57 protein-coding genes, 5 tRNA genes and 2 pseudogenes (1 of these 64 cut by a window edge) are annotated in these 54,457 nt (G+C 58.2%); 37 read left to right on the top strand and 27 right to left on the bottom strand.

Features of this window, described 5'->3' with window-relative positions; all coding sequences use genetic code 11:
• A protein-coding gene (umuD, locus tag J3361_RS15625; RefSeq protein ID WP_057452066.1) for a translesion error-prone DNA polymerase V autoproteolytic subunit crosses the window boundary here: on the bottom strand, positions 1–125 show its 5' end (the start). Its footprint begins 307 nt before the window's first position; only the first 125 of its 432 coding nucleotides appear in the window; the start codon lies at positions 123–125; the stop codon falls past the left edge of the window.
• A gap of 97 nt (positions 126–222) precedes the next feature.
• On the opposite strand from umuD, the gene J3361_RS15620 reads away from it, so the two are divergent.
• Positions 223–921, top strand: coding sequence for an SOS response-associated peptidase family protein (locus tag J3361_RS15620; RefSeq protein WP_207965337.1), 699 nt, complete (start codon positions 223–225; stop codon positions 919–921).
• Between the two features lie 346 nt (positions 922–1,267).
• A complete protein-coding gene (locus J3361_RS15615) occupies positions 1,268–3,229 on the top strand; it encodes an AAA family ATPase (RefSeq protein ID WP_243458888.1) in 1,962 nt (653 codons plus the stop codon).
• Positions 3,230–3,698: 469 nt separating this feature from the next.
• Here J3361_RS15615 and J3361_RS15610 read toward each other — a convergent pair whose 3' ends face one another.
• Positions 3,699–4,046, bottom strand: a complete 348-nt coding sequence (locus J3361_RS15610; protein ID WP_207965335.1) for a helix-turn-helix transcriptional regulator — start codon at positions 4,044–4,046, stop codon at positions 3,699–3,701.
• A 102-nt stretch (positions 4,047–4,148) separates the two neighbouring features.
• On the opposite strand from J3361_RS15610, the pseudogene J3361_RS29520 reads away from it, so the two are divergent.
• The 6 genes and pseudogenes from J3361_RS29520 to J3361_RS15580 form a co-directional block, all read left to right on the top strand.
• Positions 4,149–4,328: pseudogene (locus tag J3361_RS29520) on the top strand (DNA-binding protein); the annotation flags it as partial.
• A gap of 55 nt (positions 4,329–4,383) precedes the next feature.
• Positions 4,384–4,674, top strand: a complete 291-nt coding sequence (locus J3361_RS15600) for an ogr/Delta-like zinc finger family protein (RefSeq protein WP_072344114.1) — start codon at positions 4,384–4,386, stop codon at positions 4,672–4,674.
• The gene (locus tag J3361_RS15595) at positions 4,671–4,910 is read left to right on the top strand and encodes a hypothetical protein (protein WP_207965334.1); all 240 of its coding nucleotides are present in this window, start codon (positions 4,671–4,673) and stop codon (positions 4,908–4,910) included. Before J3361_RS15600 ends, J3361_RS15595 begins: the two co-directional genes overlap by 4 nt.
• Positions 4,911–4,977: 67 nt before the next feature.
• The gene (locus J3361_RS15590; protein ID WP_207965333.1) at positions 4,978–7,722 is read left to right on the top strand and encodes a toprim domain-containing protein; all 2,745 of its coding nucleotides are present in this window, start codon (positions 4,978–4,980) and stop codon (positions 7,720–7,722) included.
• A complete protein-coding gene (xisR, locus tag J3361_RS15585) occupies positions 7,719–7,979 on the top strand; it encodes an excisionase family protein (RefSeq protein WP_207965332.1) in 261 nt (86 codons plus the stop codon). The genes J3361_RS15590 and xisR overlap by 4 nt, the downstream gene beginning before the upstream one ends.
• Positions 7,976–9,190 (top strand): DUF3596 domain-containing protein, encoded by a 1,215-nt coding sequence (locus J3361_RS15580; RefSeq protein WP_207965331.1) that lies wholly within the window; start codon positions 7,976–7,978, stop codon positions 9,188–9,190. The genes xisR and J3361_RS15580 overlap by 4 nt, the downstream gene beginning before the upstream one ends.
• A gap of 44 nt (positions 9,191–9,234) precedes the next feature.
• Here the strand turns inward: J3361_RS15580 and J3361_RS15575 are convergent, their stop codons facing one another.
• From J3361_RS15575 to dapA, 7 genes are all read right to left on the bottom strand, one after another.
• A complete protein-coding gene (locus tag J3361_RS15575; RefSeq protein ID WP_207965330.1) occupies positions 9,235–9,795 on the bottom strand; it encodes a hypothetical protein in 561 nt (186 codons plus the stop codon).
• An 8-nt stretch (positions 9,796–9,803) separates the two neighbouring features.
• Complete coding sequence (locus J3361_RS15570) at positions 9,804–10,382, bottom strand: ComF family protein (protein ID WP_207965329.1); 579 nt, start codon at positions 10,380–10,382, stop codon at positions 9,804–9,806.
• Between the two features lie 227 nt (positions 10,383–10,609).
• Positions 10,610–10,699, bottom strand: a tRNA-Ser gene (locus J3361_RS15565).
• Between the two features lie 83 nt (positions 10,700–10,782).
• Positions 10,783–11,496 (bottom strand): phosphoribosylaminoimidazolesuccinocarboxamide synthase, encoded by a 714-nt coding sequence (purC, locus tag J3361_RS15560; RefSeq protein WP_030141208.1) that lies wholly within the window; start codon positions 11,494–11,496, stop codon positions 10,783–10,785.
• Positions 11,497–11,523: 27 nt separating this feature from the next.
• Entirely contained in the window at positions 11,524–12,282 is a 759-nt protein-coding gene (locus J3361_RS15555; RefSeq protein WP_207965328.1) for an MBL fold metallo-hydrolase, read from the bottom strand.
• Positions 12,283–12,286: 4 nt separating this feature from the next.
• Entirely contained in the window at positions 12,287–13,402 is a 1,116-nt protein-coding gene (gene bamC / locus J3361_RS15550) for an outer membrane protein assembly factor BamC (protein ID WP_186704553.1), read from the bottom strand.
• 17 nt (positions 13,403–13,419) lie between these two features.
• Positions 13,420–14,298 (bottom strand): 4-hydroxy-tetrahydrodipicolinate synthase, encoded by an 879-nt coding sequence (dapA, locus tag J3361_RS15545; RefSeq protein WP_186704552.1) that lies wholly within the window; start codon positions 14,296–14,298, stop codon positions 13,420–13,422.
• 313 nt (positions 14,299–14,611) lie between these two features.
• Here dapA and J3361_RS15540 point away from each other — a divergent pair, with 313 nt between their 5' ends.
• Both J3361_RS15540 and J3361_RS15535 read left to right on the top strand, forming a co-directional pair.
• A complete protein-coding gene (locus J3361_RS15540; RefSeq protein ID WP_003184325.1) occupies positions 14,612–15,172 on the top strand; it encodes a glycine cleavage system protein R in 561 nt (186 codons plus the stop codon).
• A gap of 10 nt (positions 15,173–15,182) precedes the next feature.
• Entirely contained in the window at positions 15,183–15,656 is a 474-nt protein-coding gene (locus J3361_RS15535) for a peroxiredoxin (RefSeq protein WP_207965327.1), read from the top strand.
• A gap of 137 nt (positions 15,657–15,793) precedes the next feature.
• On the opposite strand, the gene J3361_RS15530 is transcribed toward J3361_RS15535, so the two are convergent.
• On the bottom strand, positions 15,794–16,864 hold the full coding sequence (locus tag J3361_RS15530) for an AI-2E family transporter (RefSeq protein WP_207965326.1): 1,071 nt from the start codon (positions 16,862–16,864) through the stop codon (positions 15,794–15,796).
• A 30-nt stretch (positions 16,865–16,894) separates the two neighbouring features.
• Positions 16,895–17,134 carry a sulfurtransferase TusA family protein gene (locus tag J3361_RS15525; RefSeq protein ID WP_207965325.1) on the bottom strand — a complete coding sequence of 80 codons (240 nt, stop codon included), beginning with the start codon at positions 17,132–17,134 and terminating at the stop codon, positions 16,895–16,897.
• A gap of 98 nt (positions 17,135–17,232) precedes the next feature.
• Here J3361_RS15525 and J3361_RS15520 point away from each other — a divergent pair, with 98 nt between their 5' ends.
• On the top strand, positions 17,233–18,666 hold the full coding sequence (locus J3361_RS15520; RefSeq protein ID WP_207965324.1) for a M48 family metalloprotease: 1,434 nt from the start codon (positions 17,233–17,235) through the stop codon (positions 18,664–18,666).
• A 62-nt stretch (positions 18,667–18,728) separates the two neighbouring features.
• Here J3361_RS15520 and J3361_RS15515 read toward each other — a convergent pair whose 3' ends face one another.
• The 4 genes from J3361_RS15515 to rpoE form a co-directional block, all read right to left on the bottom strand.
• Positions 18,729–20,159, bottom strand: coding sequence for a DegQ family serine endoprotease (locus J3361_RS15515; RefSeq protein ID WP_207965323.1), 1,431 nt, complete (start codon positions 20,157–20,159; stop codon positions 18,729–18,731).
• Positions 20,160–20,393: 234 nt separating this feature from the next.
• On the bottom strand, positions 20,394–21,341 hold the full coding sequence (locus J3361_RS15510; protein WP_207965322.1) for a MucB/RseB C-terminal domain-containing protein: 948 nt from the start codon (positions 21,339–21,341) through the stop codon (positions 20,394–20,396).
• A 12-nt stretch (positions 21,342–21,353) separates the two neighbouring features.
• Positions 21,354–21,941, bottom strand: coding sequence for an RseA family anti-sigma factor (locus J3361_RS15505; protein WP_014337028.1), 588 nt, complete (start codon positions 21,939–21,941; stop codon positions 21,354–21,356).
• Positions 21,942–21,972: 31 nt separating this feature from the next.
• Positions 21,973–22,554 (bottom strand): RNA polymerase sigma factor RpoE, encoded by a 582-nt coding sequence (rpoE, locus tag J3361_RS15500; RefSeq protein ID WP_003172477.1) that lies wholly within the window; start codon positions 22,552–22,554, stop codon positions 21,973–21,975.
• Between the two features lie 559 nt (positions 22,555–23,113).
• Here rpoE and nadB point away from each other — a divergent pair.
• The gene (nadB, locus tag J3361_RS15495; protein WP_186704546.1) at positions 23,114–24,730 is read left to right on the top strand and encodes an L-aspartate oxidase; all 1,617 of its coding nucleotides are present in this window, start codon (positions 23,114–23,116) and stop codon (positions 24,728–24,730) included.
• Here the strand turns inward: nadB and J3361_RS15490 are convergent.
• Positions 24,699–25,151, bottom strand: a complete 453-nt coding sequence (locus J3361_RS15490; protein WP_207965321.1) for a protein YgfX — start codon at positions 25,149–25,151, stop codon at positions 24,699–24,701. The genes nadB and J3361_RS15490 overlap by 32 nt on opposite strands.
• The gene (locus tag J3361_RS15485) at positions 25,135–25,389 is read right to left on the bottom strand and encodes a succinate dehydrogenase assembly factor 2 (RefSeq protein ID WP_003184348.1); all 255 of its coding nucleotides are present in this window, start codon (positions 25,387–25,389) and stop codon (positions 25,135–25,137) included. The genes J3361_RS15490 and J3361_RS15485 overlap by 17 nt, the downstream gene beginning before the upstream one ends.
• A gap of 149 nt (positions 25,390–25,538) precedes the next feature.
• Between J3361_RS15485 and J3361_RS15480 the strand changes: the two genes are divergently transcribed.
• Both J3361_RS15480 and J3361_RS15475 read left to right on the top strand, forming a co-directional pair.
• Positions 25,539–26,480 (top strand): folate-binding protein YgfZ, encoded by a 942-nt coding sequence (locus J3361_RS15480; RefSeq protein WP_207965320.1) that lies wholly within the window; start codon positions 25,539–25,541, stop codon positions 26,478–26,480.
• A 35-nt stretch (positions 26,481–26,515) separates the two neighbouring features.
• Positions 26,516–27,337: an HDOD domain-containing protein gene (locus tag J3361_RS15475; RefSeq protein ID WP_186704543.1), complete on the top strand. Its 822-nt coding sequence runs from the start codon at positions 26,516–26,518 to the stop codon at positions 27,335–27,337.
• A 174-nt stretch (positions 27,338–27,511) separates the two neighbouring features.
• On the opposite strand, the gene J3361_RS15470 is transcribed toward J3361_RS15475, so the two are convergent.
• Positions 27,512–28,897 carry a sensor histidine kinase gene (locus J3361_RS15470; RefSeq protein WP_207965319.1) on the bottom strand — a complete coding sequence of 462 codons (1,386 nt, stop codon included), beginning with the start codon at positions 28,895–28,897 and terminating at the stop codon, positions 27,512–27,514.
• A complete protein-coding gene (locus J3361_RS15465) occupies positions 28,890–29,561 on the bottom strand; it encodes a response regulator (RefSeq protein WP_003198779.1) in 672 nt (223 codons plus the stop codon). The genes J3361_RS15470 and J3361_RS15465 overlap by 8 nt, the downstream gene beginning before the upstream one ends.
• A 456-nt stretch (positions 29,562–30,017) precedes the next feature.
• Here J3361_RS15465 and J3361_RS15460 point away from each other — a divergent pair, with 456 nt between their 5' ends.
• The 4 genes from J3361_RS15460 to J3361_RS15445 are packed head-to-tail and all read left to right on the top strand — an operon-like array spanning position 30,018 to position 34,079.
• Positions 30,018–31,010 (top strand): tripartite tricarboxylate transporter substrate binding protein, encoded by a 993-nt coding sequence (locus J3361_RS15460; RefSeq protein WP_207965318.1) that lies wholly within the window; start codon positions 30,018–30,020, stop codon positions 31,008–31,010.
• Between the two features lie 55 nt (positions 31,011–31,065).
• A complete protein-coding gene (locus J3361_RS15455) occupies positions 31,066–31,527 on the top strand; it encodes a tripartite tricarboxylate transporter TctB family protein (protein WP_207965317.1) in 462 nt (153 codons plus the stop codon).
• Between the two features lies 1 nt (position 31,528).
• Positions 31,529–33,043, top strand: coding sequence for a tripartite tricarboxylate transporter permease (locus J3361_RS15450; RefSeq protein WP_207965316.1), 1,515 nt, complete (start codon positions 31,529–31,531; stop codon positions 33,041–33,043).
• The gene (locus J3361_RS15445) at positions 33,036–34,079 is read left to right on the top strand and encodes an AbrB family transcriptional regulator (RefSeq protein ID WP_207965315.1); all 1,044 of its coding nucleotides are present in this window, start codon (positions 33,036–33,038) and stop codon (positions 34,077–34,079) included. The genes J3361_RS15450 and J3361_RS15445 overlap by 8 nt, the downstream gene beginning before the upstream one ends.
• A 127-nt stretch (positions 34,080–34,206) precedes the next feature.
• Here the strand turns inward: J3361_RS15445 and ung are convergent, their stop codons facing one another.
• Positions 34,207–34,899, bottom strand: a complete 693-nt coding sequence (ung, locus tag J3361_RS15440) for a uracil-DNA glycosylase (protein ID WP_207965314.1) — start codon at positions 34,897–34,899, stop codon at positions 34,207–34,209.
• A 131-nt stretch (positions 34,900–35,030) separates the two neighbouring features.
• On the opposite strand from ung, the gene J3361_RS15435 reads away from it, so the two are divergent.
• The gene (locus J3361_RS15435; protein ID WP_207965313.1) at positions 35,031–36,143 is read left to right on the top strand and encodes an enoyl-CoA hydratase/isomerase family protein; all 1,113 of its coding nucleotides are present in this window, start codon (positions 35,031–35,033) and stop codon (positions 36,141–36,143) included.
• A 210-nt stretch (positions 36,144–36,353) separates the two neighbouring features.
• On the opposite strand, the gene J3361_RS15430 is transcribed toward J3361_RS15435, so the two are convergent.
• Positions 36,354–36,755 (bottom strand): hypothetical protein, encoded by a 402-nt coding sequence (locus J3361_RS15430; RefSeq protein WP_207965312.1) that lies wholly within the window; start codon positions 36,753–36,755, stop codon positions 36,354–36,356.
• 378 nt (positions 36,756–37,133) lie between these two features.
• On the opposite strand from J3361_RS15430, the pseudogene J3361_RS15425 reads away from it, so the two are divergent.
• From J3361_RS15425 to J3361_RS15390, 8 genes and pseudogenes are all read left to right on the top strand, one after another.
• Positions 37,134–37,751 (top strand): annotated as a pseudogene (locus J3361_RS15425) (GGDEF domain-containing protein); the annotation flags it as partial.
• The gene (locus J3361_RS15420) at positions 37,744–37,962 is read left to right on the top strand and encodes a cysteine-rich CWC family protein (protein ID WP_207965310.1); all 219 of its coding nucleotides are present in this window, start codon (positions 37,744–37,746) and stop codon (positions 37,960–37,962) included. The pseudogene J3361_RS15425 and the gene J3361_RS15420, both read left to right, overlap by 8 nt.
• Before the next feature lie 35 nt (positions 37,963–37,997).
• Entirely contained in the window at positions 37,998–38,690 is a 693-nt protein-coding gene (locus J3361_RS15415) for a pseudouridine synthase (protein WP_207965309.1), read from the top strand.
• 310 nt (positions 38,691–39,000) lie between these two features.
• A complete protein-coding gene (locus tag J3361_RS15410; protein WP_207965308.1) occupies positions 39,001–39,885 on the top strand; it encodes an alpha/beta hydrolase in 885 nt (294 codons plus the stop codon).
• A gap of 160 nt (positions 39,886–40,045) precedes the next feature.
• Positions 40,046–40,119: transfer RNA gene (locus tag J3361_RS15405), tRNA-Gly, on the top strand.
• A 270-nt stretch (positions 40,120–40,389) separates the two neighbouring features.
• On the top strand, positions 40,390–40,557 hold the full coding sequence (locus J3361_RS15400) for a hypothetical protein (protein ID WP_003198738.1): 168 nt from the start codon (positions 40,390–40,392) through the stop codon (positions 40,555–40,557).
• A 723-nt stretch (positions 40,558–41,280) separates the two neighbouring features.
• On the top strand, positions 41,281–41,580 hold the full coding sequence (locus J3361_RS15395; protein ID WP_014337003.1) for a DUF3077 domain-containing protein: 300 nt from the start codon (positions 41,281–41,283) through the stop codon (positions 41,578–41,580).
• 115 nt (positions 41,581–41,695) lie between these two features.
• A complete protein-coding gene (locus J3361_RS15390; RefSeq protein ID WP_186704524.1) occupies positions 41,696–41,863 on the top strand; it encodes a type II toxin-antitoxin system ParD family antitoxin in 168 nt (55 codons plus the stop codon).
• Positions 41,864–41,879: 16 nt separating this feature from the next.
• Here the strand turns inward: J3361_RS15390 and J3361_RS15385 are convergent, their stop codons facing one another.
• On the bottom strand, positions 41,880–42,359 hold the full coding sequence (locus J3361_RS15385) for an Lrp/AsnC family transcriptional regulator (RefSeq protein WP_207965307.1): 480 nt from the start codon (positions 42,357–42,359) through the stop codon (positions 41,880–41,882).
• A gap of 145 nt (positions 42,360–42,504) precedes the next feature.
• On the opposite strand from J3361_RS15385, the gene J3361_RS15380 reads away from it, so the two are divergent.
• Positions 42,505–43,134 (top strand): LysE family translocator, encoded by a 630-nt coding sequence (locus J3361_RS15380; RefSeq protein WP_207965306.1) that lies wholly within the window; start codon positions 42,505–42,507, stop codon positions 43,132–43,134.
• A gap of 309 nt (positions 43,135–43,443) precedes the next feature.
• Here the strand turns inward: J3361_RS15380 and J3361_RS15375 are convergent, their stop codons facing one another.
• A complete protein-coding gene (locus tag J3361_RS15375; RefSeq protein ID WP_207965305.1) occupies positions 43,444–43,590 on the bottom strand; it encodes a hypothetical protein in 147 nt (48 codons plus the stop codon).
• A 689-nt stretch (positions 43,591–44,279) separates the two neighbouring features.
• Between J3361_RS15375 and J3361_RS15370 the strand changes: the two genes are divergently transcribed.
• The 7 genes from J3361_RS15370 to J3361_RS15340 all read left to right on the top strand — a co-directional run bounded on the left by J3361_RS15370 (position 44,280) and on the right by J3361_RS15340 (position 49,793).
• Entirely contained in the window at positions 44,280–45,353 is a 1,074-nt protein-coding gene (locus J3361_RS15370; RefSeq protein WP_207965304.1) for a D-isomer specific 2-hydroxyacid dehydrogenase family protein, read from the top strand.
• A gap of 140 nt (positions 45,354–45,493) precedes the next feature.
• Positions 45,494–45,571, top strand: a tRNA-Lys gene (locus tag J3361_RS15365).
• A 49-nt stretch (positions 45,572–45,620) separates the two neighbouring features.
• Positions 45,621–45,698 (top strand) — tRNA-Asn (locus J3361_RS15360).
• A gap of 49 nt (positions 45,699–45,747) precedes the next feature.
• Positions 45,748–45,825, top strand: a tRNA-Lys gene (locus J3361_RS15355).
• Between the two features lie 105 nt (positions 45,826–45,930).
• Positions 45,931–47,313: an MATE family efflux transporter gene (locus tag J3361_RS15350; protein WP_207965303.1), complete on the top strand. Its 1,383-nt coding sequence runs from the start codon at positions 45,931–45,933 to the stop codon at positions 47,311–47,313.
• 91 nt (positions 47,314–47,404) lie between these two features.
• Positions 47,405–49,234 (top strand): hypothetical protein, encoded by a 1,830-nt coding sequence (locus J3361_RS15345; RefSeq protein WP_207965302.1) that lies wholly within the window; start codon positions 47,405–47,407, stop codon positions 49,232–49,234.
• 154 nt (positions 49,235–49,388) lie between these two features.
• Entirely contained in the window at positions 49,389–49,793 is a 405-nt protein-coding gene (locus tag J3361_RS15340; RefSeq protein WP_207965301.1) for a low affinity iron permease family protein, read from the top strand.
• Between the two features lie 45 nt (positions 49,794–49,838).
• Here J3361_RS15340 and J3361_RS15335 read toward each other — a convergent pair whose 3' ends face one another.
• From J3361_RS15335 to J3361_RS15325, 3 genes are all read right to left on the bottom strand, one after another.
• Positions 49,839–50,747, bottom strand: coding sequence for an SDR family oxidoreductase (locus J3361_RS15335; protein ID WP_207965300.1), 909 nt, complete (start codon positions 50,745–50,747; stop codon positions 49,839–49,841).
• Positions 50,748–50,826: 79 nt separating this feature from the next.
• Complete coding sequence (locus J3361_RS15330; RefSeq protein WP_207965299.1) at positions 50,827–51,330, bottom strand: DUF4142 domain-containing protein; 504 nt, start codon at positions 51,328–51,330, stop codon at positions 50,827–50,829.
• 344 nt (positions 51,331–51,674) lie between these two features.
• A complete protein-coding gene (locus J3361_RS15325) occupies positions 51,675–53,024 on the bottom strand; it encodes a GGDEF domain-containing protein (protein ID WP_207965298.1) in 1,350 nt (449 codons plus the stop codon).
• Between the two features lie 244 nt (positions 53,025–53,268).
• Here J3361_RS15325 and J3361_RS15320 point away from each other — a divergent pair, with 244 nt between their 5' ends.
• Positions 53,269–53,508 (top strand): ribbon-helix-helix protein, CopG family, encoded by a 240-nt coding sequence (locus J3361_RS15320; protein ID WP_207965297.1) that lies wholly within the window; start codon positions 53,269–53,271, stop codon positions 53,506–53,508.
• On the top strand, positions 53,498–53,782 hold the full coding sequence (locus tag J3361_RS15315; protein ID WP_207965296.1) for a type II toxin-antitoxin system RelE/ParE family toxin: 285 nt from the start codon (positions 53,498–53,500) through the stop codon (positions 53,780–53,782). Before J3361_RS15320 ends, J3361_RS15315 begins: the two co-directional genes overlap by 11 nt.
• 28 nt (positions 53,783–53,810) lie before the next feature.
• On the opposite strand, the gene fos is transcribed toward J3361_RS15315, so the two are convergent.
• A complete protein-coding gene (gene fos, locus J3361_RS15310; RefSeq protein WP_207965396.1) occupies positions 53,811–54,227 on the bottom strand; it encodes a fosfomycin resistance glutathione transferase in 417 nt (138 codons plus the stop codon).
• Positions 54,228–54,457: the final 230 nt, after the last annotated feature.

Here is a 54,457-nt window from a genome sequence, read left to right as displayed (position 1 = left end):
TCCAAGGAGATATGCTTTTCAATGTGATCGGCTGCCGGCGAAGGAAAACCCGCAGGAATCTGGAACGAATACAGCGGGAGCTTTTCGCCCCCTTCCAACAGCGGGCCAAGGATGGTGACACTCATGATGCGAACTCAACGCAGTTTACTGTATGTGCATACAGTAAACTCGGCGTTATACACGCGGTCAATTGGTGTATAGGAAATTTCGACGGGTGACACCATGTGTGGACGCTATTCGATTTACGAGCCGATAGACCACTACCTGAGAGAGCTGGGCTCACAGCAGTTGGTGATCAACGGCTATGACCTTTGGGCCATCGATCGGTACAACGTGGCACCCACGACTCGCGTCGAGATCATCAGGCCGGCCGACGGTGGGTTGAGCATCGATAAGGTGCGGTGGGGATGGTCCCCATTTTGGGCGAAGGGCAAGCGGCCCGACCCCATTAACGCCCGGGTAGAAACGGTCACTACCGGGAAATTCTTCAAGCAGCTTTGGCCGAACGGTCGAGCCGTGGCGCCTGCCAATGGCTGGTTTGAATGGGTCAAGGATCCCGATGATCCCAAGAAGAAGCAGCCCTATTTCATCCGTTTGAAAAGCCAGGCGCCGATGTTCTTCGGTGCGCTGGCGCAAGTGACACCTGGGTTGGAGCCGAACGACCAGGACGGGTACGTCATCGTCACCGCTGCCAGTGGCCAGGGCATGGTCGATATCCATGATCGGCGGCCCCTGGTGCTCGCTCCTTCAATAGCTCGGGAATGGCTCGATCCTGAGCTGGACGCGGCCAGGGCTGAAGAGATCGCCAAGACCGCGTGTCGACCGACTGAGGACTTCGAGTGGTTTCGGGTTGGCCGGGATGTGGGGAATGTCAGGAATCAAGGCTCCCAACTGATCCTCCCAATGGATGAACCAATTTGACCCGCACGGCCCAAGAAACCAGCGCACCAACCAAAATCTCCCGATGAGACGCGAAGCCGTGCGCGTGCGACGAAGACAGCAGAAACCCAGCCCTACATCGCTAAAAGGTAAAAAATGCCGGATTAGCGGGAAGTTACTGATTGCCAAGCCTGCATCTGAGTCCCCAGTGACAGCAGAAAAATTATGCAGGATTTCACTATTTAGCAGCGCGCCTACCAAGACGCTGGGAGCCGACTACGCTCCTCACATCATCCGATGAGGTGAGATCCTTGATTTCTAAAAGCTGAGAGGATTTGTTTAGCGCGAGATGCCGCTCTGGCAGCCAATTATGTTCCACGGAGGAATAATGGCAGAAAAAAATCGGTCCAAACTACTACGGTTAACCGTACGCAACATCGGCTGTATTGGAGATGAAGGGATCGAAATTGAGCTGGATAACATCGTTTGCCTTGTGGGTAAGAATAACGCAGGTAAATCGACAATCCTCAGAGCGTATGAACTGGCAAAGGGCACAGTTACTTTCGATGTTCATCGTGATCGGCATCAACATGCGCAGGAGGACCAACCATCGGAGGTTTTGCTTGAAGTCCACATTCCGGAAGGGATTGGCAACGTAGACGCAAAGTGGAAGTACGCGAAAGATGACTTTCTCGTTGTCAAAAGCAGATGGTGTTGGGACGCGCCAAGCTTTCAGAGAATCCGGACAACGTGGGATCCTACTGCCGGACCTGAGGGGAAAGGCGATTGGGCCGAAGACTCCAAAGCAGGAGGAGCGGACTCAGTGTTCAGCTCGCGCCTACCGCGTCCGCTTCGGATCGGATCTCTCGACGACGCTGCGAAAACTGAAGATATGCTCCTGACCCTTGCTCTGACTCCTTTGTTCACAGCATTAGAGCAGGCGCGTAGTAACTCTGAGTCTGATCTGGCCCGAGCCATTGCAAGCGTATCTCAAAATATGCAGGTTCTAAGTGGGCAGCACGAAGAGCACTTCAACATTATCTCGAACCGGGTATCAGCAGGGTTTAAAGGTGTTTTCCCTGCGCTTGATGTCAGCCTACAGATCGGTAGCGCCCCACTCGTGCCAAAGCTTAGTGAACTTCTCAAAAGCGGTTCGAGCTTACGCGTAAAAGACGGCGCAGCGGAAACTGAGTTATCCCAACAAGGTACTGGCGCACGCAGAGCACTTTTCTGGTCGATGCTTCAGGTACACAATGAGCTTACCCGAGACAAGGAGGTCCGAGCGGATTTTCGAAAAGGGCTGGAGAAGGATATTGCCGATCTTAACAAACGAATTGTTAAGCCTGCGAAGGGAGTAGATGTAGCTGCGTTAGAGGAAGAACTTACTAACGCCAAAGCTCAACTGCAAGCACATGATAGCGGTGGTCCCATCCCCGACAGTCCAGATGACCCTGCTTTCCCCGGATATCTGCTCCTCATTGATGAACCGGAAAACGCGCTACATCCCATGGCTGCTCGTGCAGCTCAACGTCATTTGTACAAGCTAGCAGAGAGCCCGGACTGGCAAGTCGTCATGACGACCCACTCACCATATTTCATAAACCCCTTCGAAGATCACACAACCATCGTCAGACTCGAACGCTCAATTGAAGGGGCCAATGCCCCTATAACACCCAACACGTATCGTTCAGACCTAATCGAATTCGAAGGGGATGACAAGAAACGACTTCAGGCACTCCAGCACATTGATCCGAGTTTCTCTGAAGTTTTTTTTGGATCCTACCCCGTGCTAGTGGAGGGGGATACAGAACATGCAGCGTTCATGGCGTCCATTCTCGAGAAGCAGCATCAACTTATAGATCGGGTTACTATCATTCGAGCAAGAGGAAAAGCGATCCTCGTCCCATTAATCAAAGTTATGACTCACTTCAAAATCGACTTCGGATTGGTACACGATGCTGACTCCCCCTTCAAAAAAAATGGGCACAGGAATGGGATGTGGACCGAAAATGATAAAATCAGGACCAGCATGCAAGCTGCTCGACAAGCCGGATTAACAGTGCGCCATCGCATCAGCATTCCCGACTTTGAACGTCGTTTGGGAGGAGAGGAGGCTTCGAAGGACAAGCCGCTAAATGCATATCTACAAGTGACTCAGGATGAGGTCTTGGCAAAAGCTGTTCAGGAACTTCTCACTGAACTGCTAAGCTCGGATCAACACGAGCCATATACTTCTGAAGCCATCCAAGCGACCGGCTATATGCCACTGCTCATTGGGGACGTGACCAAATGGGCAGAGCAGAATGGGCTTGGTGAAGATGTTCGATTCAAGAACCAAGGTAACGCGTAGCAGAAATTAAGCGGCGGTGGGCCACACCGCCTCTTGGGCAATCTGAGCCATCCATTTTCAATCCTTTAAGTGGCACTAGAATGCAGCATAGCCGTAGGTAGAGGGTCTCTGCCCAGCTGAGATCCTCTACCTTGCCAGGCCGACTACAACAAATTCGCCAGCTTGGTAACAAAGTCCGTACTCAGGCCTGGGATATTGAGATCATGGAGCGCACGCAAGCGTCTTTGCAACGTGCCTTATATAACCCCGATCTGTATCAGACAGCTCCCTGTACCATGTAAGAAGATTCCACTCATCTCGTGTTAGCTCAGAATTTTCGCGGTCGCTCTTCTCCACGCCAATGTTCTTTTTCTCATCCTGATCCAACATGCCCACTACTCCATTAAGTGCATTGCGTGCGCAACGTTACTTAGGCGTGTGGGAAATCAAAACCGAAATTCATCGTAACGAATCGTTTAAATACGACTAGTTATTTCTCGGCGCGGGAAAGGCCGGGGGCTTCGGCCATAGCGCTGATGATCCGATGCACAGCTTTTTGGTCATAGTCGGACAAGGTCCTGAACTGGTGCAGCAGCGCTTCTTCGGCCTCGCTCAAGCCTTCGAGCGCACGTTGCGTCCGCCTTCCAGTCAAGACATACGGCACATCGACACCAGCCTTGAGCACCGCTGTAAGGTAGACAGAATCAGGGTTTCGCTCTCCTTTCTCATAGCTGCCCTGAGTATTGCGGGTGATACCACCCAGTTGCGCAAAGGTCTCCTGGTTGAGCCCAAGCCGCGTCCGTTCCTCACGCAAGCGCTCACCCACGCCAACGTCCATGTCATTTTCTGATGCACAACTTTTCAAACTTTCACCCTTTACAGGCACAAATCCTTGGGCATAATTGCACCAATTCAACACGGATGCCCACGAATGGACACTATGCCCGCCCCCCTCACACCCGAGCAAGCCCGAGCGGTGCTTGATCGAAAAGGTATCAGCATTGCGCAGTTCTCTCGTCAAAACGCGCTGAACAGCAACCTGGTAAGCGACCTGCTCAATGGCCGGAAGAAAGGACGCCGCGGCGAAGCCCATCGAGCGGCAGTGTTACTGGGCATCAAGCTCGGCACTGTGCCGGCAACCATCACTCCATCAGCCCTCGCGCAAGGATGCCGCCGTGAGCACTTACAAATTGGTCTGCCCTCATTGCCAGTCACGGATGCGCATCCGCACCAGTGAAGGCACACATATTTTTCTTCGCATTGCTTACTTGCAATGCACTAACGAGGCGTGCGGTTGGTCTGTTCGCGCCGAGTTTGAAATGACGCACGAGATGAGCCCCAGCGGGATGGCCAACCCTTCGGTCAAGTTACCGTTGGCAGATGTCGCGCTACGTCGTGAGGCGATGACAACAAATGTCGCGCAACTCGAACTTTTACCCCACTCAAGGATGGAGCGGACTGAATGAACGATACCCAGCCTATTTCGCTTGATTACCGCAGCAGTATGCAACAGGCCGCCCTTGCCTATCTGGCTCGACACCAAGCAGAGCATCTGGCCGATGGCGATCAGTTGTTCAAAAACTGTATCCGCCATCTGATCGTTGCACTTGAGGTGCCGTCCGGCATTGCGACGAAACTGGCGCACTTAGCCTGGACCGAGCATCACGCAGCGTCCGGCCTCGACCACCCCTCGTCGCTTTAACTTAATCATTGACTCAACCCTACTCGACCTTAGGGCTGGGTTTGTATTGCCCATCGGTTGGTGCGACATGGAACAGTCAGAAACGCTACGAGCTGAAGTGCTTCAACGGCTCAAGGACGATTACGGATTCAAGGCGCGGCACAGTGCCGTCTATTGGCGCGGCGGCAAATGCCCAGCCTGTGGACAAAAAGAGCTTTATACCCGGGTTTCGAAACCGTGGCTGATCATTTGCGGTCGCGAGGGCAAATGTGCGAAGCGCTGGCACGTTAAGGAGCTGTATGAGGATCTGTTCAATGACTGGAGCCGTCGAGCGCCCTCTTGCGATCAATATCCCACCGCAACAGCTCGAGCCTATCTTGAGTTTGCCCGTGGGTTTCGCCTTGAGCTGATTCAGGGCTGGTTTAGCCAAGAGTCATACTATTCCCGAGAGCTGAACGAAGGCAGCGCTACGGTCCGTTTCGCCCTGGACAAAGGTGGGTATTGGGAACGGCTGATCGATCGTCCGCATCGCTTCGGCAAGATGAAAGCTCGGTTCAAGCCTGGCGAGAGTCCTCGCGGCGTTTGGTGGTGTCCGCCTTGCGTCGAATTGTTGGACGTCGCCGAACTGTGGATTGTCGAGGGGATCTTCGACGCTATCGCCCTGGTGCATAACGACATTGCAGCGGTGTCGTCTATGTCGTCCAACGCCTTTCCCGAAGAATCGTTGAGAGAGCTGGCACGACTGCGCGGCGGCAAGTTGCCCAAATTGGTCTGGGCCCTGGACAACGAGCCCGGCGCGCACAAATACACCAGAAAATGGGTACGACAGGCCCGCGCCTTAGGTTATGAATGCGAAGCAGCGCAGATCCCTCAGCCTGACAGCCGCAAAGTCGACTGGAATGACCTGCATCAACGCTGGGCCTTCATGGATGACGAGCCCCAACATACCGAGCAAATCAAAAAAGACTTGGCGACCGCCCGCTACCACGGCTCGCTTCTGATCGCCGAAAGCGCGACCGAGAAAGGCGTGCTGATGTATGAATGGCGGGAGCGTTTTGAGTTTCACTTCGAGTTCGAGAGCCGGTTGTACTGGTTCAAGATGGACCTGGAGAAGTTCAATAAGGCCATGCAGGCGTTGGAGTCTTCGGAGCGCCACGAAGACCAACTGCTTAACGATAAACAACGTCGGGACAAGGCGCTGCGCCAATGCGGTGGTGTTGTCGAAATCGCCAACTGCTATCCCCAGGCTCTGTACTTCCAACGCAACGAGGTAACCGACGAGTCCTGGTACTACTTCCGTGTGGATTTTCCGCACGAAGGCGGCAGCGTGAAGAACACCTTCACAGGCGGCCAGGTCGCTGCCGCCAGCGAGTTCAAGAAGCGCTTGCTCAGCATGGCGGCCGGCGCGGTGTTCACTGGCAGCGGGCAGCAGCTCGACAAGATCATGAAGGACCAGCTCTATGGGCTGAAAACTGTAGAGACCATCGATTATGTGGGCTACAGCAAGGAGCACGGTGCCTATGTGTTCGGTGATATTGCCGTGCGCAATGGCATCGTCAGCCAGGTCAACAAAGAAGACTTTTTTGAGTTCGACAAGCTGCGGCTCAAGACGCTGCAGAAGTCGATTGCGATGCACATCCAGCGTGATGCCAAGCACTACCGCAACGACTGGCTACCCATGCTTTGGACATGTTTTGGCGCCAAGGGAATCGTTGCGCTGGCGTTCTGGTTTGGTTCGCTGTTCGCCGAACAGATTCGCGCGCAGTACAAGTCGTTTCCCTTCTTGGAGGTCACGGGCGAGGCCGGTGCCGGTAAAACAACGCTGCTGACTTTTCTCTGGAAGCTCCTGGGCCGAGAACATGAAGGTTTCGATCCGTCGAAATCGACGCGTGCCGGCCGCCAGCGGGCAATGGGACAAGTTTCCAATATGCCGGTGGTGTTGATCGAGGGCGACCGCAACGAGCCGGATAAAGCACATGCCAAGGGCTTTGACTGGGACGAGCTCAAAGACTTCTTTGGCGGCGGTACCCTCGGCACCCGGGGGATGAAAACCAGTGGCAACGAAACCTACGAGCCACCGTTTAGGGGTGTCGTCGCCATCAGCCAGAACGCCGATGTCAGCGCGTCGGAGGCGATCCTGACCCGGATTATCAAAACTCACTTTGCTCGTCCCGCGGTGACCACTGAGAGCCGCGCCGCGGCGGACAACCTGAACCTGATCCCGGTGGAACAGCTCAGTCACTTCCTGCTGATGGCTGTGCGAGCTGAAGCTCAGGTCATGGCGAAGTTTGCCGAGCGGGTGGCGGCGCATGAGCAGAGTCTGCGCCAGCTCAGGGACATCCGTGTGGAGCGGATCATCAAGAACCACAGCCAGATTATGGCTTTGGTGGACTGCCTTGGTTTGGTCTGTCCACTGGATGAGAACCAGCGTGTGTCAACCCATCAGGCCCTGACAAGTTTGGCGCTGGAACGTCAGGCGGCGATCAGTGCCGACCATCCTTTGGTTGCTGAATTTTGGGAAGTGTACGACTACCTGGAAAGCCTCGGCGAGGGGCCGCAGGTCAATCACAGCAACGACCCACAACTAATTGCAATCAATCTGAATGAATTCGCCAAGCTCGCCAGCGAACATCGGCAGAACCTGGCCGAGCTGAAAACCTTAAGGCCGCTGTTGACAGACAGCCGTAGCCGGAAATGGCTGGATAGCAATAAGGCCACCTACAGCGCTGTACGCGCTTGGCAAGTAACCCAAACCCCAATGACGAGCCGCTCGATGACGGTGAAGTGCTGGATATTCAAGCGTAACGATAGGATGCAAGGAGCAATCCGATGAAAAGTTCTTCGAGATGTACAAGGACCGCCGCTGAAATTACCGATTTCTCCACTGAAAAACATCGAATCTACGTGAGTTCTGGCGCCTGGTTTCGCCAAGACTTGTTGTATCCGATCTTTGGCCTCAGCACCGAAGCGGTCCGCAAATACCGCTCGAAAGGCATTTGGCTTGAGGGTAAACACTGGCGCTGGGATCCGGCCAACGTGATTGTCTACAACCGATCGGCCATTGAACGGTGGATGGAGGGCCAGCCATGAATGGCAAGCTACCCACTGGGGTCGAGATGAATGGCAAGCAACTACGAATCTGGTTCATCTTGAATGGACAGAGATACCGCGAGCCCTTGGAAGGTGTCGCCAAGGTCAATAAGGCTTCGATTGCTTACGCCGATAATAAACGTCGAACGATCATGACTGAGATCAAAGAGGGTCGCTTCGACTACGCCGCTCACTTCCCCAACTCCCCTCGCGCAGCGATGCTCTCGGGGACCGGGGGACCAGCGAACAAACGCACAGTCGAAGAAGGAATTGATCGATGGCTTGAGGTTCAACGTGCTCAAAAGGCACCGAGCACCGTTGTGAACTATGTGAGCAAGTCCGTTCACGTCAGCAATAAATTCGGGAAGCGTCGCATCGTCGATATCAATCGAAGCGACATCGCACTATTCCAAGCTCAGTTGTTGAAACAAGGTCTTGCCCCTAAAACGGTGAACGACATCTTCACGATTGTCAGGGGAGTTTGGGCCGATGCCTTTGGCGACGGCATTCTGAAAAACAATCCATTAGACCGGATCAATAACGTGGGATCGGATACCGACTCAGAATTTGCGGACCCGTTTAGCCGAGATGAAATTGACTTGATCGCGAAAGCGGATGTCTCCCGGGCGCCGGACACTCGGATGATCGCTTTCAACTGTTGGGCTGGTTTGTCACTTTCGGAGCTCATTGCGTTGGCAGTGGAGGATGTGGACCTGATAGCCGGTACGGTGCAGGTGAGGCGGGCATTGGTTGTAGGCGAATTTAAGGTGCCCAAGGAACGCGCCAGGCTGCGCACAGTTGAGCTTATCGATCCAGCTCTTGAACTCATGAGGGAAATTGTCGCCGCTGCTCACAAAGCGCCCTACGAGGAGATCAAGGTGACTCAGCGAGACAACATCACCAGCAAGAAGCAGAAGGTACGGTTTCTGTTCCGTAGCAGCACCAGCGGGTTGCTATGGAATGGGCGGACGTTGAGCAAATGGTTTACTGAACACTTAAAAAAGGCAGGAGTTAGGCATAGAGGGCCGAATCAATGTCGGCATACCTTCGCAAGCCAAATGCTGTCGAGTTATGTTCCTGTGGAATGGGTAGGACGTCAGCTGGGACATGCAGATACGACGATGGTCAGAAAGCATTATGGCCGGTGGATTCCAACTGATACGAAGAGCATGGCGGGGATGGTTTCGAAGATGCTAGGTTTCAGGAAGTAAAATGTAGCTCACGGACCTTCGTGAGCTACATCAGTTCTACAACATCACGAAAACATGTCTATCTGTTCATTTTTATACTGAGCAATTTTTTTCACTATACCAATTTTTGAATCTACTTTTTGCAGCGCGACCGGAGACATAAACTTAAGCAACTCTTCAAATTGGGCTACATCCCCAACATTGTGAAAGCACTTCAATTTATTAATAAAAACCACAGTCTTTTTTTGCCGCCCGAGAAGTTCAAAAACATTGCTCAATGTGCCTGAACTCTTTGCATCCCACACCATCATGCCGAAGTCAGAATCCTTGGCCATCTCGATATCTTTTGCAGTGAAAAACCCCCTTGTTCCTGGTTCATATTCGGAGACGGAAACTGATTTCACCGGCCAGCCCCCTAAATTATTCCTCGGTGTAGGGCCGCTGCAATACACCAATGCGTTACTGGCATTCATCTCACACAGATAAGATTGTATTGAACTATCCACACCACCAGCGTCACCAATCAATATCGAATATCCCTGAGCAACAATATTATCAACTCGCTGCTTAACTTTCTCATCGAGCTTCTTAATAGTTATAGATCCAGCAATAAACACTTTAGTCATTAGCCCTCCTACCAAGTAACAGTAGCGACAAAAATTTTGTTTATTTTATCGTAGCTATGGAGAATAGCACACGCGGCTTCAACTGACGCTCCTGTATCGTAACGATCATCAATCAAGAGAGCGTTCCATTTACCGTCGCCATTAATTTCATTTCCCAGTTCAATTTTCCCTTCCAAAGCCTTAGCTCGTTCATCTTTCGAACCTAAATCCTTTAGGGACTGACCTGTTGGTATCTTGGTAAGAATTTTCTGAAATACTGGTAACTTGGTGAGCACCCCAATTTCAAGAGCTATCTCAGTTACCGGCTGCCAGTTTCGTGCTTTGGAAGCAGGCATAGGGACGATGAGCCCGACAGTATCAAATAATGGATAGATGCTTTCAACAATTTGCGCGGCGAGAGGTTTTGCTTGGCTACGATCGTCTCGGTATTTCAACTGGAAAAGAGATTCGCCGGCCTCTGAGCGGGTGTTTTTAAATTCAGGATATCCAGATGAGCTATGGCCTAAAAACTCGCTCCGCAAAATATGCTTATCTAGTGAGTATCCCTTCGACCAGTTACCGCTGATTTCTCTAACATTAACCTTCATGGTCATGCTCCTCGCTCAGCGGATAGAACGATCATCGCTCCTGAAATCCCTGATAAGCCAAAGGATAGCAAACCGCCATCAAAGCATCGGTAAAAGGCAAGAAACTTCCACGAGCCGAGGACATGTCTAGGCGGATCGTTGCCCTAAAAATGCCCTAAACCAAACGCCAGAAACGAAAAAGCCCCTGAAATGTTCAACCATTTCAGGGGCTTAGTCGTATTCAATAATGGCGGAGAGATAGGGATTTGAACCCTAGGTACTGTCGCCAGTACAACGGATTTCGAATCCGTCCCGTTCGGCCACTCCGGCATCTCTCCAGTGGCGCGCATCATACCAGCACATTCGCCGGAAGCGAACCCCCGAGCGAAATTTTTTCCGTGCTATCAGATGCTTGCGTCGATTACAGCGGCACACCCAGACGCTGGGCGACTTCTTCGTAGGCTTCGATGACGTCACCGAGGCCTTGGCGGAAGCGGTCCTTGTCCATTTTCTTCTTGGTGTCCTTGTCCCAGAGGCGGCAGCCGTCCGGGCTGAATTCGTCGCCCAGGACGATGGAGCCGTCGCTGAACACGCCGAATTCAAGCTTGAAGTCCACCAGCAGCAGGCCGGCGTCGTCGAACAGCTTGGTCAGCACGTCGTTGACCTTGAGGGACAATTCCTTCATGCGCGCCAGTTGCTCGGCGGTGCCCCAACCGAATGCCACGACGTGGGATTCGTTGATGAACGGGTCGCCCTTGGCGTCGTCCTTCAGGAACAGCTCGAAGGTGTAGGGGTTGAGCTTCATGCCCTCTTCCACGCCCAGGCGCTTGACCAGGCTGCCGGCGGCGTAGTTACGCACGACGCATTCGACCGGGATCATGTCCAGCTTCTTGACCAGGCATTCGTTGTCGCCCAGCAGCTTGTCGAACTGGGTCGGCACGCCGGCGGCTTCGAGCTTTTGCATGATGAAGGCGTTGAACTTGTTGTTCACCATGCCCTTGCGGTCCAGCTGTTCGATGCGCTTGCCGTCGAACGCCGAGGTGTCGTTGCGAAACAGCAGGATCAAGCGGTCAGCGTCGTCGGTCTTGTAAACCGACTTGGCTTTGCCGCGGTAGAGTTCTTCACGTTTTTCCATGATGGGCTCCGCTTGCTAAGTAGTGGGCTAGGCGATATGTCGCCAGTCGAGCCCTGAATCTTGATCGGCCAGTTGCAGCCAGTCCGGGTCGCACCCGAGGGTGTCGACAAAACATTTCCGGGCCAGCTGCGGCAGGTTGTTCTTGCTGCTCAGATGGGCCAGGACCAGGTGTTGCAGGCCTTGCCAGCCCAACTCGGCCACCAGGAACGCTGCCTGGTGGTTGTTCAAATGTCCGTGTTCCCCGCCGACCCGCTGCTTGAGGAAGTACGGGTAGTAACCACGGGCCAGCATGTCGCGGCAGTGGTTGGACTCGATCATCAACGCATCGAGGTCCCGGTAACTGTCCATCACCCTGTCGCAATACGACCCCAGGTCGGTGAGCAAGCCGAAGCGCCGCTCGCCGTCACTGAACACATACTGCGTTGGCTCCCGGGCATCGTGGGCCACGCTGACCACGCTGATGTCCAGGCCACCGATGCGCAGTTGCTCGCCACCGGCCACGAAACCGGCTGGCTCGATGGGCTTGCGCAGGCCTTCCAGTGTGCCACGGCTCAGGTACACCGGCAGATTGTAGCGCCGAGACAGCAAACCCACGCCATGCACGTGGTCGGCATGTTCGTGGGTCACGAGTATCGCGCTCAGTTGCGCCGGGTGCACACCCAGGCGCAACAGGCGTTTCTCGGTTTCCCGCAGGGAGAAACCACAATCGACCAGCACATACGTGCCGGCGCTGGCGATCAGCGTGCCGTTGCCCTGGCTACCGCTGCCGAGAACGGCAAAACGCATCGGATCAGCCCAGGTTGTCCTGAATCACGCTCAACACCTTGCGGGCCACATCGGCCGGCGCCACGGTATTGATGTTTTTCTCGACGGTGACCTGGACGTTGTCGCCAACCTTGCTCAGGCGAACCTGGTAACGCTCGGCGCGGGCTTCGACTTCTTCCTTGTCCGGCTTGCTGCCGAACAGGCCACTGAAGAAGCCAGGCTTCTCGTCTTTCCTCTCGGCCTTTTCAGCCAGGTTGATGTAGTACAGGCCCAGGCTGCGGTTGATGTCTTCAACGCGCCACTCGCCCTGCTCCAGCGCACGGCCAACGCTCGACCAGGCACGGTCCAGGTCGGAGCCGACGTTGAGCACCGGGTTGCCGCTGCCGTCTTCGTTCAGGCTGACGCGGCTCGGGGTGTCGTAGTCCCGGGTCGCCAGCATCGACACCGAACCGCCCTGCTCTGCGGTACGGCTCATGCTGGCAAGCATGTCGTCCACCAGGGCAGCGTCGAGACCGGTATTGACCGAACGGTTGGTGAAGGCCACGTCGGCGGTGCTGCCGGCGGGACGCTCGGCGCTGACCACGTAGATTTCACTGGTGTTGCGCTGCACGCCCGGCTCGATGCGCACCCGCACGCGGGTTTCGCTGTCGGCCGCGACACCGGCGGCGCTCAGGCGCTTGGCCATGGCGGCGGACAGTTCATCGGAACGCTGCCAGGTGGTGGTGAACTCGCCGGTTTGCGGGCGCTGTTCGTCCAGGCGGAAACCGTTGTCCTGGAAGAACTGGATCGCCACGGGCCAGACTTCGGCCGGTGGGTGCTGGCCCATGACCCAGCTGGAATCGCCACTTTTCTGCAGGGTGTAGTCGCTGGCATCGGCCACGGCCGACAGCGGCTGTGGACGAGGAACGATGTATTCGCCCTTGACGCTGTCGTCCGCGACGTTGCGCGGGATCGGCAGCAACGGATCCAGGCGCTTGGCGACGCTGACGTCTTGCGGCAGTTGCATCGGTGCAGTCTGTTGCGCTTGCAGGTAATCACTACCACGGTCGCGGAAGTAACCCTCCGGCCCCCAGATCCATCCGCAGCCGCTGGTGCTGGAGATAATCAAGGCAAGTGCGGAAAGTCCGGCCATTCGCTTCATGCGTTGTACTTCCTCAATTAAACCAGGACGCCGGACTGGCGCAGGGCCTGCCGCAGCGGTTCGTGACAGGGGGTGCTCAGCCAGGTCAGTGGCAGGCGGATGCCATCGTGCATCAAGCCCATTTCGACCAAGGCCCACTTCACCGGAATCGGGTTGGCCTCGATGAACAGGTCCTTGTGCAACGGCATCAGTTTTTCGTTGATGGCCCGTGCGGTCTCGGCGTCGCCCTTGAGCGCGGCCTCGCACAGGTCGGCCATTTCGCGCGGCGCGACGTTGGCAGTGACGGAGATGTTGCCCTTGCCACCCAGCAGGATCAGTTCGACGGCGGTCGGATCATCACCGGACAGCACGATGAAGTCCTTGCCCACGCCATCGAGGATGGCCTTGGCGCGCTTCATGTCGCCGGTGGCTTCCTTGATGCCGATGATGTTCGGCACGGTGGACAGGCGGATCACGGTCTCGGCCTGCATGTCGCAGGAGGTGCGGCCGGGAACGTTGTAGAGGATCTGCGGGATGTCGACGGCTTCGGCAATGTGCTTGAAGTGCTGGTACAAGCCTTCCTGGGTCGGCTTGTTGTAGTACGGGACGACCAGCAGGCAGGCGTCGGCACCGGCTTCCTTGGCGTTGCGGGTCAGCTCGACGGCTTCGCGGGTCGAGTTGGCGCCCGTGCCGGCGATGACCGGAATGCGCCCGGCAACTTGCTTGACCACGGCTTTGATCACGGCGATGTGTTCTTCTACATCAAGCGTTGCCGACTCGCCGGTGGTACCGACGGCGACAATGGCATGGGTGCCGTTCTCAAGGTGGAAGTCCACGAGTTTGCTGAGGCTGTCCCAGTCAAGACGCCCGTCTGCATCCATGGGTGTGACCAGAGCCACCATACTGCCCGCAATCATGAAACCGCTCCTGCCGGAAAAAGAGAGCGTAATGGTACTGGCGCCAAGATGCTTGTACAAGCGAACTACCATTCCCCTTGGCGTTGGTTTTCGCTACCCTTCAGGCTTTGATCGGTATCGACAAGCTCATACGCCGGTTTCCAGCCTCCGTTTTCGACGCCACAAGCCCCGATCCCGGGTTTGTCCTGGTGCATTCCTGTTGTCGCGGAATGCAGCACAACCCGGGCACCAGGCTTGAGCCGTTCGTTTTCCGGGGCCGGGCGCCGTGTCGAGCGGCAAAGGTACCGACCGCTCATCGCTTTAGGAATGCTGCATGTCCACCCCCACAGTCCGCGAACAATTCCTTGTTATCAGTGCCCTCGGCGCCAACCCCATGGAGCTGACTAACGTCCTGTGCCGCGCCAGCCATGAAAATCGCTGCGCCGTCGTGACCTCACGCCTGACCCGTCATGGCGAATGCAGTGCACTTGTGCTCGAGATCTCCGGCAGCTGGGACGCCCTGGCGCGCCTGGAAGGCAGCCTGCCGGTGCTGGCCAAGAAGCATGCCTTTACCGTCAATGTGGTGCGCAGCGCCGCCCTGGAGAACCGTCCCCAGGCCCTGCCCTACGTGGCCTATGTGAGCTCGGCCTACCGTCCGGACATCATCAACGAGCTGTGCCAGTTCTTCATGGACCATCACGTCGAGTTGGAAAACCTGACCTGCGACACCTACCAGGCTCCGCAGACCGGCGGCACCATGCTCAACGCCACGTTCACCGTGACCCTGCCAGCCGGCACCCAGATCAGTTGGCTGCGCGATCAGTTCCTGGATTTCGCCGATGCGATGAACCTGGATGCCCTGATCGAACCGTGGCGCCCACAAAACCCAATGTAAGGAAGCGTTCATGGCCGTTGCCGTCGACCAGCCGGTTACCGATTTCCAAGCGCCCGCCACCAGCGGGCAGACCATCAGCCTCGCCGCCCTCAAGGGCAAGCAGGTGGTGATCTATTTTTACCCCAAGGACAGCACCCCTGGCTGCACCACCGAAGGCCAGGGTTTTCGCGATCAATATGCGCAGTTCCAAGCCGCCAACACTGAAGTGTTCGGCGTCTCCCGGGACAGCCTCAAGTCCCACGAGAACTTCAAGTGCAAACAGGAGTTCCCGTTCGAACTGATCAGCGACAAGGACGAGGCTATCTGCCAATTGTTCGACGTGATCAAGCTGAAAAAGCTCTATGGCAAGGAATACCTGGGGGTTGATCGCAGCACCTTTCTGATCGACAAGGAGGGTGTGCTGCGCCAGGAATGGCGTGGTGTGAAAGTGCCGGGACATGTGGATGCGGTGTTGGCGGCGGCTCAGGCCCTGAACAAGGCCTGATTTTTTCGCTGCCAGTATTGCCCCCTTCGCGAGCAGGCTCGCTCCCACAGGATTTCACGGAACACCGCAAATCCCCTGTGGGAGCGAGCCTGCTCGCGAAAAGGCCGGTAGTCTCACCGACTCATTCAGATTGACCGCTATAGCAAGGGTGCCACCACCGGCTCCTTACTCGGCCACGCATCCAGCACTGCCTTGAACAGCGTCGCCAGGGGAATCGCAAAGAACACCCCCCAGAACCCCCACAGCCCGCCAAACAGCAGCACCGCGCAGATGATCGCCACCGGGTGCAGGTTCACCGCCTCGGAGAACAGCAGCGGGACCAGCACGTTGCCGTCCAGGGTCTGGATGATCCCGTAGACCGCCATCAGGTAGATGAACTGATCGCTCCACCCCCACTGGAACAACGCAATCAAGGCCACCGGCACGGTTACCACCACGGTGCCGACGTAAGGCACCACCACCGAGATGCCCACCAGCAACGCCAGCAGGGCCGCGTAATTGAGCCCCATGGTCACGAAGCCGATGTAGGTCACGCCGCCGCAGATGAAGATCTCGATGACCTTTCCGCGAATGTAATTGGCGATCTGCCGGTTCATCTCCTGAGCCACGCGGGTAATCAGCGCCCGCTCGCGCGGCAGGTAGCCACGGACCCAACGCCCGATCATTTCCCGATCCTTGAGGAAGAAAAACACCAGGATCGGCACCAGCACCAGGTAGATCATGATGTTGACCAGCAGCGGCAGGCTGGACAGCGAAAACGTCAGCGCCCATTGGCCGAACTTGCCGATCTGGCCGCGCACGACTTCAATGGCTTGCAACACCTGCTCGTCGGACACCAGGTGCGGATAACGCTCGGGCAACAGCAACAGCACGGACTGCCATTTGGCAAGCATCCCCGGCAACTCGTTGAAGAGCGTCACCAACTGGTGCCAGAGCAGCGGCACGATCACGATTATGAACACCAACAACAAGCCCATGAACAGGGCGAACACCAAGCCCACCGCCACCGCACCCGGCAACCGCAAGCGCTCCAGGGTCGTGACCAAACCTTGCATCAGGTACGCCAGCACCATCCCCGCCAGCACCGGCGCCAACATGCCGCCCAGGGTGAGCACGGCGGTAAAGGCCAGGAATAGCAGCACTGCCAGGACTACAGCTTCTTCATCGGAGAAGTAGCGCTGGATCCAGTCGCGTAACACTTTGAACATTAAAAATCCTTAAGGACGCTGTCGGTGTTTTCAGGCTTTTTTCAGCCAATAACGGTAGACGCCGTTTTCGTCTTCTTCATGCAGCAGCGTATGACCGGCCAATCGGGCGAAGGTGCGAAAGTCACGTTGCGAGCCCGCATCCGTGGCGATCACCTTGAGCACACTGCCGCTGGCCAGGCGATTGAGTTCCAGCTTGGCCTTGAGCAACGGCAACGGACAGTTCAGGCCGCTGGCGTCCAGTTCGGCATCGTGGGCTACAGCATCAATCATGGGTTCGCTCCGCGGCAGGTCGTTGAGCGGCCTAGAATATCTGGTCCCGGGCCCGGTGTCCGGCTACAGTAGGGTCTTTGTCAACGAAGGCCTCGTGCATGACATTTCTGCGCCCCACCCTGCTGACGCTCGCTTGCCTGCTTGCCTCACCGGGCTTCGCCGACGACTTGCCGTCACTTGGCGATGCCAGTTCTGCCATCGTCTCGCCGGAACAGGAGCACCAGTTGGGTCGCGCCTGGCTGGCCCTGCTGCGCAGCCAGGTTTCACAGCTCAACGATCCACAGCTCAAGGACTACGTCGAAACCAGCGTCTACAAGCTGGTGGAGACCAGCCAGGTCAACGACCGACGCCTGGAATTCATCCTGATCAACAGCCCGCAGCTAAACGCCTTCGCCGCACCGGGCGGGATCGTCGGGGTCAACGGCGGCCTGTTCCTCAACGCCCAGACCGAAGGCGAATACGCCTCGGTCATGGCCCACGAACTGGCCCACTTGTCACAGCGCCACTTTGCCCGTGGCGTCGAAGCCCAGCAACGCATGCAGGTGCCGATGATGGCCGCACTGCTGGCCGGCATCGTGATTGCCGCCGCCGGTGGCGGTGACGCCGGGATCGCCGCCATCGCCGGGACCCAGGCCGCCGCCATCCAGGAACAACGGCGCTTCTCGCGCCAGAACGAACAGGAAGCCGACCGCATTGGCATCCAGAACCTGGAAAAGGCCGGCTACGACCCGCGGTCCATGCCCACCATGTTCGAGCGCCTGATGCGCCAGTATCGGTTCGACGCCAGGCCCCCGGAATTCCTGCTGACTCACCCGGTGACCGAATCGCGGATCGCCGACACCCGCAACCGCGCCGAACAGGCCAGGCCGGGCGGCATCGAGGACAGCGTGCGCTATCAACTGATTCGCGCACGGGTCCAGCTGACCTATGAAGAAACCCCGGGCCTGGCCGCGAAGCGCTTCCGGGCACAGCTGGACGAGAACCCGAAGAACGACGTGGCACGCTATGGCCTGGCGATCGCGCAGATCAAGGGCGGCCAGTTGAACGAAGCACGGGAGAACCTCAAGCCACTGCTTGCCAAATCTCCCAACGAGATTATCTACAACCTCGCCCAGGTGGACCTGGACATCACCAGCAACAAACTGGCCGACGCTCAGTCCCGCGTTGACCGGTTGCTGAGCCAGTACCCGGGCAACTATCCGCTCAACCAGGTCCGCGTCGACCTGCTGCTCAAGCAGAACCGTCCCGCCGATGCCGAGAAGGCCCTGGAAACCTTGCTCAAGTCGCGCCCGGACGATCCGGACGTCTGGTACATGGTGGCCGAGACCCGTGGACTCTCCGGCAACATCATTGGCCTGCATCAGGCCCGCGCCGAGTACTTCGCCCTGGTGGGCGATTACCGTCAGGCCATCCAGCAACTGGACTTCGCCAAACGGCGCGCCGGCACCAACTTCCCCCTGTCGTCACGCATCGATGCGCGTCAGCGGGAACTCATGGAGCAGGAACGCATGGTCAAGGACATGATGGGCTGAGCATTGGCCAGGCAATAAAAAACCGCCTCTCTCGAGGCGGTTTTTTATGAGCCGCTAACCGGTCATTCGGCCAGCTTGAAGGTGATGAAGCTCGCACGTCCCTGGCGCAGGACCCGCATCGACACCGAACGATTCTTCGGCAGTGCCTTGGCGATGTCGGTGAACTCCTTGGCGGAACCGATGGCCTGGTTGTTCAGGTGCGTGATGATGTCGCCCGGCTGGAGACCGATCAGCGCGGCAGGACCTTCCTGCACTTCCTTGATCACCACACCGCCCTGCAGTTCCAGGGTGCGTTTCTGCTCTTCGGTCAGCTCGACCACAGCCACACCCAAGCGATTGCTGCTGCGTTCGACGCCAGATTTTGGCAGCGAATCCAGCTCCTTGCCTTCTTCAGGAATGGCGCCGACGGTCAACTCGACGTTCTTGCGCTTGCCTTCGCGGATCACTTCCAGATTAGCCTTCGCGCCAGCCTTGAGGGCGCCCACCAAGTGTGGCAGGTCAGCGGACATGACGATCGGCTGGCCATTCATGCTCAGGATCACGTCACCCACTTGCAGGCCGCCCTTGGCAGCCGGGCCACCTTCCTGGATCTGCGCCACCAGCGCACCGGCAGGTTTATCCAGCCCGAACGACTCGGCCAGGTCCTTGTTCACTTCCTGGATCACCACGCCCAACCAGCCACGGCTGACCTTGCCTTCGCTTTTCAGTTGGTTGGACACGTCCATGGCCACATCGATCGGAATGGCGAAGGACACCCCCATGAAGCCGCCCGAACGGGTATAGATCTGGGAGTTGATGCCGACCACTTCACCGGCAAGGTTGAACAGCGGGCCACCGGAGTTACCCGGGTTGATCGGCACGTCGGTCTGGATGAACGGCACGTAGTTTTCGTTCGGCAGGCTGCGACCGATGGCGCTGACAATGCCCTGGGTCACGGTGTGGTCGAAGCCGAACGGCGAACCGATGGCCACCACCCATTGGCCGGCTTTCAGGTCCTGGGATTTGCCCAGCTTGAGCACCGGCAGGTCCTTGCCTTCGATTTTCAACAGCGCCACGTCGGAACGTGGATCGGTGCCGATCAGCTTGGCCTTGAGCTCGCTACGATCGGCCAGGCGCACCAGGATTTCGTCGGCATCGGCGATCACATGGTTGTTGGTCAGGATGTAGCCATCAGGCGAAATGATGAAGCCCGAGCCCAGGGATTGCGCTTCGCGCTGGCGGCCACCGCCGGGCGAGCGCGGCTGTTGCGGCATGCCGCGCTCGAAGAACTCCCGCAGCATGGGCGGCAAGCCTTCCAGGTCCGGCATCTGCGGGTCCGATACACGGCGATCCGGCAGCTTCTGGGTGGTGCTGATGTTCACCACGGCGGGTGAAGCCTGCTCGACCAGTTGCGTGAAATCAGGCAATTCGACCGCCACGGCAGGAACGGCCTGGCCGAGCACAAGCACGGTGGCAAAAATGGAGAGATAGGTTTTCAAGCGTGGTATCGACATACGGCTCCCGTTACGACGAGCATGGTTAAGCGATATGGAGCAAGGAATACCAGGGAAAGATACGCCGGTATTTTTGTTCCGGGAACAGACAAGGCCAGAGCCGAGCGGCTCTGACCTATAGAAAAAAAGCTGAGTTTTTGCAAATGAAAATGCTGACAGGAAGTTTCGGCATTTCGATCAAGCCCTGGCATTATCAGCCTCTCGCGCAATCGAATCACCTGTGCCGCCAGCAGCCTATTGGGTCGCCGTGACGTCGGAGCGCATGGACAACGCGATCCGTTCCGCCGTACCGATAGGAATCTCACCGACTACCGTGACCATCATTTCGCCCTGGGGCGTCGTCAGTCTGCGGGAGACGGCGGCCGTCGGGCCGAGCTGAGTCCGGGTATCGGTGGCATTGGCACCGTTCAACGGTTCGAGGAACACCGAGAAGCGCGCCAGACCGTCGTCATACATCAGGCTGCTGACTTGGACTTGGGTATCCGGGTCCTTGCGTGCAGCACTGCTGGTCAGCTCGAAGCCGGGCGGCAGCCAGTCCGAGTGCCAGGCGGTTTTCGCCGCGACGGCCTTGCCAGGATCCTGCGCGACAGCCTTGCAATCGGCGCTGGCCTGCAGGTCACCGTCGGTGGGCGCCGCGACGTTCAAGCGGGTGAACTGGAAGCGTTCGAGCAACTGGCCCTTGTCATTGAGCAGCAGGGACTTGAGCGGCAAGCCGGTCTCTTTGTCCAGGTGCAGCTCGAAGCCATAGCGATGCTGGTCCTTGGGCGTCAATGCCACGATGACCGCTTTACGCCCGGCCACACGCGACTTGCCAATGACGGCAAGGTCATACCAATTCTTGAGTTTTTGCGGATCGAGCGTACGTGAAGTGCCTTCCGGCGTACTGCCCAGCCCCGCGATCAAGGAGCCGCTGACGCATTGAGTATGCCCATCAATGCGCAGGACTTCCTGTGCCGAGCCGTCGAGCTGGAGTAACCGCTCGCGGACTTTGCCATCCTGGACGCGATGCCAGATGTTATGGGTAGAAAAACTACCGTTGCGCTCGTAAACGAAAGTGCCCTGGAAGCTCTGCTGTTGCTCGGCTTGACTCAGGCGGTTCAACCAGTCCTGAGCTTCATCGGCATGGGCTGGAATCGCACACCAGCCACCAAGCAGAAGCGTGAATAGAGGTATGGCGCGCAATGGCTTTCCTTATTAACGGTTTTCCAGGCTGGCGGCACGGGCGTAAGGCAGCGCGCTTTCGGTACCTTTCAGGGCAGCTTGTTGGGCATGCTGACGCAGGTAGTTGGGCAGGCGCTGATCATGCCAGCCAGGCTGGCCTTGCAGAACACCGTTGACCATCGGGCCTGCGGTTTCCGAACCTTCGCTGTAACCGGCCAATACCGCTGGGCCCTTGACCTGTGGAGCTGCCAAGCCAGGCTGGTTGGACTGCTGCGCCATTTGCACGCCGGCAATCTCATCCTGGTTGTACAGACGTACACCCGCCAGTACAGCGACGGTGACCGAGGCGGCTACCGCCAGGCGACCCAAGCTGCGCCATGGTCCGCGGGAAGCTTTTGCCGGTACGGCTTCGTCAGCCAATGCAGCAGAAACGGCGGCAGCGATGTCCAGGCGTGGAAGCAACAAATCCTTGTGCATCACAGCCCGGGCGATCTGGTAACGAGCCCAGGTCTCACGTGTTTCAACATCGTCGAAGGCATTCAATACCCGACGTAATTCAAGTTCGTCCGCTTCGTTGTCCATAACTGCGGACAGCGATTCCTGCAGGGCTTCACGACTCATGGCGTTCCTCTCTTGGCTGTCGCCGCTGTCTCTAGTTTTCCTGCAACAACGGTTGCAGGGCTTTATCAATGGCCTCCCGAGCGCGGAAAATCCGGGAGCGCACGGTGCCCACAGGACATTGCATGACGCTCGCAATGTCTTCGTAACTCAGACCGTCGAACTCACGTAAAGTTAAAGCCGTACGCAAATCTTCAGGCAGTTGCTGGATGGTTCGATGGACGGTGCCTTCAATCTCATCCCGCAGCAACGCACGTTCCGGTGATTCGAGATCCTTGAGGCCATGATCGCCATCGTAGAACTCGGCATCTTCAGAACTTACATCGCTATCCGGCGGCCGGCGGCCGCGTGAAACCAGATAGTTTTTCGCCGTGTTGATGGCGATGCGGTAAAGCCACGTGTAAAACGCGCTGTCCCCGCGAAAATTACCAAGTGCGCGGTAGGCCTTGATGAAGGCTTCCTGAGCGACATCCTGCGCTTCATGGGTGTCGTGCACGAAACGCACGATCAACCCGAGAATTTTGTGCTGGTATTTCAGCACTAGCAGATCGAAAGCTCGCTTGTCGCCGCGTTGGACGCGCTCGACCAGCTGCTGATCCTCTTCCTGGGTTAGCATGAACACTCCTCGATAAGCTCGAAGGAGGCTTGCATTACTAATTGACCGGGCTTGCAAACATAGACTCGGGCTTTTCGCAAAAGTTCTCCCCCTTCCAAGCAAGTTTCCGACGCGCTCTGATCTCGGCACGCACGAAAAACGCAGCAGGAGATTCCCCGGCTGCGCGAATAATCTGTCGCCGGGCCTATTGGCAGGGATTCCAATCGAAATCCTGCATCAACCCGACGCTGCTCCCTTTTGCAGACAACCGTCTATTGAACGTAGGCGCCTGGCAAAAGTTCCCGCTATTTCCAGCGTCGCAAATAGAATAATGGACGACCATGACGTGATAAACAGCGTTCTGTCTTCGAAACAGACGCCTTTGTCGACTCAGCGCCAACCGGCTGGTCCGACGAAGCGTGCCGCTTTTCTGTCACACTGGTTTCACATTGCCATGAATGCCCGGCTATTGTGCCGATCCCCCCCTCTATATACTAGTGGGCTGCGTGGCTGCCCGACCCGTTGAAGCGGTGTCTGGCGCCAACCCCGACCCGGGTCGCCTTGAGCGGAAACCATTCGAATGAGCCAACAGTTCCAACATGATGTTCTGGTAATCGGCAGCGGTGCCGCCGGATTGAGCCTGGCCCTGACCTTGCCTGCGCATTTGCGCATCGCCGTCCTGAGCAAGGGCGACCTGGCCAACGGTTCGACCTTCTGGGCCCAGGGCGGCGTCGCCGCCGTGCTGGACGATACCGACACCATTGAATCCCACGTCGACGACACCCTCAACGCTGGCGGCGGCCTTTGCGATCCGCAAGCGGTGCGCTTCACGGTCGAGCACAGCCGGGAAGCCATCCAGTGGCTGATCGACCAAGGCGTGCCGTTTACCCGTGACGAACAATCGGGCACCGAAGACGGCGGTTTCGAGTTCCACCTGACCCGCGAAGGCGGCCACAGCCATCGGCGCATCATTCACGCAGCCGACGCCACCGGCGCGGCGATCTTCAAGACCCTCCTCGCCCAGGCGCGACAACGGCCGAACATCGAATTGCTGGAACAGCGCGTCGCGGTCGACCTGATCACCGAAAAACGCCTGGGCCTGGACGGTGATCGCTGCCTCGGCGCCTACGTGCTCAATCGCGGCACCGGTGAAGTCGACACCTACGGCGCGCGCTTCGTCATCCTGGCGTCCGGTGGCGCCGCAAAGGTCTACCTTTATACCAGCAACCCCGACGGCGCCTGCGGCGACGGCATCGCCATGGCCTGGCGCTCGGGGTGCCGGGTGGCGAACCTGGAGTTCAACCAGTTTCACCCCACCTGCCTCTACCACCCGCAGGCCAAGAGCTTCCTGGTGACCGAGGCCCTGCGTGGCGAAGGAGCTCATTTGAAGCTCCCCAACGGCGAACGCTTCATGCAACGCTTCGACCCGCGCGCCGAACTGGCACCACGGGACATCGTCGCCCGGGCCATCGACCATGAAATGAAGCGCCTGGGTATCGATTGCGTCTACCTGGACATCAGCCACAAGCCCGAAGCGTTCATCAAGAGCCACTTCCCGACGGTGTACGAGCGCTGCCTGGAATTCTCCATCGACATCACCAAGCAACCGATCCCGGTGGTGCCGGCAGCGCATTACACCTGCGGTGGCGTGATGGTCGATCAACGCGGCCGCACCGACGTGCCGGGCCTCTACGCCATTGGCGAAACCAGCTTCACCGGCCTGCACGGCGCCAACCGCATGGCCAGCAACTCGCTGCTGGAATGTTTCGTCTACGCCCGATCGGCGGCGGCAGACATCCTTGAGCAATTGCCACAGATCGCCATTCCGGCCGCCCTGCCCTCGTGGGACGCCAGCCAGGTCACCGACTCGGACGAAGACGTGATCATCGCCCACAACTGGGACGAGCTGCGGCGCTTCATGTGGGACTACGTCGGCATCGTGCGCACCAACAAGCGCCTGCAACGGGCACAGCACCGGGTGCGCTTGCTGCTGGATGAGATCGACGAGTTCTACAGCAACTACAAAGTCAGCCGCGACCTGATCGAGTTGCGCAACCTGGCCCAGGTGGCCGAACTGATGATTCGCTCGGCCATGGAGCGCAAGGAAAGCCGGGGGCTGCATTACACCCTCGACTACCCGAACCTGCTGCCCGAGGCGCTGGACACTATCCTGGTGCCGCCCACCTACGCCGACTGAACCTGAGCTGCACCCGCAGGCGCCGATGGACATCCGGCGCCAGCGCGTCGCGGGGCACGCACAGCGAGCGAACCCGCCGCTCGCCCTGCAGGCGAAAGCGCAGCACGATGATCATTGGCAGCGCCAGGCTATCGGGACGCAATTGCACAGCCCGCCAGCCGTCGGCCCGGTTCCAGAGCTGCCAGCTAGCGGCGTTACGACGCAACCCGCAAAAAGCCCGGCGCTGGGTCAGCAATAAATGTCGAGGGATCACCCAGGCGCCATGGGCCAGGCACACTACGCCGCCAAGCGCTGCGCACCAGGACGGCACGGACAACAGGAACAACGAACCCAGGGCGAACGCCTGGGCAAGCAGATAGGCCGCCAGCAACTGCCCGGAGGCCTGCCAGCGGCATTCAAAGCGATTACTTGGGCTGAACACGGTCCAGGATCATCCGGACCATGCGCTGCAACTCAGGGTCTTCGGATTCGCTGCGTTCCATGAACCAGCCGAACATGTCCTGATCCTCGCATTCGAGCAAGCGGACGTAGCACGCACGGTCCACTTCATTGAGATGGGGATAAACCTCTTTCACGAATGGCACCAGCAGTACGTCCAGCTCAAGCATGCCGCGGCGGCTGTGCCAATAGAGGCGATTCAGTTCAACGTCTTCGACCATGGAGCGCTCCTCAAATAGAGCGCAAGTATACAGCCCCCACCGCAGCGGAACAGACAGCTTTGGTCGGGCGCCATCGATCCTTTGTGAACTACCCATTTCAAGGGCGTCCCCTTATGATGTCTACCAGACTTTTTACCCTGCGATGACCCATGGCTGATTTCGCTTTTTTCTGCACCCTGTCCCACGAAGGCGTCCTCGCGGTCCGCGGCGTGGATGCCAGCAAATTCCTGCAAGGCCAATTGACCTGCAACCTCGACTACCTGAGCGACAACCGGGCCAGCCTCGGCGCCCGCTGCACCCAGAAAGGCCGGATGCAATCGAGTTTCCGCATCCTGCTCGAAGGCGACGGCGTGTTGATGGCCATGGCCACCGAACTGCTCGAACCGCAACTGGCGGACCTGAAAAAATATGCCGTGTTTTCCAAATCCAAGCTCACCAACGAAAGCGCCGCCTGGGTTCGCTTCGGCCTGGAAAACGCCGACACGACCCTGGCCGGCCTGGGCCTGGAACTGCCGAGCGACACCGACAGCGTGGCGCGCCATGAAGCCTTGATCGCGATCCGTGTTTCGCCGGGCCGCGCCGAATTGTGGGTCCCCGCCGAACAGGCCCAGACACTGCGCACCCGCCTGGGCGCCGAACTGGCCGAGGCGGACCTGAACCCGTGGCTATTGGGCCAGATCCGTGCCGGGATCGGCCAGGTCATGCCGGCCACCCGCGAATTGTTCATTCCACAGATGCTCAACCTGCAAGCCGTCGGCGGCGTCAGTTTCAAGAAAGGCTGCTACACCGGCCAGGAAATCGTCGCCCGCATGCAATACCTGGGCAAGCTCAAGCGGCGCCTGTATCGCCTGCAACTGGACGCCAGCGAACTGCCGGAACCCGGCACGGCGCTGTTCTCCCCCACGCATGGCAGTTCCATCGGCGAAGTGGTGATTGCCGCCCGCGGCGAGGGAAACATTGAACTGCTGGCGGTATTGCAAGCCGAAGCAGCAGAAGACGACAATCTGCACCTCGGTACCCTGGAAGGCCCGCGCCTTCATTTGTTGGACCTGCCTTACGAACTGGACCGCGACCGCGAAATCCAGCGCTGATCGCAGCATTTGCCGCAATACCCTAGAGAACCTAAATGAGCGATTTGGCGGATAAGGTCCAACGGGATTTGGTACAGGCCATCGATAACGATGACCTGGTTCTGCCAACATTACCGGAAGTGGCCATGCAGATTCGCCGGGCCGCCGAAGACCCGGAAATCAGCGTCAGTAACCTGAGCAAAGTAATCGGTCGCGATACGGCCCTCTCGGCACGCCTGATAAAAGTGGTCAACAGCCCGCTGTTGCGCGCCACCCAGGAAGTCACTGACCTGCACACAGCCATCACTCGACTGGGCGTCAACTACAGCAGCAACCTGGCCATCGGCCTGGTAATGGAGCAGATTTTCCATGCCCGCTCCGAGGTGGTGGAACTGAAGATGCGCGAAGTCTGGCGCAAGAGCCTGGAGATCGCCGGCGTCAGCTATGCGCTGTGTCGCGGCTACACCCAACTCAAGCCCGACCAGGCCGCATTGGGCGGGCTGGTGCATCAGATCGGCGTGCTACCGATCCTCACGTATGCACAAGACAATAATGAATTGCTGTCGGACCCGGTCAGCCTCAACCACGTCATCGAGACGATTCACCCGGTGCTGGGGGACAAGTTGCTCAGTGTCTGGGAATTTCCGGAGCGGTTGGTGAAGCTGCCAGGGCTGTACCTGGATTTCAGCCGGGACTCCAAGCAAATCGATTATGTCGATCTGGTGCAGGTCGCTGCGCTGTACTGCTACAAGGACACCGACCACCCGCTGTCCAGGATCGACGTGTTCGGCGTCCCGGCCTTCAAGAAACTGGGCATCGACCCGGAAAACAAGGCCCGCTGCGCGGATATCGAAGAAGCGCGGTCGATGTTCTACTAGGAACATCTGAAACCATGAAGACCTCTCTGGCCATGCCTCTCTTTTGTGGTCAGGAACGCTTTTGTGGCGAGGGAGCTTGCTCCCGCTCGGTCGCGTAGCGGCCGCAAAAGTTAGGGCTGCTTCGCAACCCAGCGGGAGCAAGCTCCCTCGCCACAGGGTTTTGCATCGTCAGGTTTATCCGGGGATAAAACTCACCCGCACCTTCAACCCGCGCTCCAGCCCATCGTGCAAGGTGATCTGCGCCAGATGCGCGCGGCAGATTTCGCCGACGATCGCCAACCCAAGCCCCGAACCGGCCACTTGCTGGTTGCGTCGATAGAACCGCTCGAACACCCGGTCCCGCTCATGCAACGGAATGCCGGGGCCATCGTCCTCGACTTCCAGCACCGCCGGCGCTGCCACCCGCAGGATCACGTTGCCGCCCGACGGAGTGTGCGCCAGGGCGTTGTCCACGAGATTGCTCAACAGCTCGTTCAACAAGGTCGGCTCGCCCCGCAGCCATACCGGTTCGTCGGCCTCCAGGGCCAGCGCCACGCCTCGGGCATGGGCCAACGGGGCCATGGCCATGCCCAATTCGCGGGCCAACTGGCTGAGATCGAGCAACTGCGCGCCGCCTTCGGCAATGGCCCGGGCGCCATTTTCCACCCGGGCCAGGGACAGCAACTGATTGGCCAGGTGGGTCAATCGGTCGGTGCCCTGGGCCGTGGTTTCCAGGGTTTCACGCCAGGTCGCCGGTTCGCTGGCGCGCAAGCCCAGCTCAAGACGCGCCTTGAGCGCGGCCAAGGGCGTGCGCAGCTCATGGGCGGCATCGGCGATGAACTGCGCTTGACGTTCGAACTGCCCGCGCAGGCGCTCGGTGAAATGATTGAGGGCCCGCACAAGCGGCCATAACTCGTGTTGCACCTCCACCAGGGGCAACGGCCGCAGATCGTCCGGCTGACGCTCCTCCACCGCCGTGCGCAAGCGCTCTAGCGGACGCAGCGCCGCGCTGACCGCAAACCACACCAACAGCAGCGCACCCACGGCCAGCATGCCCAGGCGCAACAATGTGTCAGCCATCAGCCCGCGGGCCATGCTGACCCGCGCCTCTTCGGTCTCCGCCACGCGAATTTCCGCCATGCCGTTCATGTTCGGCTCGCTCACGGCCTTGAGCAGGCTCACCACCCGCACGCTCTGCCCTTGGTACTGGGCATTATAGAAGCGCGCCAGGGCCGGGTAATCGTCCGTGCGTGGCGTCCCGGGCGGTGGGCCGGGGAGGTTTTCGTAGCCGGAAATCAGCTTCTTGTCGATGTCATTGACCTGGTAATAAATGCGCCCGGCGCTGTCATAGGCGAAGGTGTCCAGGGCCACGTAGGGCACATCCGCGCTGAGGCTGCCGTCGCGCTGGGACAGGCCAGCCGCGATGGTCCGCGCCGAGGCCAACAGGGTCCGATCATAGGCGGTGTCCGCCGCTTCGCGACCGTTCCAGTAGGCGCTCAAGCCGCTGGCGAGCATCAGCACCACCAGCAGCAATGCCAGGTTCCTGAGCAGCCGCCAGCGCAGGCTGTCGGGCTTATGCATTGCGGTTTTCCAGCAGGTAGCCCAAGCCGCGGAACGTCACGATCGCCACCGCATGGCCGTCGAGTTTCTTGCGCAGGCGATGAACGTAGATTTCGATGGCGTCGGGGCTGGCCTCTTCGTCCAGGCCGAACACCTGGGCCGCCAGTTGCTCCTTGCTCATCACCCGTCCCGGCCGGGCAATCAACGCTTCCAGCACGGCTTGCTCGCGGGAGGTCAGGGTCAGCAATTCGTCGTCGAGGGTAAAACGGCGGGTGTCCAGGTCGTAGACCAGCCCGCCGCAGCGCTGCTGGCGTTCGCCGCCCAGTACACTGCGGCGCAACAGCGCCTTGACCCGGGCCTCCAGCTCAGTGAGTTCGAATGGCTTGGCCAGGTAATCGTCGGCCCCCAGGTTAAGGCCATGGACGCGGTCCTTGACGTCGCTGCGGGCGGTCAGCATCAGCACCGGCAAGGTCTTGCCGCGGGCCCGCAGGCGCGCCAGCACCTCGAAACCGTCCATGCGCGGCAGCCCGACATCGAGGACCGCCACGGCGTATTCCTCGCTGCTCAAGGCCAGGTCGGCCGCTACGCCATCATGCAACACGTCCACAGTCAAACCGGTGCTCTTGAGCGCCTGGGCAACGCTTTCGGCGAGCTGCAGATGGTCTTCGACGAGCAGGACACGCATGGATTATTCCTCGATTCAGGGATGGCCGGCGCCATTCTTTGGCGCGGAGTTTACAGCCGCATCCGCCACTGTGAAGCCAAAAAACACGCTGAAAGCTTTTGAAAGGTTAGCGAAAGGTTCGGTCGTTAGAGTCTTGAAACGGACAGTTACGACTGCCGGTCGCGAAACAGATCGCGAACGAAAAACGCCACGAAGCGTTTTCGCCGAATAAAAACAATAAGCGGAGTCTTCACCATGCTGTCCATGCAGCCCCAGGCCTTCAGGCCCGCCCCTCTCTCCCGTCCCAAGCAGACTACCCTTGCCTGTACCGCCGCCTGCGCCGATTTGCATCGACGACAAGGTGCGTGGGCGCAACGTGACCTGCCGCGTCTTTGAAACGCTGCGCAGTCGCGCTACAGCTTCAAGCTTGCAATGCCCCCTTTACAACACACAACAACAACTCCTGTGGAGACAACAATGAACCTATCACTGCGTAAAGTAGCCCTGGCCGCCGGATGCCTGATGTTCGCCGGACAATTGCTCGCCGCTGATCCATCCAAAGAACCCAAGCGCCCCGAATGCATCGCCCCGGCAGCACCGGGCGGCGGTTTCGACCTGACGTGCAAGCTGGTGCAAAGTGCACTGGTCAATCAGAAGTTGCTGAGCAAACCCATGCGGGTGACCTACATGCCCGGCGGTGTCGGGGCGGTGGCGTACAACGCAGTGGTCGCCCAGCGTCCGGCCGACGCCGGTACGCTGGTGGCCTGGTCCAGCGGTTCGCTGTTGAACCTGGCGCAAGGCAAGTTCGGTCGTTTCGATGAAAGTGCCGTGCGCTGGCTGGCTGCCGTCGGCACCAGCTATGGCGCCATCGCCGTGAAAAGCGACTCGCCCTACAAGAACCTCGATGACCTGGTCCAGGCCCTGAAGAAAGACCCGGGCTCGGTGGTGATCGGTTCCGGCGGAACCGTCGGCAGCCAAGACTGGATGCAAACCGCCCTGATCGCCAAGGCTGCCGGCATCGACCCGCGCAAACTGCGCTATGTGGCACTCGAAGGCGGTGGTGAAATCGCCACGGCCCTGCTCGGTGGCCATATCCAGGTGGGCAGTACCGACATCTCCGACTCCATGCCGCACATCCAGAGCGGTGACATGCGTCTGTTGGCGGTGTTCTCCGATAAACGCCTGGACGAGCCGGAAATGAAAGACATTCCGACCGCCCGTGAACAAGGCTACGACATTCTCTGGCCGGTGGTCCGCGGCTTCTATCTCGGGCCAAAGGTCAGCGATGAAGACTACGCCTGGTGGAAAGACACCTTCGACAAGCTGCTGGCTTCCGAAGAGTTCGCCAAGTTGCGTGACCAGCGCGAGTTGTTCCCGTTTGCCATGACCGGCCCGGAACTGGACACCTATGTGAAGAAGCAAGTGGCTGATTACAAGACGCTGGCCAAAGAGTTCGGCCTGATCCAGTAACCGTCTCTGTTCTCGCGGCGGCGCCGGTACTGTCGGCGCCGCCCAGGAGTTAGTCATGCTCACCATCCAACGAATTTTTGCTGCAGTGCTGTTGCTGGTCTGTATCGGCCTGGCGCTGATGGCCTGGCCCTATCAGGCCGCATTTTCCTACGAACCGGTCGGCCCGCGGGCCTTTCCCCTGCTGATCCTCGGGCTGATGGGGCTGGCGCTGCTGTACATGCTGTTTCGGCCCACGCCCGTCGTGCACAGCGACGACGACCCGCATCTGGACCGCGAGACCCTGCAGAAGATCGGCATCTGCGTGGCGCTGCTGCTGGTCTTCGCCGGCACCTTCGAACCCCTGGGCTTCATCGTCGCCAGCATCCTGATCGGGGTGCCGATGGCGCGCCTGTATGGCGGTCGCTGGCTACCGAGCGTGGTGATCATCAGCCTGATGGCCATCGGTCTTTATCTGTTGTTCGACAAGCTGATGGACGTGCCGCTGCCCCTGGGCCTGCTCGACGTCCTGGAGAATTGATATGGATACCCTGAATTATCTCGGCCAGGGTTTTGGCGTTGCACTGACTCCCTACAACCTCGTCACGGCACTGACCGGCACCTTGATCGGCACCGTGGTCGGCCTGCTGCCGGGCCTGGGTCCGATCAATGGCGTGGCGTTGCTGATCCCGATTGCCTTCGCACTGGGGCTGCCGCCGGAATCGGCGCTGATCCTGCTGGCGGCGGTGTACCTGGGGTGCGAATACGGCGGACGCATCAGCTCGATCCTGCTCAACATCCCCGGTGAAGCTTCCACCGTGATGACCACCCTCGACGGCTACCCGATGGCTCGCCAAGGCCTGGCCGGGGTGGCGTTGTCGCTGTCGGCGTGGAGCTCGTTCATCGGCGCGTTCATCGCCACCTGCGGCATGGTGTTGTTCGCACCGCTGCTGGCCAAATGGGCGATTGCGTTCGGACCGGCGGAATACTTCGTCCTGATGGTGTTCGCCATTGTCTGCCTCGGCGGCATGGCCGGCGACCGACCGCTCAAGACCTTCATCGCGGCGCTGATCGGCCTGTTCCTGTCCAGTGTCGGGATCGATGCCAACAGCGGCGTCTACCGCTTCACCGGTGACAACATCCACCTGACCGACGGGATTCAGTTCGTCGTGCTGGTGTTGGGCTTGTTCTCCATCAGTGAAATCCTGTTGCTGCTGGAGAAAACCCATCGCGGCCAGGAAGCGGTAAAAGCCACCGGTCGGATGATGTTCAACTTCAAGGAAGCGGCGTCGGTGTTCTGGGTGAACATCCGCTGCGGCGTGCTCGGTTTCATCATGGGCGTATTGCCTGGTGCGGGCGCGACCCTGGCCAGTGCCGTGGCCTACATGACTGAAAAGCGCATGGCCGGTGCCAGTGGCACGTTCGGCCAGGGCGACAAGCGCGGCCTCGCCGCCCCGGAAACCGCCATCGGCGGCGCAGCCTGTGGTGCGCTCGTGCCGATGCTGACCCTCGGCGTTCCCGGCTCGGGCACCACGGCGGTGATGATCGGCGCGCTGTCGCTGTACAACATCACCCCCGGTCCCCTGCTGTTCCAGCAGCAGCCGGACATCGTCTGGGGCCTGATCGCCTCGTTGTTCGTCGCCAACATCATGCTGGTGATCCTCAACATCCCGATGATCCGCGTCTTCACCCGGATCCTGGCGGTGCCGAACTGGGCACTGGTGCCGGTTATCGCGATCATCACCGGGATTGGCGTCTACGCAGTGCATGCCACCACGTTCGACCTGTTCCTGATGATCGGCATCGGCATCTTCGGCTACATCCTGCGCAAGTTGGATTTCCCACTGTCGCCGGTCCTGCTGGGCTTCATCCTCGGCGGGCTGATGGAGCAGAACCTGCGGCGTGCGCTGTCAATTTCCAACGGTGCGCTGGAGATCCTCTGGTCGAGCCCGATCACCTTCGGCTGCTGGATCCTGACGGCGATCATGTTGTTCCTGCCGCTGCTGCGCATCTGGCGTCGTCGCAGTGCCCAGCGCCGTGCCCTGGCCAATGTCTGAGGCAACAACCTTCAGACAATGGTGGGGAACACCGCTGGTCGGTCTGGCCGGCGGTTACCTGGCCAGCCTGATTGGCTGGCCTTTGCCCTGGATGGTCGGCTCGCTGTTGGCGATCATCCTGGTGCGCTGTCTCACGCCGTGGCAATTGATGGAAATCCCCGGCGGCCGCAAATGCGGCCAATGGGTGGTGGGCATCGGTATCGGCCTGCACTTTACGCCGGTGGTGATGGAGCAAGTCCTGAGCCACTTCGGCCTGATCTTCTTCGGCGCGCTGATCACCAGCGTGTCCAGCGTGGTGAGTGTCTGGCTGATGCGTCGCACCGGCGAGGACCGTGCCACCGCGTTCTTTTCGAGCATGCCCGGCGGTTCCGGCGAAATGGTCAACCTCGGCGCCCGCAACGGCGCGGACCTCAGCCGCGTTGCAGCGGGCCAGAGCCTGCGGGTGCTGGTGGTGGTGCTGTGCGTGCCGGCGGCGTTCAAGTACCTGTTGGGTGAAGGTACGCCGATGCAACACGCCACGACGGTGGACTGGCTGTGGCTGGCGATCCTGTTCCCGGCGGGCGCCCTGCTCGCCTGGGTCTGGGAGCGCTTGCGCCAACCCAATCCCTGGTTGTTCGGGCCGTTGCTGGTGAGCGCAGCGGTGAGTGTCGGTTGGGACCTGCACATTGGCCTGCCCAACGGCGCCAGCCAGCTTGGCCAGTGGCTGATCGGCAGCGGGTTGGGTTGTCATTTCAACCGGCAGTTCTTTCGTCGGGCGCCATCGTTCATGGGGCGCACCTTGGTTGGCACGGTGTTGACGATGCTGATCGCCACACTTGCGGCCCTTGGCTTGAGTACCTTGACCCACCTGGATCTGCGTTCGTTGACCCTGGGCATGATGCCCGGCGGCATCGCGGAAATGAGCCTGACGGCGGAGACGCTGCAACTGTCGGTGCCGTTGGTCACGGCGTTGCAGGTGATGCGGTTGTTGTTCGTGCTGTTTCTGGCGGAGCCGTTGTTCAGGTATTGGATGAACAGGCCGGGTTCGGACTTGTAGACCGAGTTGTCTTCATCGCGAGCAGGCTCGCTCCCACAGGGGCTTTGCGGCGTACAAAAATCCGGTGTCCACTGAAGATCAATGTGGGAGCGAGCCTGCTCGCGATGGGGCCCGCTTGACTAGCGCATCAAACCGGCGGTAACCGCCATTCGATCGGCTGCTCGCCATGCTGCTGAAGAAACTTGTTGGTCCGGCTGAAATGGCCGCAGCCGATGAAGCCTCGGTGGGCCGACAGCGGTGATGGGTGGACCGAGGTCAACACCAAATGCTTGGTCGCATCGATCAGCTTCTGCTTGCTCTGGGCATGGGCGCCCCACAGCAGGAACACCAGGTTCGGCTGGTGTTCGCTGACCACTTCGATGACCCGGTCGGTAAAGTGCTGCCAACCTTTCTTGGCGTGGGCGTTGGCATTGGCGCGCTCCACGGTGAGGGTCGTGTTGAGCAGCAACACGCCCTGGTCGGCCCAGCTTTGCAGATAACCGTGATTCGGGATGTCGATGTTCAGGTCGCGCTTCAACTCCTTGTAGATGTTCACCAGCGACGGCGGCGTCGGCACGCCCGGTTGCACCGAGAAGCACAAACCATGGGCCTGGCCTGGGCCGTGGTACGGATCCTGGCCGAGAATCACCACCTTGACCTTGTCCAGCGGCGTGGAATTGAGGGCGTTGAAAATCAACGGTGCCGGTGGATAAATTTCCTTGCCGGCGGCGTATTCACTGCGCAAAAACTCACGCAACTCCGCCATGTAGGGCTGGTCGAACTCGGCACGCAGTGCCTGCTTCCAGCTCGGTTCGAGTTTGATACGGTCGTCAGCGGTCATGGTTGCATCCGGTAAAAACAATGGGCGCACCCTAGGAAAGCCTACAGGGCTTGTCAATTGATCCGACGTAGAACCGGCACTTTCCCACGCAGCGGTCATACTGAACATTCAAATTTCCGATCGAGGTCCCGATGAATCTGCACTTCGAAGAACTCACCGGCATCGACGGTGCCCGTATCGGCATCGCCACGCTGGATGCCGAAAAATCCCTGAACGCCCTGTCCCTGCCCATGATCAACGCCTTGCGTGATCGCCTAGATGCCTGGGCCCGAGAGCCGCAAGTCGTGTGTGTGCTGTTGCGTGGCAATGGCGCCAAGGCCTTCTGTGCCGGCGGCGAAGTGCGCAGCCTGGTGGAGGCCTGCCGCGCGCATCCCGGCGAAGTACCGCCGCTGGCAGCACAATTCTTCGCGGCGGAATACCGCTTGGACTTCAACCTGCACACCTACCCCAAGCCCCTGCTGTGCTGGGGCCACGGCTATGTACTGGGTGGCGGCATGGGGCTGCTGCAAGGCGCCAGTACCCGCATCGTCACACCCAGCAGCCGCCTGGCGATGCCGGAAATCAGCATCGGCCTCTACCCGGATGTCGGCGCCAGTTGGTTCTTGTCGCGCCTACCCGGCAAGCTCGGGCTGTTTCTCGGCCTGACCGGCGCCCACATGAACGCCCGGGACGCCATTGACCTGGGCCTGGCCGACCGCTTCTTGCTGGATGAACAACAGGACGATCTGATCGAGGGCCTGCTGCAACTCAACTGGCAGGAGCAGACCGAGATGCAGCTCAACAGTTTGCTCAAGGCTTTGCAGCAGGAAGCCATCACCCAACTGCCCGAAGCCCAATGGCTGCCGCGGCGGTCGAAAATCGATGAGTGGTTGGATGTCAGCGATGTGAGCTGCGCCTGGAAAGCCCTCAGCCTGTTGGTGGATCATCCTGATTCACTGATCGCGCGGGCCGCCAAGACCATGACCGAAGGCTCGCCGCTGACCGCTCATCTGGTTTGGGAGCAAATCGCCCGGGCCCGGCATTTGTCCTTGGCCGGTGTGTTCCGGATGGAATACACCTTGAGCCTCAACTGCTGCCGCCATCCGGAATTCAGCGAAGGCGTGCGTGCGCGATTGATCGACAAGGACCACAAACCGCGCTGGCACTGGCCGGACATCAACCATGTGCCCGAAGCCGCGGTCCAGGCGCACTTTCACAAAGCGTGGGAAGGGCGGCATCCGTTGGCGGATTTGTCCAACGAATAGAGCCTAGGCGACACTTTTTCGCAATGATATCTGTGGGAGCAAAGCTTGCTCGCGATAGCGGTATGTCAGTCACAGAGAGGCTGACTGGTCCTATGTCATCGCGAGCGAGCTTTGCTCCCACAAGCGTTATCCCAACAAAAGTTATCCGACAGGTTTTATGGCAGGCACAAAAAAGCGGCGCTTCATGCGCCGCTTTTTGCTGCCAGTCCATTACCGATGATTGCCCCGTCCATCATGACCCCGTCCCCGATGATCATGCCCACGGTCACGTCCGCCCCGGCCACGACGGTCGTCGTTCCAGCCGCCCCGATCACGGCCGTCCCAGCCGCCCCGGTGAGGGTAAGGCCGGTACGCCGCTCGCGGTGGCGAGTAATGGCGTGGGCCATGTTGGTAGTAACGCGGTGCCGAGTAATAGCGCGGCGCCGGTTGGTAATACCGCGGAGCGTAATAGCCGCGCGGTGCCGAATAATAACTCCCGCCACCGCTGTAATAGACCGGCGCCGGTGAGGTGTAGACCTCGGAACGGTAATAGCTCGAGTCTCCGTCGTAATAAGGCACGCAGGCCGAAAGAGTTAGACCAAGAAACGCAATGAGCAGCAGTCGTCGATACATGGCGGCCTCCTGGACCGCGAATGGGCCACATCAGCGACGCTGATGGGCGGCAGTCAACGTTGTGTGACTGACACCTACTCAGACAGCAGAATCGTAATCTGGTGCGTCTGTGCAATAAGTTGAAACATGTAGCGCTTTGCCCAGTTTCGGCCACCCTTTTGAATGCCCCCACAAACGTGGCAAATCCGACTGTCTTTTCCCACAAGGCCACTAAACTGATTTCATTGGGTCTGCGCCAAGGGAATCGCCATGTCGCTCCGTTCGCCGTTGTATTCCCAGCGCAAGCCGCTCCTGGCCGTGGTGGCGCTGCTCGGTTCTGGTTTCCTGATCATCACGTTGCTGGGCTATTACGCGGCCCATGTCTCGGAGCGTGACCACATTCTCAAGACGCTGTTCGTGAACCTGCTAATCGGCGTGCTCGTAACACTGGCGGTCCTGGCCATCCTTTATAGGTTGATCAACAGCTATCAGCAGCGCATCGACGCCCAATCCACCCTCGATGGCCTTACCGAACTGCCGAACCGCCGCGGCTTCGACCTGCTGGCCGTGCAAGCCCTGCACGAAGCCCAGCGCGAGCCCAAACCCTTGACGGCGCTGCTGGTGGAGCTCGACGACTTCAAGCGGCTGGACACCACCCATGGTCATATCGCAACTGATCAACTCCTGGGCGGATTCGCCCGCGACCTGACCGAAAGCCTGCGGCATTCGGACATCGTTTGCCGTTGGAGTACCGACGCCTTCGTCGTCCTGCTCAAGGACACCGATGGACAGACCGGTCTGAAAATCGCAGAAAAGATTCGTCAGCACATCGAAAAGCAGCGCTATTTCTGCAGTGGAAAACAATTGCGGGTCACCGTCAGCCTCGGCCTCACCACCCTACAGGACGAAGACACCTTGCACAGCCTGCTGTCGCGGACCGATCATGCGCTGCAACGCGCCCGGCAAACCGGGTGCAACCGAACCTGTGTGGAAATGCCTCACTCCAGTTATGAATAAACCCGACCTTTGCCCGGCCTGCGGCGGCGCCAACGACTGCTCCCTGGCCGACCCTCGAACCGCCGACCGGGTCTGCTGGTGCTACAGCGTGAGCATCGACCCGGCCGTACTCGAAGCATTGCCGGCCGAGCTGCGGGATCAATCCTGCCTGTGCCCACGGTGCGCGCAGGTCGAAGCCCAGTTACGCGCCAAGCCCTGGCCAATCGCGTAAGATGCCCGCCCTCCGTTGCCCTGCCTGAACTGCCCATGCGCGTCGACCGTTTCCTCAGTAACCTGCCGCGATTCAATCGCCAACAAGTGCGCCTGTTGCTGGTGGAACGCCGAGTGCGAATCGACGGCCAGACCGTCAACGATCCCCATACCCCCGTACGGGAATTCAGTCGCGTCGAAGTCGACGACGAAGTGCTGCAAGCCGGCCGAACCGCGCGCTACTTCATGCTGCACAAGCCGCCCGGCTGTGTCAGTGCCACGCGCGATCCGCAACACCCGACCGTTCTCGACTGGCTGGACGAACCGGACAAGGACGACCTGCACATCGCCGGTCGCCTGGATTTCAACACCACCGGGCTGATGCTGATCACCAACGATGGAACCTGGTCCCGACGCCTGACCCAACCACAGACCAAACTGCCCAAGGTCTACTACGTCGAGACCGAGCAAACCATCACCGCCGAATACACCGACACCTTCGCCCAAGGCCTGTACTTCGCCTTTGAAGACCTCACCACCCAACCGGCAGAACTGATGCTGCTGGGGGAAAAATCGGCGCGCTTGAGCATCGTTGAAGGGCGCTACCACCAGGTCAAACGCATGTTCGGCCACTTCAACAACAAGGTGCTGCGCCTGCACCGCGAGCGCATGGGGCCGCTGGTGTTGGACGCCCATTTAGCGCCTGGCCAATACCGCGCCTTGAGCCTTGAGGAAGTCCAGCTCATCTGAGCCCGCTACCGCTGGGCAGAAGTGTCGAACAATTTTCCGATAGGGACTTGCGCAACGGTCGCCCCCCTGCTTGAATCAAACCGTCGGCCGAAATGTGACCGATGAGTCACCTCATACCTCTAAGAAACTTTTTGCCGGCGGGAACCCTCAGGTTCCGCCTTATCCGCCCGGCAAACTGCCCGCCATAACAATACCCGTCGACCGGCTTTCATGGATCGACATGGGCCTTATCTTCCAGGCGTATGCCTACCTGTCACATTGCCCGTGCAATCTTATTGCGCGCATACCCGCTTGCCAGGAGTCTTATGACATGAGGCCAGAAATCGCTGTGCTGGATATACAGGGTCAGTATCGGGTTTACACGGAGTTCTATCGCGCAGACGCCGCACAAAAGACCATCATCCTGGTCAACGGCTCAATGGCCACTACCGCGTCGTTTGCACAGACCGCCAAAAACCTCTACCCGCAATTCAACGTCGTGCTGTACGACCAACCCTACGCGGGCAAGTCCAAGGCCCACAATCGGCACGAGAAAATGCTGACGAAGGAGATCGAAGGGCAGATCCTCCTGGAACTGATCGACCACTTCGCCGCCGAGCACGTGCTGTCGTTTTCCTGGGGCGGTGCCGCCGCCCTGAGCGCCCTGGCCCAACGGCCACGGCGCATCGAAAAAGCGGTGATCAGCTCGTTCTCGCCGGTGCTCAATGCGCCGATGCGCGACTATCTTGAGCGCGGTGTGGATTACCTCGGCAGCCTGGACGGCGACCGTGTCGGTCACTTGGTCAACAGCACCATCGGCAAGCATCTGCCGCCGCTGTTCAAGCGCTTCAACTATCGCCACGTCAGCAACCTGGCCGAGCATGAGTACGGACAGATGCACTTCCACATCACCGACGTGCTTCACAGCGACCAGCAGTGCTATGTCAACGCGGCCAAGAAAATCAACGTGCCGGTGCTGTTCCTGAACGGCGAATGGGACGAATACACCTCGGCCGACGACGCCAGGCTGTTCGCCAACCACGTCGAGCACAGCACCTTCAGCACACTGCAAGCCACCGGGCACTTCCTGGACATGGAACACAAAGCCGCCTGCCGCGACAGCCGCAACGCCCTGATGGGTTTCCTCACGCCGGAACACCACGAAAGCCGACCGCGCTACAGCTACGTGCAGGGCTACCATGCACTGGCCATCTGAAACCGAGTCCTGGCGAGCAAGCCCCTTCCCCCCTTCAGCACAGGGGCTTGCCCGCCAACGACCGCTCTGGTTTGAGGCTCGCGTAGACGACTGGTCGCACACGATGCGAAGAAAAACTTCAAATTCGTGTCCACATCTGGTACAAAGTCAGCCGCTCTGAGCGGGTGTCGTATAATGGCATTACTCCAGCTTCCCAAGCTGATAACGAGGGTTCGATTCCCTTCACCCGCTCCAATCGAATTCTGGTCCCGCGTTGTGCGTTTTTGACGGGGGATTAAAAAAACCGGCTCTTGGTGGCCGGTTTTTTTTGGTCTGGTGTTTTGTGGGGTTTTGCTCCCGTGGTGGTCGCGCCGAGGATCTACATGTCGATCTGCTTGTGAAGCGCATGGATAATTCTGGGCGCCTCTACAAGGCTGGCGTTGACAAGATCGACTACCATATCCCCGAGAAGCATACGCGACACGATCTGATGGCCATGCTTGGGATAAATGACGGAGCAACCCCATGTTTACCATGAAACTCGGATCCACAAAGGAGTCCACGAGTCCATTCGCAGACTTCATTCGTAATGCGAAATCGGAAGAAAAAAAACGCGTCTACAGTGAAGTACTGACCGAAGCCACCAAAAAACAGAATGAAGTAATGTTGGCTGCCCGAGCAAAGCAAGCCTGATCACGTTGCTGGATTCCAAAACTGCCCGGCCGACCGCCGGGCTTTTTCATTCTGCCGTAACCTGCTTTCACGCTCTGGCGCCTACGGGCACGCCGGCAAGTTTGTAAAGCCGACTATGGCCAGCGGGACGTTGCGCAACCTCAACAACGGGACCTTTGCAGGAAAAATAGACAATTGTCCTGAGAACAATGAGTCCCGTGGCGAGGGAGCTTGCTCCCGCTTGAGCGCGAAGCGCTCACAAGAGGGGCTGCTGCGCAGCCCAGCGGGAGCAAGCTCCCTCGCCACGTCTCGCGTCCCCCGGCAGATTTGTAGGTAAAATCCGAGAATTGCGTAGGGGGCGCGCTTACTTTGCTTTTCGGCGAGTTTCGCCTTGTTGCCCTTGCCCTTCGATGGCTACTCTCCAGATGTCGCTGCAAATTCAGCGATCGGGCCTAGGAACCCGTTGAATTCAAGGCGCACAGCGCCCATAAAATTGCAGGCGCTTTTTGTGTTTGCGATGATGTTTTATGGCGACTGTGCGTGGGACACCCTCGGGTGTGCCGGGTGCCTTGATTCCCGGTTCCTAGCCCACGTACGGTCGCCACCCGAATCTAGGAAAGGATGGCGGCGGTTTCCCAAGTCAAGGAGTGAAACAATGCGAAACGTAATTCCATCCTATCTACACGCTTACCGAACCAAGCCTCAGCTTCGGGCCAACGACCTTCCGTTCTTCGGAGGCAGGCCATGAACGAAAACACTGAGTTAAAAACCATCGGCTACACCCCCTTCAACTATTCCGCTGATCGAGCGTTGTTCCGTGTCAACGGCGGCGTACCCATCCAAGAGGCATTGGAACGGGCGTCAGATCTTTTGCATCTTGCTCACCGGTTGGCCGAAGACGCGGCGTTTGAAAAGAGCACCGACCGATACGCCTGGGCTGCGCACTTTTTGTTGGAGATGAGCAAGGCGGTGATTGATGACGTTGTGAAAGTCATTACGCCAAGACCAGCGGCTGAGTCCAAGAAAAAATCCGAGGCACAGTAGATCGACAGTAAGTCCTGAGAATGGGGACATAGGGAACCCCATCCGACAGACAGCGCTAAGCCCTGCTTCTTTCGCAGTGGGGCTTAGCAATACCGACCTCCCTAGAGGCTCAAGCATGGGAAGCGTTCGAAAAACCATCACCGTTGCCAATCAGCGTGCTCAGGAACGTAATGCCGAACTGAAGGATATCCGCTCGGCCCTTGAAGACGGTGAGTCCAGCGGCCCCCCTCGCCCATTCAATTCCGACGCCTTCAAACAGCGAATGTCATTAGGACGTGGATAAATCCCCATCGTAAAAACTATTCAGCCCCAGGCAAATGCCCCAACGGCAACGCCCCCGGCGTCTTCACAGTATTAATCGCAAAGTTACTCCGGATATCGCTGATCCCAGGCAATTTCAACAACTGCCCCGTGACAAAACGGTCATAAGCCCGCAGGTCCGGAACCACGACTTGCAATAGAAAATCCGCCTCGCCCGATACCAGGAACGCCGAGATCACTTCGGGCAATGCCGTCACTGCCTGGCGAAATGCTTCGGCTCGCTCGTCGTTGTGCCGTTCGACCTTGACGCCGACGAAGATCGTCAGCCCGAGGCCCACTTCGTCGCGGTCCAGGACGGCTTGGTAACCACGAATCACCCCCGCTTCTTCGAGCATCCGCACACGGCGCAGGCAGGGTGAGGGGGACAGGCCGATTTCTTCAGCCAGTTGCACGTTGCTCAGGCGGCCGTCGCGTTGCAGCGCGACGAGGATTTTGCGGTCGAAGGCGTCCAGTTTCATGAGTTGGCATTTTCCGATTGGATGACGCAGATGTTTGGCAGGTTATGCCAATTCCAGACGCTTTAGAAGCTGTCTTCGCAACCACCTGCCCTGCCCGTCAGCCATAGACTTGGCACTTGCGAATCGTTGATCAAAGGGGTGTGGCATGGCAGGGCTCGGGTTGTTTTTGATGGCGTTGACGGTGGCGTATCTGTTGCCCGGGCCGGACATGATCCTGCTGCTGCAAACCGGTGCCCGTCAGGGCAGGGGCGCGGCGTTAGCGACGGCGGTGGGCCTGGGAGTTGCTCGTGGATGTCATGTTGCGCTGGCGGCACTGGGGCTTTCGGCCTTGTTCAAGACCGCGCCATGGACCTTCGATGTCGTGCGCATGGCCGGTGCTGCCTACCTGTTATGGATTGGCTTTCAATGCCTGCGGACCACGTTGCTGCCGAGCTTTGAAGGCGCCACTGTCGAGGTTGGAAAACGGCATTATTACGAGGCCATTCGACGCGGGCTGCTGACGAACCTGCTCAATCCCAAGGCCTTGCTGTTTTGCTCGGTATTGCTACCGCAATTCATCGATCCGCAGGCCGGGCCGGTGTTGGGGCAGTTCGCGATCCTGGGCGTAGTGCTGGTGGGCGTCGGCCTGCTGTTCGACTGCGCCTACGCGTTGGTCGGCGTCGCACTCGGGCGCTGGCTTCAGCGCTCGCCTTCGGCCCAGCGCGTGCAGCAGTGGTTGTTTGGGAGTCTTTTGATTGGGTTTGCGGTACGACTGACGTTTGTGCAGCAGTCATAGTTCCGGTGGATAAACTGATCGGGCTCGCGAGTGAGCGCCAGGCAAACTGAGCCAATATCCGGGGCTGCTTCGCAGACGAATGCGTCGGGTCAGCTTGCGATGATGTTGACTGTGCCGCTGCCATCGCGAGCAGGCTCGCTCCCACATTTTTCCGAGTTGTTCTCAGGAACGCATTCACCACAAATCCCCGTGGGAGCGGGCTTGCTCGCGAAAGTGGTGTGTCATTCAACACTGATCTTGGCTGACCCGACGCATTCGCAAGCAAGCTCGCCCACACAGTTTTTCTTAGTCACGCCAGGGCTATGACATCTATTTATCTTCAGACTTGGACTCCTGCATCTGCACCGAAGACTTGGTGCCGTCAGTATTGTCCTTGGTCTCGTTATCCGAGTTGTCGAAGCAGCCATGCAGGGCAAACAAGCAGCAGGCGAGGCAGAAGGTGCGGATGAAATTCATGGTGTACTCCAATCATGAGAACGTTCAGAAGTGACCTGCAAGAGACCCAATGGTTGCGAATGACCATCGTGGGGGCGATGAATGACGACGGATATTTGCGACTTGCTGTTTCACCGCCTCGTTGCCGTCGCACTCGACAGGCGCAATCCTAGTTGATCGCCGACGGCTGGCCCAATGTGTCACGTACGGCACCGATCAAGGGCCACGTCGCAATCATGAAGGTTGGCGGTTTGAAATAATGCCACTTCCTTTCTCCGTCACTGGGTCAGTCCTGGCAGAACAACCGCTCCTGAGAAATAACTTGTTAGACATTGAAAAACAATGCAACACAGGCTCCCAACACAATCAGAACAAACAAAACTATTATTCAGACAGATAACACTCACCCGCGGAACTTACCATCAACAACGTACAAACAAACGCCCACCGACGAGCAACCACATCAAGCCTTAAAAACTTACAAATGAAAATTTGACACCCAAAACAAACTATCATTTTATATGGCAATACATTTTCAAGGCACTGAAAACCCCACCCAAGAAACAACGATCATTGACTACTCTTTGGTGTAGTACACGCCAGACCCAAAAGGATATATTTCATGTTGACACCCTTCTCTGCAGCCACTTGAACGTACGTCATATTCATATCAAACCCATTTTCGCAACACTACATTCGAGGGTATTGCCGTGTCAGAGCGCATCAAAGTAGTTATTTCCGGAGCTGATCGCCTGGATCAAAACCAAATCTGTAAATTTAATTCAACGCATTACGACGTAAACTTGATCCATGAATCATTTCCTGATCAGGCGCGGATTATCTCTGCAATCACCGAGGCACATATTTACATTCAAGCCGGTGAGGAAATATTGACCGAAGAGATTCTCCAGCACGCCGGCCAATTGCAGCTCGTGGCATGCCTGGCTACGGGGGCCGAGCACTTGGTCGATATTGACGCAGCTGACCGCCTGGGCATCCCTGTTACCAATACGCCAGACTTGAAAGTGATGTACGAAGCCATGGGCGAGTTCCTCATAGGATTGGTTATCGGGCTAAGAAGAAAATTGATCTACTTCCACACCGAACAGAAAAAAGGTCGCCTGCATGAAATGGATACTCCGCTTCTCAAGGATGCGGTGATTGGCATCATCGGTTTGGGCAGGGTCGGCTCCCGGGTTGCCCGGATGATGCACGATGCGTTCAAGTCCAGAATCGTCTACACCGCTAACTCGCAGAAGCCCGACATCGAACGCGATACCCAGGCCCAACGCTTGTCGATGGCCTCCTTGCTGGAGAGTAGTGACGTTGTGATTCTGGCCTGTCCGTACAACGACTCCACCTTGGGTCTCATTGGAGAGCAGGAAATTGCCCTGATGAAATCCTCGGCCATTCTGATCAATACATCAGAGGCCTCGTTGGTTGATGGCCGGGCGCTCTACAAGGCCCTGCTCGAGCAGAAAATTGCAGGGGCCGCGTTCGACGACAAGAACTGGGATATGCCACCACTCATCAAGAATGGCGAGGCGATCAATATGCCGATCGCCATGCTTGAGCTGCCTGATGACCGTTTCATCTGCACCCCCTACATAGGTGCGTCGACCGCTGCCGTGTGGGATGAGATGGCGGGCGTGGCAATCAGCTCGGTTATGCACTATCTCAAGCATGGGACAGACGAACATCTTTACAACCGGAACCTGGATATGGCCAAGCATGCACAACGTGCCAGCGCTGTTTCATTCCACGCAACAGTACTGAAAGACTGAGTGGTGTGAACAACGCTATAACGCAACAACGTCTTCAGCGGACTTAAGCTACTTAAATTGGTGGAGTGAATTGGAATTACTCTCCTCCACCGCTTTTATTCGGTCGTCGTCGTTCGCGGCCGACACACACCTCATGTAACGGGGGAGAACGCCCGGTGGCTTGGGCGCCAACTATTTAAGTTGGTAGTCGTGAGTTCGAATCTCACTCTCCTCCACCATTTTTATTCGGCCGCGATTGCTTCGCGCTCGAGAGACAACGCATGTAACGGGGGAGAACGCCCGGTGGCTTGGGCGCCAACTAATTAAGTTGGTAGTCGTGAGTTCGAGTCTCACTCTCCTCCACCATTTTTATTCGGCCGCGGTTGCTTCGCGCTCGAGAGACGACGCATGTAACGGGGGAGAACGCCCGGTGGCTTGGGCGCCAACTACTTAAGTTGGCAGTCGTGAGTTCGAGTCTCACTCTCCTCCACCAATTATCGGAAACTCGGCTTGTTCAGCTCAGCGAGAGACAATTTGAACAGCTTGCAAGCACTTATATTTTCTCGTCTGTGCTGATTTGAATGAAAGGATGCAGGATATGCACTGGGTTGCAGAGGGTCGGCGCATCATCAAAGTTGCGGTACCACTTTCAATCGTCTATCTGATTGAAAGCATGATGGCATTCGTTGACTCCGTATTCATGGGCCGTTTTCGTGCGGATGAAATTGCAGGCTATGGTTTAGGCGCTCGCATTGTTTTCGACGCCGCCAATGTCATTTGCTTGTGCGTCATTGGCATGGTTGCGGTTTTTTCAGCCAAGTACGACGCCATTCAGAACAAACGGGCCGTGGAAGTGCATGTGCAACATGGTTTCTACATGTGCGTTCTACTTAGCCTTCCAGTCGTTCTGGTGACATTGAACCTTGGCAGCTTGCTGCTTGCCTTCAATATAGACCCAGCGGTGTCTTTCCAGGCTGATCAATACGCACAAGGCGCGGTCTACTCAATCTTGCCGTTAGCGTTGTTCTGCGTCCTGCGGGACCACTCGGCGGCGGTTTCCGACTTTTCGTCCATTTTCTACATCACGCTGTTTGCCAGCGTATTTAAAGCGGTGATTTCCTACGCACTGATTCTCGGTGAGTTCGGTTTTCCGCGGCTGGGTGCATACGGTGCGGGGCTTTCGACCTCCTTGGTAAGCTGGGGAATGCTGGCGGCGGAGATCGGGCTCTACTCCCTGAGCAATCGCAGATCCGCCAAGGCATACGCTATCTTCACGGGCTGGGCGGCACCTAAACTTTCCCTGATTAAAAAATACCTGGCGATGGGGTTGCCACTTTCCGCCAATAGCTTAGTCATTTCACTGATGTTCATCGTCCTTATGTTCTTTACAGAGAACGTGGGCACGTTGGAGCTGGCAGCGGCACAACTGGTGTTCTCCTATATCTATCCAGTATTCATGTTGGTTGAAGGGGTTCGTGAAGCCATTGCCATTCGTGTCGCTCAAGAGCATGCGTTGGATAACGTGCACAAGGTGCGGAAACTGACGGCGGCGGCATCCATGGTCGGCATGCTGTTCTTGTTGCCCTTTACCTTTATTGTGTTTTTCGACTCGACCTTGGTCGCATCCATGTTCTTCGATGTCAAAGACCCGTCGAACTCTGATCTTCTAACCCAGTTCAACCTGATTGTTTGCCTCGCGGCGCTGAGCATCGCCGTTGAGTGCGTCCAGGTCATCCTGCTGGGCGCATTGAAGGGCTTGGAAGATACCAAGGTACCCTTTCTTATCAATACCACTACCGCCTGGTTTATCGGCGTGGCCGGCGGATATCACTTGGCGTTCAACATGGATCAAGGCGTAGTCGGCCTATGGGTGGCGCTGATACTCAGCCATCTCCTTTCGCTGCTTATGCTGATGGTACGGCTGGTACGGGTCACCAAACCCAACAGTCCGTTACTGAGCGCAAGCCCTACACACGACTAGTCGCTACATTCATCACGCCTATCGAGACAGGCCGAGAGGCTGATCATCAAGCTTTTGCAACCATCACCGGTTGGTATGAGAGGAAATGCGTATGCGTGAAGTACTGGCTACTTACATCGACGCTTATGAAGTTGCAATCAACTGCCTTGAGCAGCTCCATGGCGCCGAGCTTGCGACGGCGGTAGGTGAATTACTGTCGCGGATTGCCGCCTGCGATGATGTACTGGTCAACAATGTACTTAAATACCATGGCCATGTACTTGAACTCAACGATGAGGAATGGGCGTGGTTCTTGCCCGGCATTCTTGAGTTGGAACGCAACAGCGCCTTTGTCGCGGCGTATCTGATAGAAAAGATCCCGCTGCTCAAGCGTCACTTGGATATGCAGGCGTTCATGGAATTCCTCCTGGCCATCAAGGATCAATCTGCACGCGGTCTGTCCTACCTGATCGGCACATCCGACTCTGCCTCGTGCGATGATCTGGAGTCGATCCTTGAGGCCGTAGGCGTGGCATATTATCAGGCCGTCATGGACTGCGTGCTACGCCACAAGGATGCATTAGGCCCTTGCTGCGCCCCTTTGCTCATCCATATCAAGAACTACTATCGGCACTTGCCTGCCACGGACCTGGATGCGCTGGTGGCATTGGTTTGCGCCGTACACGCTCGTTATGGCAGTTTTGGTGCCGTTGCGTTGCTGGAAAATGCCGATGCGGTATTTGAACACCATAGTATTCAGACGGTACACAAACGTCTCGACGCGCTGTCAGATGGAAATGTCGACTACTTCCATTATCTGTTGGCCAATGGTTTGCCGGAGGTTGGGGCGGGTCGTACCATCACCGCTTCGCTTGAGCAATTGGATGCAGCGAGTCTGATCTCGCATATCGATGCACCTGGGGTATTCGATGGCGGGTTAATCTCCGCGATTATTTCGAATATAAATTTTATGGACTCCCATACCATCGAGAACATGCGGTACCAGTTGGCGATTGGTGATTTCAATAGATGGTTCGAACAGCACCATGCTTTTGTCAATGCACGCGCGTACATCACCGATTCTTATGCTGGCGCCTGGTTTTTACCGTTCAACTATTGGGGCGGGGAAATGGGTATCGCCCGTTTCAGGGCGCTGATAGGACAGGCTATAGAAGCGACCTACGACAAAGGCGCCCGGCAAACCTTGGTGTACCAGAACAAATCATTGTTCGACCGACATGCCGAGTACACCGAAACCCGCTTGCGGTCAATGATAGATGTAGCCTTCCCCAAAGACGGCATTGGATCGCCTGAACCAGAAAATATTAAAAGTATCAGAACCTACCTCGACGATAAGGATTGGGAGGGTTTGAGGGAACGTCAATCAAGGCAGCGGGGCTTCATTAGTACCTGGAACAGAAACCCATGGCAGGACTACAGTCGCTCCGACGAGTTTTATTCCTGTACCGGTATCGGTGACTACGCTGTCCACAATGCCCCAGGATATTTGGTTGAGCCGAATTTATGTCGCCTGTATGTCTGGTATCAAGGGCGGCGCATTGGCCGTATTAATCTGATTGCCGTGGCAGATGTCAAAGGTGTGCCCGGGCTACTGCTTGACGGCGTCGAGGGCGGCGGCCGCTTGCTGCAATCTGAAGAACGGGTGCGGGACATCTTGGACAGCGTTGCTGAATTCGCCAAGCGCTGTGGATTGAGCGCCTATTACATTAACTGCAAGGCGACCTACAACAATGTCCCAAAGCAGTTCATAACCCAGGCGATTTTTCATATGGGGCTACCGGTGAAGCCTCGTTATCTGCGGCGCTTTTATCAGGGGATGGAAATCTATCAGGCGATGCCGCATGGACTCATACCGTTCTTCGAATCTTTCGGGAACAACCTGTCCGGTATAGTTAGCTGCCTCAAAATAAAATTCGATTGATGAGGGTTTCAGGGGGATCTGCGGCAGAAGCACTGGTTGCGACTGTCATCGCGCCGGACGATGAACGAGGAGGGACCGGCTGAAATGTAAGTAGAATTTTCGCCGACTCGTTGCTGTCACACCAGACAGGTGCATCCAATAAGGAAACACGGCAATGACGTTCGCAAAAATCGCGCAAAAACTAGCCCTTTGGGCGGGGAGCCCCAAAACCTTTCTAGGCGCCATCGTGTTGCTGTCGATCTGGGCCGCCAGCGGACCTTTCTTCGGCTTCAACGACACCTGGCAATTGATCATCAACACCTCGACCACCATCATCACTTTCCTGATGGTGTTCCTGATCCAGAACACCCAGAACCGCGATACGGACATTTTGCATTTGAAAGTGGATGAATTACTGCGGGCCACCAAGGACGCACAAAACGCAATGCTCGGCCTCGAGTCGCTGGACCTCAAGCAACTTGAAGCGCTGCGCAAGCGCTATCAAGACATGGGCAAGGACGAAGCCAAGGGCCTCGATGGCGTGGAACAAAAGAACAAGATCGACCTGAACCAGTGCTGATGCCTAGGCGCGAGTGGCGTCAACCACTCGCGCATTTGTCAGGCATCAAGGCAACGGGTTACCACCCGTCACGCCAAATACTTCCCCGGTGATATAGCTCGATTCCTGCGATGCCAGCAGGACATAGAGCGGCGCGCACTCGGCCGGTTGGCCTGGGCGCTTCATCGGTACCTGGGAGCCAAAGGTGGGAATCTTTTCCCGAGGTTGACCGCCGCTCGGTTGCAGCACGGTCCAGATCGGCCCCGGTGCCACGGCATTGACCCGAATGCCCTTGCCAATGACCTGCCCAGCCAGCGCCTTGGTAAACGCCACGATTGCCGCTTTGGTGGTGGCGTAATCCAGCAAGGTCGCGGACGGGTCGTAGGATTGGATCGAGGCGGTATTGATAATGGTCGCCCCTGCCGGCATCAGCGGCACCGCCGCCTTGCAGATCCAGAACATCGCATAGATGTTGGTCTTCATGGTGTCGTCAAACTGCGCCGTGGTGATGTCGGCGATGTCTTTTTGCGCTTCCTGCTTACCGGCAACGTTCACCAGGATATCCAGCCCGTCGAGCTGTTGTTGCGCCATCTTGACCATTTGCACACAGAACGCCTCGTCCTTGAGGTCGCCAGGAATCGCAATCGCCTTGCGCCCCTCGGCTTCGATCAACTCGATGACTTGCCGGGCGTCGCGCTCTTCGCTGGGTAGATAGTTGATTGCCACATCGGCGCCTTCCCGGGCGTAGGCGATGGCCGCGGCGCGACCAATCCCCGAGTCACCGCCGGTGACCAAGGCCTTGCGCCCCTCGAGGCGACCGAAACCTTGATAGCTTTTTTCGCCATGATCAGGTTGCGGCAGCATGTCCTGATCGATGCCAGGTGGCGATTGCGGTTGGTCGGGAAATTCCGGGCGCGGATACTGGGTCAGTGGGTTCTGCATCGCGTATTGGTTGGGTTCTCGGCGTGTGGACATCGAGGTTCTCCTTTTCGGCGGGCAAAATCTGCCGGGACGCTGACGCCCCGGCCCTGAATGTAAAACCAGGTGCGACAGATCAACGGCTAGCCTGCAACGCCCTGGCCATTTCGAGATGGGTCTGCAATTTAGGCAAGGTTTCGTCGGCGAAAGCCTTGATTTCCGGCACTTCGGTGGTCTGGGCCTCCTGCTGGATCTGCGCGATGGCCTCCTCGGTCGCCTTGATCTGGCTGGCGGCATACGCGGCCTCGAACGACTCGCCCTCCTGTACTTGCGGGATCAGGGTTTTGGCCTTGTCAGCCACTTCTTCCCGGGGGGCGACAGGCAAGTCGAGCTTCTTGGCGATCTTCGCCAGATGTTGATTGGCAGTGGTACGGTCGTTGATCACCATGATGGTGTAGTCCTTGACCTCCCTGGATTCGGCTTTCCCATGGGCCATGCGACTGGCCTCAATGTCGGCCATGCCTTTGGCAGACGCATCGTTGATGAATTCGACAGGCGATTGGGCCCAAGCACTGTTGGCACCCAGGCCCATCAGGACGACGAGACTGGTGGTGCGAAATAAACTGGCCATACGGCTCATGATCGCGCCCTCCTCTGATAAAAGTTCTAGTGGGTTATCCAACTTGAATCAGAACCACCCATGAGTGTTCAGCGAGACGTCCGGCCCGGTTTTCGGCCAATTTCGGCTTTCGACGGGTTTCTATCGACGGTCGTGATGGTGGTTCTCCCACTTTTGCGACCTGCTTCGGACACCTTCGTTCGATCACGGGCATTGTTTGTCGGATAAATACTGCTTGAACCAGACATGGTTCAGCCCTCCGTATTCGTGCATGCCGGGCGCGCGGGCCCTGTCTTGTATTCGAAGGGGATGCGGGCTGAAGGTTTGAGAAAGCTGCGGGCGCCACGACGAACGGTGACCCGCTTTCAGATGCCGAACGCCCGGTGATTGTGGCGTTTGGCGGCGTACATCGCCTCGTCGGCGTGGCGGAACAGGGCGATGTCTTCAGTGCCATGGTCGGGGAAGCAGGCCACGCCGATGCTCGGTCCGATGCTCAGGCAATGCCCGTCCAGGCGCAGCGGCTGGGCCAGTGCATGGTGGATTTTGTCCTGCACACGATGGGCATCCTCCAAGGCCTGGATGCTGTGCAACAGGACCACGAATTCATCTCCACCAATGCGCGCCACAGTGTCGGTGTCACGGATACACCCTTTCAGACGACTGGCCACCGCCTGCAGCAGCATGTCCCCCACGCCGTGGCCATAGGTGTCGTTGACCTGCTTGAAACGATCCAGGTCGATATACAGCAAGGCCATGCGACCGGACGCAGCACGAGCAGCCGCCACTGCGCATTTGAACCGTTCACGAAGCAATTCGCGGTTGGGCACTTGGGTCAACTGATCGTACTGAGCCATGTGCTGCAACCGGGCGTGCAACTGCTTGCGCTCGATGGCGACGGTGATTTGTGCGCAGACGTATTGCAGCAGCTCCTTGTCCTGTTCGGTGTAGCGTTCGTTGTCCGGTGCACTCTTGACGATCAGCGCGCCAATCGTGCCGCTCTGTGAGTTCAGCGGCACACCCAGCCAACACGGCGCGTCCGGTTGCGCCACCAAGTCGTCGAACCCCGCAGGCAACGCGCTGCCACCGGGCGTCAGGAGGATCGGCTGGCCACTGCGAATCACCTCGGCGCACAAACGCCCGGTGACCGTGCCCGGCAATTCGGGCTGCCCTTCCCGATCATCGACGTGATAGGGGAAGTTCAACTGTGAGCATTGTTCGTCATACAGCGCCACCGAGAAATTCAGCGCCGGCAGCCACTCGCCAATAATCAGGTGGATACGCTTGAACAGCGCCAGCAGGTCTGCCGCGGCATGGGCTGCCTCGGAAATCGCATATAACGCCGCCTGTCGGGACTCGGCCTGCTTGCGTTCGGTGATGTCCCGGGCTACGGCAATGCGCAATTGGTCCGCCGACGACCAGCGCGCCGACCACAGGATGTGCACCACCCGACCGTCCTTGCGCAGGTAGCGGTTCTCAAAATTGAGCTTGGGCTCGCCATCCATGATCTCCCGCGCCGCCTCGAGGGTCCGCTGGCGGTCGGCAGGGTGCACCAGATCGATCATCGGCTGGCCGATCAGTTCCTGCGGGGTGTAGCCGAAAATACGCTCGCAGGCGGCACTGACAAACACGAAACGCCCTTGGCCGTCGACGGCACACACGGCGTCCAGCAGAAGGTCGATGTAGCTGGCCAGCGGCGCGGAACTTGAAGTGTCCATGGGGCTGGTGGTCATCCGGGTAATGCAGCGGTGAACGAAGCGGGTGATGGTCAGTTCGTGACGCCGATGCAACGGGCGAGACTGAGGCGGCCAATACCAGTGAGGATAGCGCAGGCAATCAACCGTAGGGGATGAGCATCGATATCGAGACGAACATTCACACAGACGATGAAGACCAACGGGGCTGGCGACTCTCCAAGAACGTGTAGTATGTTGTATTACAAACCACTACATAGAGACCATCATGTCCATCATGTCTTTGCGATTGCCCGATGAAGTCGCCGAAACCCTAGCGGTATTGGCCAAGGCTACCGGGCGCAGCAAGTCATTCCTGGCAGTCGATGCGCTACGCGAATACCTGGCCCGTGAAGCTTGGCAGATCAAGGAAATCCAAGAAGCCCTGCATGAGGCAGATGCGGGTGATTTCGCCAGCCCCGAGGATGTCAACGCGATTGCCGAAAAATGGATGAACGATGCAGGTTGAGTGGCTACGTACTGCCCTCAAGAATCTGGACGACGAAGCCGCCTATATAGCGTTGGGCAATCCAAAAGCAGCGGCGCACTTCGTCAAGGCAATCCTCACGAGCGTCGAGCAACTCGCCCAATTCCCAGCGTCCGGTCGTGAAGGCCGCCTGGCGGGGACCCGTGAATGGGTTGTCCCCGACCGTCCGTACCTGATTCCCTATCGCGTTCGCCACGGACGCGTGCAAATCCTGCGACTGTTCCATACGCGGCGGCTGCCGCCCAACGCCTGGTAGGCCAATCACTCGATTCGACACCGCCCCATCACGGCTCCGTAAAAAACACCATGCCGGCATACGGTGCCTGCCGACAAGCCTTCAACCGCGACGCGAGGTCGCCGACATGGACCTCCAGCTTGTGCCCGTCCGGGTCGAGAAAGTAGAACGAATCCCCCTCACTGCGGTTGTCTCGCCACGACGACACCTGGGCCGCGTTCAGCCGTGCAACCAGTTGCGGCAAATGCTCGGCGCTGATGCTGAATGCGTAATGGGTGTAGTCCGCGGTCGGCTCGAGCCTGCGCAGCGGATCGAGCGACAGGCACAACCACAACCCCGGCAGCGACAAATACGCCCCGCTGTTCCATCTGGCCTCAAGACGCAACTGCAACAGCTCGCCATAAAAAACCACGCTGCGATCCAGATCGGCGACCGCAAGGGTCAAATGATTGAGGCCTGAGAGCATCATCAAGCTACCTTTCAGAAAAAAGTGATAACCCAGCGGGCTTGGGGCAAATCCACGGTACTCCGAAGCTCCGACACCATCGATGGATTCCCCGTCCAAGGTCCTAGTGGCCTGTGTGGCTAATTCGTGCACTCAACTTCGGCGCCAGAACTTGCCAGTCTGCGTTGCCATTCCTCGCCGTAGCGGGCTACGACTCGTCATGGCGCCTTGCCTGGCAAGCCCTGGCACTC

Source organism: Pseudomonas sp. OA65 (assembly GCF_017498305.1).
In the GTDB taxonomy this organism is placed as follows: domain Bacteria; phylum Pseudomonadota; class Gammaproteobacteria; order Pseudomonadales; family Pseudomonadaceae; genus Aquipseudomonas; species Aquipseudomonas zanjanensis.
The sequence above is the reverse complement of the archived record's forward strand: the minus strand, read 5'-3'. Positions and strand labels throughout refer to the sequence as shown.

What these genes read in the sequence shown, in the direction of transcription:
- J3361_RS15390 (WP_186704524.1), top strand. Translation starts at nt 41,696, where the DNA reads ATGGGAAGCGTTCGAAAAACCATCACCGTTGCCAATCAGCGTGCTCAG.
- J3361_RS15505 (WP_014337028.1), bottom strand. Translation starts at nt 21,941, where the DNA reads ATGAGTCGTGAAGCCCTGCAGGAATCGCTGTCCGCAGTTATGGACAAC.
- J3361_RS15435 (WP_207965313.1), top strand. Translation starts at nt 35,031, where the DNA reads ATGAATCTGCACTTCGAAGAACTCACCGGCATCGACGGTGCCCGTATC.
- xisR (WP_207965332.1), top strand. Translation starts at nt 7,719, where the DNA reads ATGAAAAGTTCTTCGAGATGTACAAGGACCGCCGCTGAAATTACCGAT.
- J3361_RS15430 (WP_207965312.1), bottom strand. Translation starts at nt 36,755, where the DNA reads ATGTATCGACGACTGCTGCTCATTGCGTTTCTTGGTCTAACTCTTTCG.
- J3361_RS15570 (WP_207965329.1), bottom strand. Translation starts at nt 10,382, where the DNA reads ATGAAGGTTAATGTTAGAGAAATCAGCGGTAACTGGTCGAAGGGATAC.
- J3361_RS15520 (WP_207965324.1), top strand. Translation starts at nt 17,233, where the DNA reads ATGACATTTCTGCGCCCCACCCTGCTGACGCTCGCTTGCCTGCTTGCC.
- J3361_RS15515 (WP_207965323.1), bottom strand. Translation starts at nt 20,159, where the DNA reads ATGTCGATACCACGCTTGAAAACCTATCTCTCCATTTTTGCCACCGTG.
- J3361_RS15410 (WP_207965308.1), top strand. Translation starts at nt 39,001, where the DNA reads ATGAGGCCAGAAATCGCTGTGCTGGATATACAGGGTCAGTATCGGGTT.
- J3361_RS15590 (WP_207965333.1), top strand. Translation starts at nt 4,978, where the DNA reads ATGGAACAGTCAGAAACGCTACGAGCTGAAGTGCTTCAACGGCTCAAG.
- J3361_RS15455 (WP_207965317.1), top strand. Translation starts at nt 31,066, where the DNA reads ATGCTCACCATCCAACGAATTTTTGCTGCAGTGCTGTTGCTGGTCTGT.
- ung (WP_207965314.1), bottom strand. Translation starts at nt 34,899, where the DNA reads ATGACCGCTGACGACCGTATCAAACTCGAACCGAGCTGGAAGCAGGCA.
- J3361_RS15475 (WP_186704543.1), top strand. Translation starts at nt 26,516, where the DNA reads ATGAGCGATTTGGCGGATAAGGTCCAACGGGATTTGGTACAGGCCATC.
- J3361_RS15595 (WP_207965334.1), top strand. Translation starts at nt 4,671, where the DNA reads ATGAACGATACCCAGCCTATTTCGCTTGATTACCGCAGCAGTATGCAA.
- J3361_RS15525 (WP_207965325.1), bottom strand. Translation starts at nt 17,134, where the DNA reads ATGATTGATGCTGTAGCCCACGATGCCGAACTGGACGCCAGCGGCCTG.
- J3361_RS15470 (WP_207965319.1), bottom strand. Translation starts at nt 28,897, where the DNA reads ATGCATAAGCCCGACAGCCTGCGCTGGCGGCTGCTCAGGAACCTGGCA.
- J3361_RS15350 (WP_207965303.1), top strand. Translation starts at nt 45,931, where the DNA reads ATGCACTGGGTTGCAGAGGGTCGGCGCATCATCAAAGTTGCGGTACCA.
- nadB (WP_186704546.1), top strand. Translation starts at nt 23,114, where the DNA reads ATGAGCCAACAGTTCCAACATGATGTTCTGGTAATCGGCAGCGGTGCC.
- fos (WP_207965396.1), bottom strand. Translation starts at nt 54,227, where the DNA reads ATGCTCTCAGGCCTCAATCATTTGACCCTTGCGGTCGCCGATCTGGAT.
- bamC (WP_186704553.1), bottom strand. Translation starts at nt 13,402, where the DNA reads ATGAAGCGAATGGCCGGACTTTCCGCACTTGCCTTGATTATCTCCAGC.
- J3361_RS15465 (WP_003198779.1), bottom strand. Translation starts at nt 29,561, where the DNA reads ATGCGTGTCCTGCTCGTCGAAGACCATCTGCAGCTCGCCGAAAGCGTT.
- J3361_RS15615 (WP_243458888.1), top strand. Translation starts at nt 1,268, where the DNA reads ATGGCAGAAAAAAATCGGTCCAAACTACTACGGTTAACCGTACGCAAC.
- J3361_RS15450 (WP_207965316.1), top strand. Translation starts at nt 31,529, where the DNA reads ATGGATACCCTGAATTATCTCGGCCAGGGTTTTGGCGTTGCACTGACT.
- J3361_RS15380 (WP_207965306.1), top strand. Translation starts at nt 42,505, where the DNA reads ATGGCAGGGCTCGGGTTGTTTTTGATGGCGTTGACGGTGGCGTATCTG.
- J3361_RS15620 (WP_207965337.1), top strand. Translation starts at nt 223, where the DNA reads ATGTGTGGACGCTATTCGATTTACGAGCCGATAGACCACTACCTGAGA.
- J3361_RS15540 (WP_003184325.1), top strand. Translation starts at nt 14,612, where the DNA reads ATGTCCACCCCCACAGTCCGCGAACAATTCCTTGTTATCAGTGCCCTC.
- J3361_RS15485 (WP_003184348.1), bottom strand. Translation starts at nt 25,389, where the DNA reads ATGGTCGAAGACGTTGAACTGAATCGCCTCTATTGGCACAGCCGCCGC.
- J3361_RS15330 (WP_207965299.1), bottom strand. Translation starts at nt 51,330, where the DNA reads ATGAGCCGTATGGCCAGTTTATTTCGCACCACCAGTCTCGTCGTCCTG.
- purC (WP_030141208.1), bottom strand. Translation starts at nt 11,496, where the DNA reads ATGGAAAAACGTGAAGAACTCTACCGCGGCAAAGCCAAGTCGGTTTAC.
- J3361_RS15460 (WP_207965318.1), top strand. Translation starts at nt 30,018, where the DNA reads ATGAACCTATCACTGCGTAAAGTAGCCCTGGCCGCCGGATGCCTGATG.
- J3361_RS15325 (WP_207965298.1), bottom strand. Translation starts at nt 53,024, where the DNA reads ATGGACACTTCAAGTTCCGCGCCGCTGGCCAGCTACATCGACCTTCTG.
- J3361_RS15315 (WP_207965296.1), top strand. Translation starts at nt 53,498, where the DNA reads ATGCAGGTTGAGTGGCTACGTACTGCCCTCAAGAATCTGGACGACGAA.
- J3361_RS15610 (WP_207965335.1), bottom strand. Translation starts at nt 4,046, where the DNA reads ATGGACGTTGGCGTGGGTGAGCGCTTGCGTGAGGAACGGACGCGGCTT.
- J3361_RS15375 (WP_207965305.1), bottom strand. Translation starts at nt 43,590, where the DNA reads ATGAATTTCATCCGCACCTTCTGCCTCGCCTGCTGCTTGTTTGCCCTG.
- J3361_RS15415 (WP_207965309.1), top strand. Translation starts at nt 37,998, where the DNA reads ATGCGCGTCGACCGTTTCCTCAGTAACCTGCCGCGATTCAATCGCCAA.
- J3361_RS15395 (WP_014337003.1), top strand. Translation starts at nt 41,281, where the DNA reads ATGAACGAAAACACTGAGTTAAAAACCATCGGCTACACCCCCTTCAAC.
- J3361_RS15480 (WP_207965320.1), top strand. Translation starts at nt 25,539, where the DNA reads ATGGCTGATTTCGCTTTTTTCTGCACCCTGTCCCACGAAGGCGTCCTC.
- J3361_RS15580 (WP_207965331.1), top strand. Translation starts at nt 7,976, where the DNA reads ATGAATGGCAAGCTACCCACTGGGGTCGAGATGAATGGCAAGCAACTA.
- J3361_RS15335 (WP_207965300.1), bottom strand. Translation starts at nt 50,747, where the DNA reads ATGTCCACACGCCGAGAACCCAACCAATACGCGATGCAGAACCCACTG.
- J3361_RS15340 (WP_207965301.1), top strand. Translation starts at nt 49,389, where the DNA reads ATGACGTTCGCAAAAATCGCGCAAAAACTAGCCCTTTGGGCGGGGAGC.
- rpoE (WP_003172477.1), bottom strand. Translation starts at nt 22,554, where the DNA reads ATGCTAACCCAGGAAGAGGATCAGCAGCTGGTCGAGCGCGTCCAACGC.
- J3361_RS15400 (WP_003198738.1), top strand. Translation starts at nt 40,390, where the DNA reads ATGTTTACCATGAAACTCGGATCCACAAAGGAGTCCACGAGTCCATTC.
- J3361_RS15420 (WP_207965310.1), top strand. Translation starts at nt 37,744, where the DNA reads ATGAATAAACCCGACCTTTGCCCGGCCTGCGGCGGCGCCAACGACTGC.
- J3361_RS15385 (WP_207965307.1), bottom strand. Translation starts at nt 42,359, where the DNA reads ATGAAACTGGACGCCTTCGACCGCAAAATCCTCGTCGCGCTGCAACGC.
- dapA (WP_186704552.1), bottom strand. Translation starts at nt 14,298, where the DNA reads ATGATTGCGGGCAGTATGGTGGCTCTGGTCACACCCATGGATGCAGAC.
- J3361_RS15555 (WP_207965328.1), bottom strand. Translation starts at nt 12,282, where the DNA reads ATGCGTTTTGCCGTTCTCGGCAGCGGTAGCCAGGGCAACGGCACGCTG.
- J3361_RS15530 (WP_207965326.1), bottom strand. Translation starts at nt 16,864, where the DNA reads ATGTTCAAAGTGTTACGCGACTGGATCCAGCGCTACTTCTCCGATGAA.
- J3361_RS15575 (WP_207965330.1), bottom strand. Translation starts at nt 9,795, where the DNA reads ATGACTAAAGTGTTTATTGCTGGATCTATAACTATTAAGAAGCTCGAT.
- J3361_RS15445 (WP_207965315.1), top strand. Translation starts at nt 33,036, where the DNA reads ATGTCTGAGGCAACAACCTTCAGACAATGGTGGGGAACACCGCTGGTC.
- J3361_RS15535 (WP_207965327.1), top strand. Translation starts at nt 15,183, where the DNA reads ATGGCCGTTGCCGTCGACCAGCCGGTTACCGATTTCCAAGCGCCCGCC.
- J3361_RS15345 (WP_207965302.1), top strand. Translation starts at nt 47,405, where the DNA reads ATGCGTGAAGTACTGGCTACTTACATCGACGCTTATGAAGTTGCAATC.
- J3361_RS15320 (WP_207965297.1), top strand. Translation starts at nt 53,269, where the DNA reads ATGTCCATCATGTCTTTGCGATTGCCCGATGAAGTCGCCGAAACCCTA.